This window comes from Haloarcula sp. CBA1127, assembly GCF_001485575.1.
In the GTDB taxonomy this organism is placed as follows: Archaea; Halobacteriota; Halobacteria; order Halobacteriales; family Haloarculaceae; genus Haloarcula.
In genome coordinates this window covers 1-57,671 of the sequence record NZ_BCNB01000001.1, presented here as the reverse complement: position 1 = coordinate 57,671, position 57,671 = coordinate 1, and the positions used below count along the sequence as shown (strand labels likewise).

46 protein-coding genes and 8 pseudogenes are annotated in these 57,671 nt (G+C 54.9%); 33 read left to right on the top strand and 21 right to left on the bottom strand.

The features are described 5' to 3' along the window. Positions 1 to 1,315: 1,315 nt before the first annotated feature. From AV059_RS00255 to AV059_RS00235, 5 genes are all read right to left on the bottom strand, one after another. Positions 1,316 to 2,329, bottom strand: a complete 1,014-nt coding sequence (locus AV059_RS00255; RefSeq protein WP_058991361.1) for a hypothetical protein — start codon at positions 2,327 to 2,329, stop codon at positions 1,316 to 1,318. A gap of 621 nt (positions 2,330 to 2,950) precedes the next feature. Continuing rightward, on the bottom strand, positions 2,951 to 3,532 hold the full coding sequence (locus tag AV059_RS00250; RefSeq protein WP_058991360.1) for a hypothetical protein: 582 nt from the start codon (positions 3,530 to 3,532) through the stop codon (positions 2,951 to 2,953). Between the two features lie 171 nt (positions 3,533 to 3,703). Further along, a complete protein-coding gene (locus AV059_RS00245; protein ID WP_058991359.1) occupies positions 3,704 to 4,912 on the bottom strand; it encodes an orc1/cdc6 family replication initiation protein in 1,209 nt (402 codons plus the stop codon). 667 nt (positions 4,913 to 5,579) lie between these two features. Continuing rightward, positions 5,580 to 6,404, bottom strand: coding sequence for a hypothetical protein (locus AV059_RS00240; RefSeq protein WP_058991358.1), 825 nt, complete (start codon positions 6,402 to 6,404; stop codon positions 5,580 to 5,582). Positions 6,405 to 6,455: 51 nt separating this feature from the next. Continuing rightward, a complete protein-coding gene (locus tag AV059_RS00235) occupies positions 6,456 to 6,740 on the bottom strand; it encodes a hypothetical protein (RefSeq protein WP_079990685.1) in 285 nt (94 codons plus the stop codon). A 121-nt stretch (positions 6,741 to 6,861) separates the two neighbouring features. Here AV059_RS00235 and AV059_RS00230 point away from each other — a divergent pair, with 121 nt between their 5' ends. The 3 genes from AV059_RS00230 to AV059_RS00220 all read left to right on the top strand — a co-directional run bounded on the left by AV059_RS00230 (position 6,862) and on the right by AV059_RS00220 (position 8,667). Continuing rightward, complete coding sequence (locus tag AV059_RS00230) at positions 6,862 to 7,188, top strand: PadR family transcriptional regulator (RefSeq protein WP_079990678.1); 327 nt, start codon at positions 6,862 to 6,864, stop codon at positions 7,186 to 7,188. 354 nt (positions 7,189 to 7,542) lie between these two features. Next, positions 7,543 to 8,127, top strand: coding sequence for a helix-turn-helix domain-containing protein (locus AV059_RS00225; RefSeq protein WP_005533816.1), 585 nt, complete (start codon positions 7,543 to 7,545; stop codon positions 8,125 to 8,127). A gap of 9 nt (positions 8,128 to 8,136) precedes the next feature. After that, positions 8,137 to 8,667, top strand: coding sequence for a hypothetical protein (locus tag AV059_RS00220; RefSeq protein ID WP_058991355.1), 531 nt, complete (start codon positions 8,137 to 8,139; stop codon positions 8,665 to 8,667). A gap of 474 nt (positions 8,668 to 9,141) precedes the next feature. Here the strand turns inward: AV059_RS00220 and AV059_RS00215 are convergent, their stop codons facing one another. The 3 genes from AV059_RS00215 to AV059_RS00205 form a co-directional block, all read right to left on the bottom strand. Continuing rightward, complete coding sequence (locus AV059_RS00215; protein WP_058991354.1) at positions 9,142 to 9,582, bottom strand: hypothetical protein; 441 nt, start codon at positions 9,580 to 9,582, stop codon at positions 9,142 to 9,144. Further along, on the bottom strand, positions 9,579 to 10,358 hold the full coding sequence (locus tag AV059_RS00210; RefSeq protein WP_058991353.1) for a ParA family protein: 780 nt from the start codon (positions 10,356 to 10,358) through the stop codon (positions 9,579 to 9,581). The genes AV059_RS00215 and AV059_RS00210 overlap by 4 nt, the downstream gene beginning before the upstream one ends. A 561-nt stretch (positions 10,359 to 10,919) precedes the next feature. Next, positions 10,920 to 11,705: a sulfite exporter TauE/SafE family protein gene (locus AV059_RS00205; protein WP_058991352.1), complete on the bottom strand. Its 786-nt coding sequence runs from the start codon at positions 11,703 to 11,705 to the stop codon at positions 10,920 to 10,922. 348 nt (positions 11,706 to 12,053) lie between these two features. On the opposite strand from AV059_RS00205, the gene AV059_RS00200 reads away from it, so the two are divergent. From AV059_RS00200 to AV059_RS21295, 3 genes and pseudogenes are all read left to right on the top strand, one after another. Continuing rightward, positions 12,054 to 12,683, top strand: a complete 630-nt coding sequence (locus AV059_RS00200) for a nitrous oxide reductase accessory protein NosL (protein WP_058991351.1) — start codon at positions 12,054 to 12,056, stop codon at positions 12,681 to 12,683. A gap of 132 nt (positions 12,684 to 12,815) precedes the next feature. Continuing rightward, positions 12,816 to 13,238, top strand: a pseudogene (locus tag AV059_RS21300) (transposase); the annotation flags it as partial. Positions 13,239 to 13,522: 284 nt separating this feature from the next. Next, positions 13,523 to 15,061: pseudogene (locus tag AV059_RS21295) on the top strand (type B DNA-directed DNA polymerase). 188 nt (positions 15,062 to 15,249) lie between these two features. Here AV059_RS21295 and AV059_RS00175 read toward each other — a convergent pair. Then, entirely contained in the window at positions 15,250 to 16,443 is a 1,194-nt protein-coding gene (locus AV059_RS00175; RefSeq protein ID WP_154020961.1) for a hypothetical protein, read from the bottom strand. A gap of 723 nt (positions 16,444 to 17,166) precedes the next feature. Between AV059_RS00175 and AV059_RS00170 the strand changes: the two genes are divergently transcribed. The 3 genes from AV059_RS00170 (at position 17,167) to AV059_RS00160 (ending at position 20,937) form a co-directional block, all read left to right on the top strand. Next, positions 17,167 to 17,712, top strand: coding sequence for an HD domain-containing protein (locus tag AV059_RS00170; protein WP_079990677.1), 546 nt, complete (start codon positions 17,167 to 17,169; stop codon positions 17,710 to 17,712). A 172-nt stretch (positions 17,713 to 17,884) separates the two neighbouring features. After that, on the top strand, positions 17,885 to 19,561 hold the full coding sequence (locus AV059_RS00165) for a transposase (RefSeq protein ID WP_058991345.1): 1,677 nt from the start codon (positions 17,885 to 17,887) through the stop codon (positions 19,559 to 19,561). Between the two features lie 353 nt (positions 19,562 to 19,914). After that, a complete protein-coding gene (locus AV059_RS00160) occupies positions 19,915 to 20,937 on the top strand; it encodes a tyrosine-type recombinase/integrase (RefSeq protein ID WP_058991344.1) in 1,023 nt (340 codons plus the stop codon). A 92-nt stretch (positions 20,938 to 21,029) separates the two neighbouring features. Here the strand turns inward: AV059_RS00160 and AV059_RS00155 are convergent, their stop codons facing one another. Beyond that, positions 21,030 to 21,878 (bottom strand): hypothetical protein, encoded by an 849-nt coding sequence (locus AV059_RS00155; RefSeq protein ID WP_058991343.1) that lies wholly within the window; start codon positions 21,876 to 21,878, stop codon positions 21,030 to 21,032. A 196-nt stretch (positions 21,879 to 22,074) separates the two neighbouring features. On the opposite strand from AV059_RS00155, the gene AV059_RS00150 reads away from it, so the two are divergent. The 17 genes and pseudogenes from AV059_RS00150 (at position 22,075) to AV059_RS00080 (ending at position 38,564) form a co-directional block, all read left to right on the top strand. Further along, positions 22,075 to 25,953: a dockerin type I domain-containing protein gene (locus tag AV059_RS00150; protein WP_154020960.1), complete on the top strand. Its 3,879-nt coding sequence runs from the start codon at positions 22,075 to 22,077 to the stop codon at positions 25,951 to 25,953. A 105-nt stretch (positions 25,954 to 26,058) separates the two neighbouring features. Then, the gene (locus AV059_RS21760) at positions 26,059 to 26,442 is read left to right on the top strand and encodes a hypothetical protein (protein ID WP_154020959.1); all 384 of its coding nucleotides are present in this window, start codon (positions 26,059 to 26,061) and stop codon (positions 26,440 to 26,442) included. Between the two features lie 501 nt (positions 26,443 to 26,943). Continuing rightward, positions 26,944 to 27,564, top strand: coding sequence for a hypothetical protein (locus AV059_RS00145; protein ID WP_058991341.1), 621 nt, complete (start codon positions 26,944 to 26,946; stop codon positions 27,562 to 27,564). 203 nt (positions 27,565 to 27,767) lie between these two features. After that, positions 27,768 to 28,367, top strand: a pseudogene (locus tag AV059_RS22890) (VWA domain-containing protein); the annotation flags it as partial. 6 nt (positions 28,368 to 28,373) lie between these two features. Then, a complete protein-coding gene (locus AV059_RS00140) occupies positions 28,374 to 30,773 on the top strand; it encodes a hypothetical protein (protein WP_369815282.1) in 2,400 nt (799 codons plus the stop codon). Beyond that, complete coding sequence (locus tag AV059_RS00135) at positions 30,770 to 31,423, top strand: PQQ-binding-like beta-propeller repeat protein (RefSeq protein ID WP_005532784.1); 654 nt, start codon at positions 30,770 to 30,772, stop codon at positions 31,421 to 31,423. The genes AV059_RS00140 and AV059_RS00135 overlap by 4 nt, the downstream gene beginning before the upstream one ends. A 67-nt stretch (positions 31,424 to 31,490) precedes the next feature. Continuing rightward, positions 31,491 to 31,823, top strand: a complete 333-nt coding sequence (locus tag AV059_RS22630; RefSeq protein WP_058991339.1) for a hypothetical protein — start codon at positions 31,491 to 31,493, stop codon at positions 31,821 to 31,823. 101 nt (positions 31,824 to 31,924) lie between these two features. Then, positions 31,925 to 32,188, top strand: a complete 264-nt coding sequence (locus AV059_RS00125) for a hypothetical protein (protein WP_058991338.1) — start codon at positions 31,925 to 31,927, stop codon at positions 32,186 to 32,188. 262 nt (positions 32,189 to 32,450) lie between these two features. After that, the gene (locus tag AV059_RS00120; RefSeq protein WP_058991337.1) at positions 32,451 to 33,542 is read left to right on the top strand and encodes a hypothetical protein; all 1,092 of its coding nucleotides are present in this window, start codon (positions 32,451 to 32,453) and stop codon (positions 33,540 to 33,542) included. Positions 33,543 to 33,554: 12 nt separating this feature from the next. After that, positions 33,555 to 34,202, top strand: a complete 648-nt coding sequence (locus AV059_RS00115; RefSeq protein ID WP_154020958.1) for a hypothetical protein — start codon at positions 33,555 to 33,557, stop codon at positions 34,200 to 34,202. A 99-nt stretch (positions 34,203 to 34,301) separates the two neighbouring features. Next, positions 34,302 to 34,991, top strand: a complete 690-nt coding sequence (locus AV059_RS00110) for a hypothetical protein (protein ID WP_058991335.1) — start codon at positions 34,302 to 34,304, stop codon at positions 34,989 to 34,991. A 70-nt stretch (positions 34,992 to 35,061) separates the two neighbouring features. Continuing rightward, positions 35,062 to 35,364, top strand: coding sequence for a hypothetical protein (locus tag AV059_RS00105; protein ID WP_228841660.1), 303 nt, complete (start codon positions 35,062 to 35,064; stop codon positions 35,362 to 35,364). A gap of 336 nt (positions 35,365 to 35,700) precedes the next feature. Then, on the top strand, positions 35,701 to 36,132 hold the full coding sequence (locus AV059_RS21750) for a hypothetical protein (RefSeq protein ID WP_154020957.1): 432 nt from the start codon (positions 35,701 to 35,703) through the stop codon (positions 36,130 to 36,132). 817 nt (positions 36,133 to 36,949) lie between these two features. Next, positions 36,950 to 37,168, top strand: a complete 219-nt coding sequence (locus AV059_RS00095) for a hypothetical protein (RefSeq protein ID WP_058991333.1) — start codon at positions 36,950 to 36,952, stop codon at positions 37,166 to 37,168. A 292-nt stretch (positions 37,169 to 37,460) separates the two neighbouring features. Continuing rightward, positions 37,461 to 37,787: a hypothetical protein gene (locus AV059_RS00090; protein ID WP_058991332.1), complete on the top strand. Its 327-nt coding sequence runs from the start codon at positions 37,461 to 37,463 to the stop codon at positions 37,785 to 37,787. Positions 37,788 to 37,929: 142 nt separating this feature from the next. Then, positions 37,930 to 38,160: an antitoxin VapB family protein gene (locus tag AV059_RS00085; protein WP_058991331.1), complete on the top strand. Its 231-nt coding sequence runs from the start codon at positions 37,930 to 37,932 to the stop codon at positions 38,158 to 38,160. After that, positions 38,157 to 38,564 carry a PIN domain-containing protein gene (locus tag AV059_RS00080; RefSeq protein WP_058991330.1) on the top strand — a complete coding sequence of 136 codons (408 nt, stop codon included), beginning with the start codon at positions 38,157 to 38,159 and terminating at the stop codon, positions 38,562 to 38,564. The genes AV059_RS00085 and AV059_RS00080 overlap by 4 nt, the downstream gene beginning before the upstream one ends. 9 nt (positions 38,565 to 38,573) lie before the next feature. Here AV059_RS00080 and AV059_RS00075 read toward each other — a convergent pair. Further along, a pseudogene (locus AV059_RS00075) lies at positions 38,574 to 39,169 on the bottom strand (site-specific integrase). A gap of 345 nt (positions 39,170 to 39,514) precedes the next feature. Between AV059_RS00075 and AV059_RS00070 the strand changes: the two are divergent. Next, on the top strand, positions 39,515 to 40,042 hold the full coding sequence (locus AV059_RS00070; RefSeq protein ID WP_195156591.1) for a hypothetical protein: 528 nt from the start codon (positions 39,515 to 39,517) through the stop codon (positions 40,040 to 40,042). A gap of 432 nt (positions 40,043 to 40,474) precedes the next feature. Here AV059_RS00070 and AV059_RS00065 read toward each other — a convergent pair whose 3' ends face one another. Beyond that, the gene (locus tag AV059_RS00065; protein WP_058991328.1) at positions 40,475 to 40,822 is read right to left on the bottom strand and encodes a winged helix-turn-helix domain-containing protein; all 348 of its coding nucleotides are present in this window, start codon (positions 40,820 to 40,822) and stop codon (positions 40,475 to 40,477) included. A gap of 148 nt (positions 40,823 to 40,970) precedes the next feature. Here AV059_RS00065 and AV059_RS00060 point away from each other — a divergent pair, with 148 nt between their 5' ends. From AV059_RS00060 to AV059_RS00050, 3 genes are all read left to right on the top strand, one after another. Continuing rightward, positions 40,971 to 41,321, top strand: a complete 351-nt coding sequence (locus tag AV059_RS00060) for a DUF4870 domain-containing protein (protein WP_058991327.1) — start codon at positions 40,971 to 40,973, stop codon at positions 41,319 to 41,321. Between the two features lie 757 nt (positions 41,322 to 42,078). After that, complete coding sequence (locus AV059_RS00055) at positions 42,079 to 42,282, top strand: hypothetical protein (RefSeq protein WP_058991326.1); 204 nt, start codon at positions 42,079 to 42,081, stop codon at positions 42,280 to 42,282. Beyond that, positions 42,275 to 42,514 (top strand): hypothetical protein, encoded by a 240-nt coding sequence (locus AV059_RS00050; protein ID WP_058991325.1) that lies wholly within the window; start codon positions 42,275 to 42,277, stop codon positions 42,512 to 42,514. The genes AV059_RS00055 and AV059_RS00050 overlap by 8 nt, the downstream gene beginning before the upstream one ends. 183 nt (positions 42,515 to 42,697) lie before the next feature. Here the strand turns inward: AV059_RS00050 and AV059_RS00045 are convergent, their stop codons facing one another. From AV059_RS00045 to AV059_RS00035, 4 genes and pseudogenes are all read right to left on the bottom strand, one after another. Beyond that, positions 42,698 to 44,659 (bottom strand): HEAT repeat domain-containing protein, encoded by a 1,962-nt coding sequence (locus AV059_RS00045; protein ID WP_058991324.1) that lies wholly within the window; start codon positions 44,657 to 44,659, stop codon positions 42,698 to 42,700. 89 nt (positions 44,660 to 44,748) lie between these two features. After that, positions 44,749 to 49,140: a hypothetical protein gene (locus AV059_RS00040; RefSeq protein WP_058991323.1), complete on the bottom strand. Its 4,392-nt coding sequence runs from the start codon at positions 49,138 to 49,140 to the stop codon at positions 44,749 to 44,751. Positions 49,141 to 49,367: 227 nt separating this feature from the next. Next, a pseudogene (locus AV059_RS21285) lies at positions 49,368 to 49,586 on the bottom strand (IS6 family transposase); the annotation flags it as partial. A gap of 185 nt (positions 49,587 to 49,771) precedes the next feature. After that, entirely contained in the window at positions 49,772 to 50,824 is a 1,053-nt protein-coding gene (locus tag AV059_RS00035; RefSeq protein ID WP_058991322.1) for a hypothetical protein, read from the bottom strand. Positions 50,825 to 51,358: 534 nt separating this feature from the next. On the opposite strand from AV059_RS00035, the gene AV059_RS00030 reads away from it, so the two are divergent. The 3 genes and pseudogenes from AV059_RS00030 to AV059_RS23085 all read left to right on the top strand — a co-directional run bounded on the left by AV059_RS00030 (position 51,359) and on the right by AV059_RS23085 (position 53,847). Next, complete coding sequence (locus AV059_RS00030) at positions 51,359 to 52,192, top strand: phosphoenolpyruvate hydrolase family protein (protein WP_058991321.1); 834 nt, start codon at positions 51,359 to 51,361, stop codon at positions 52,190 to 52,192. Position 52,193: 1 nt separating this feature from the next. Next, the gene (locus AV059_RS00025) at positions 52,194 to 52,619 is read left to right on the top strand and encodes a cupin domain-containing protein (RefSeq protein ID WP_058991320.1); all 426 of its coding nucleotides are present in this window, start codon (positions 52,194 to 52,196) and stop codon (positions 52,617 to 52,619) included. A gap of 2 nt (positions 52,620 to 52,621) precedes the next feature. Next, positions 52,622 to 53,847, top strand: a pseudogene (locus AV059_RS23085) (Tm-1-like ATP-binding domain-containing protein). 17 nt (positions 53,848 to 53,864) lie between these two features. On the opposite strand, the gene AV059_RS22615 reads toward AV059_RS23085, so the two are convergent. The 5 genes and pseudogenes from AV059_RS22615 to AV059_RS23080 form a co-directional block, all read right to left on the bottom strand. Next, positions 53,865 to 54,065, bottom strand: a complete 201-nt coding sequence (locus AV059_RS22615) for a hypothetical protein (RefSeq protein WP_228841658.1) — start codon at positions 54,063 to 54,065, stop codon at positions 53,865 to 53,867. Between the two features lie 5 nt (positions 54,066 to 54,070). Next, complete coding sequence (locus AV059_RS22610; protein WP_228841657.1) at positions 54,071 to 54,472, bottom strand: 5'-nucleotidase C-terminal domain-containing protein; 402 nt, start codon at positions 54,470 to 54,472, stop codon at positions 54,071 to 54,073. Between the two features lie 18 nt (positions 54,473 to 54,490). Beyond that, the gene (locus AV059_RS22605; protein WP_228841656.1) at positions 54,491 to 55,174 is read right to left on the bottom strand and encodes a metallophosphatase; all 684 of its coding nucleotides are present in this window, start codon (positions 55,172 to 55,174) and stop codon (positions 54,491 to 54,493) included. Positions 55,175 to 55,448: 274 nt separating this feature from the next. Further along, a pseudogene (locus tag AV059_RS00010) lies at positions 55,449 to 56,356 on the bottom strand (acetamidase/formamidase family protein). A gap of 286 nt (positions 56,357 to 56,642) precedes the next feature. Next, positions 56,643 to 57,671: pseudogene (locus tag AV059_RS23080) on the bottom strand (tubulin/FtsZ family protein); the annotation flags it as partial.

Below are 57,671 nucleotides of genomic sequence, written 5' to 3'. Positions count from 1 at the left end.
CCACACTGTACGGCAAGAAATAGTGTAATCGCTCATTCTGTGTTTTATATTATTGAAGGGTGGCTAGCTCCGCACTCAGACAGTACTACTTCTGTTCCGTCCTAACCACGAAGTCTTCCAAGCTCACGTCCAGTGCTCTAGATTTACGACCACAATTCATAGAGTTCGGTGATGAATCAGACCGGACCACTGACAATTCGGCGGAAGAATATGTACGGCTCTCCCCACAGAGGTGACGGGGGTTCGCGGGAACACTGGAACTAACTTGAGTGGTTAAACGATGGTCAGTACAGGTAGTCTATGAATCTGATGTTATCGGAACTCAAAACGTCATCGTAGGACTATAATCGTATATTCTAACAGAGGACCCTTATCTTGGAAGGTTTTCAGAAATATGCCTTTCTGATGATCGACAATAGCCAAATTATCGGTACGAGAGCAAGTATCAATCCTAATGTGCCTATTAGATAGTCTCCTTCCAGTAGTCCTCTTGCCAATCCACTTCCGAGCCTAACAATTAGGAAGAGAAAGACAGCTAAAAGCAAATTGCGGAGCGAAAAGTTCAATCTTTCAGTATTGTAATCGGTTGGCGACATTTCGTAGTGGTTCTTCCTATCTGACAAAAAGTATTTCCCCACTGGGTATACAAATGTAGCGCTCGGTTATTGTTGTTTAGGCTGCTGGGTAATGAATACGATTTTCCCCGCGAGTGAGGAATACTCAGTACGAAAGCGACCGACTCTCGATGCAGAATTGGACACAGATGGATTAGAGTGGATGTTCTCGCTCGCAACAAACTATGCGAGAATTAAGATAATACTGTCGCGTACCGTAGAATAGGCACCACGATCTACGCTGAGTAATCAATACAGCAGAGTTACGAAATACTAAAGCAACTTGCTGTCATCTGAGTGGCGTGTGTCCCTACCAAGAGATACCCTCCTATTCAGTATCTTGATCATGCTGTGGATAATTAAACTTGAAATCAGTGGAGCCAGTGAAAGGTGCAATCGTCCTTGTTTCATTCGTAATCGGGATGATCGGACTTGCTGGAAGTTTGCTGTCGTCGCTGAGTTCTGAGTCCGGCTTCACTGAGTAATACGCCCGATTACTGCCGGATAACTCAACAAGCTACCGATGAATCGTAATTCGTGAGAGGGTTCTATGACGCGCTCACACTGTCCTACTCTCACCCAAGGACCGGACACATCCTTTTGGCGAACAGCGATACTGATCGTTCACCGAGAACCACAATGGGATCCGTTAACGGCTCTACAGCACCCTAAACAACCGTTGCGCTCTGACGATACGACAGCTACCGCTTCCACGGGAAGGAACCGTGCTGCTCGCGATAGGCCTTGATCTGGTTCTGAAACTCCTGCTCCTGGAAGTCAGGCTCGTCGCCGTGGATGTCCTCCGGTGAGACACCGTCGGGAAGGTGGTCATAGCCCGTAGTCTCCTCCGTGTCGTCCTCCTGCTCGGGCTCGTGGCGGTGCTGTCCACACTCCCTGCAGGTCCAGATCAGCCGGTCAAGATGTGAGTGGCACTCGAACCCGTCGAGCCCGTGTGACTCGTGTCCCGTTATGGCACCACACTGCCGACAGTGGAACTCGACGCCAAGCGTCCCCAACTCGGATCGTGCCTGATGGCGCTGCACGATGCCGGGAACAAGCCAGTACGTGCCGTCGTCCTGCTGGAACTCGTCTCTGAGCCGCTTGAACTCCGAGCGGTCGGTGACCGGCGACCCGTCCTCAAGATAGATCCGTGGCTGGACGTCTGACTCATCCCAATCAGTCTGTTCGTCGGCTGTCTCCAAGAGCGCCTGTCCGGGTTCCTCGTCGAGCGTGGTTTCGGTCGGAAGCTTGGGCCACCCCTTGGTGAGAGTGGTGGCTGGCTCGGTTCCGAACGCTGCACGGCACTTCACCGTTCCGTGAGAGGTGTCCTCGCCGCTCGCGATACTATCGGACACCGAAAAGGCCGCAGCGCCGAGGGCTCGTGCGTGGAAGGTGGTGTTCGCCTCGACGAGCGCGAGCACGACTCGGCCGAATGTCCACTCTTCGAGTGGGCTGTCATCTTGGTCGTCGGTAGGCGTCTCTGAGACACTGGTGTGAGCACAGAATGGGCACTGGCGTTTATCCCGGGGAATATCGTTCCCACAGCTCCGACAGATGCGGGTATCATCCTCTGTACGGTCGGGATACCTGGTGGATTCGAGGACCCGTTCCCGTCCGTTCCCTCTCGTTTCAGGGTCAGAACTCGCTGCACCGAGGATATCCGCAGGATCGTATTCAGGATTCGGGTCAGTCACACGCATGGTTGCGTTCGTCATTGTATTTAAACCTCGGCCCTGAGGGAAGCACAAACCGACAGAGAGCGAGAGTCTTGCCTGATCCAGTGAAACAGCTGTCGACCTGATGATGTTGTCACTGGTTGCCGTGCAAGATGTAGAGGGTGTAGTCAGCACGCTGAGGCGCTTTATATCCGGTCACTGATGATGAAACGGAGAACTGGAACAGGAGCCGGCAGCAACGGAGCCGATATGAACAGACCAGAGGACTAAGCTAGTCGTTGTCGCGATTTTTGAAATAATAGGTGAAGACTCCGAAAGCCAACCCCCCTGCTGCCCCCGGAATCGCAGCAGAAATCACACTACCGTCCCCGAGAAGCGCATCTATCGAAACCCACAGCAATATCCAAACGACGACGCTCATCGGAATATATAGCCACGAATTCGTTAATCGACTCCGTACGCTTTCAGCCATCTTTTCGCTCTCACTCCGCTTGTTACGTAGTTCTTCTGTATGTGTGGTGATTCGTCAAAGTCTTTCAGTTGGAAACTGGTGACCGACTTGCGCTGTGCATCTTGCACAACCCGATCTACCAACCCCGAGACAGATACCAGTGTTTCGCTGTCTTTGGTAAGAGCCGAGACCAAGACAGGACGAGTTGGCTACTCGTCGCCCGTGCTGTCCGTCACTTCTGCCATGAACGTGTCTGTTGGGGTGTCCAGATCGTACTGGTTGATGAGTTCGAGGGCAGCTAGTGCTGCGCCTGTGTCTGCGAGGTCTGCGGCGAGCAACTGTTTGAGACGAAGGGCAGCCTTGTCGGCACGGTCGGAATCTGAACCACGCATCTGGGAAAACTCCATGAAGAGGCGTCGCCAGGCGGTCGCCGAGCCGGTCACCGTGAGATTCCAGTCCGAGGCTTGGAACCTTGAGGACGACTGCCGGCGGTAGTGTGCTTCAAGTCTGTCGAGCAAGTCGTTGATGATCGTGCCCTTCTCAACGGTCTGTCCGTGTTTGACGTAGTCCGGGTCGATGAGACTGCGCCACTCGTCGAAGGAGTCGATATCGTACTCGACAGCTAGCTCGACCTCGACTGTTTCGAGACAATCGGCTTTGGCAGTTTCGTTCACGTGCTGAAGTCGATCTGCGGTCCCCTCGGCGTGGACTGTGAGGTCTGGGAACTGCGCTTCGCTAGATGCTGGGTGCTGTTCTCCGGTCTGCTTGCTGTTGGTGGTCTTCGATGCCATGGGTACTGTCGGGACGCTCTCACTGGACCGCCCCGTACTCGGCTGGGGGCCACAAAATAGAGTTTTGGTGAGAGCAGCTGGCGTAGCTGGGCGCGTAGCGAGTTCTGGTTATGTCTCAGAAATGAGCGCAACCCCAGAGAATTCGCCTCGCCGGGGGAAAAAGACTGCAATTCAGGTTTCAAGTGTGAGGACTATATCTGCGTCCCACAAGAGAGTGTACTGGCTATAGTGCCCTTTCCCCTCTCCAGTCCCTCGTCGACTCCCTGCAATCTCTAAAAAGCAGAGCTCGTTGAGTAGCTGTCGGGTCCGTTCTGTTGAAAGCGGGTCTGCCCCACTCCGATCACAAACATTGAGATATGTCTCGCGTATTCGCATTGTCCGGAACCATTCTCGGTCCGGATTGTTTTTGCTGAGGTTCGCCAGCGCGACTAGAACATGCTTGCTATGGGGCGGAAGCCCGGAAATTAGCTCAAGCAACCGATCAGACTCTGCCGAGGCGCGTGCATCCGAGAGGTGTGATTCTTTTACTCGCTCAGCGTTTTCCTTGTTCGCTTGGTCACCAGCATATCGAAGCAGGCGCATGGCTTTTCGTGCGTCCCCGTGTTCCTTGGCGCTCAGTGCCGCAGCACGAGGAATGACTCCCTCCTCAAGGACGCCGTCAACGAAGGCATCGGTCCGATTTTGAAGTATCTCTCGAATTTGCTCCGCATCATATGGTTCAAAAATAAACTCGTTATGGCCGAATGAACTCTTTGTCCGTTCGCTCATTTTGTCCCGATAGTTGATTTTGTTTGATACCGCTATTACTCCAATTGGAACATCAACACTCCCGTCTTCCCCCGCTCTTGACAGGGCCATCAGAAGATCATCGTTGTTGAGTTTGTCAACTTCGTCTAAGACGATGATTGCAGCGTCATAAAACTCGTTCAGGACCGACCACACCCGTTCAAAGTACTCGTTCTCTGAAATCCCCCGGGACGGGAACTTTACACCGCTTTCTGGTGGGTTAATTGCACGACCGTATGTGGTCAGAGCGTCAGAGTTACCTTTTGCCTGCTGACAATTAATATATCCTGTCGCAAGCTTCACATCCCGATTTTCAGCTTCTTCTTGTGCAATCTTGGAGACGTGCTTTGCGACAAGTGACTTCCCACATCCGGTTTTCCCGTAGATGATGATCGAATTTGGCGGCTGACCGACAACAATTGGCCCGATTTCCTCAGCAACCTTCTCTATTTGTTCATCCCGGCCGACGATTCGTTTTTCACTAGGAACATAGTCGATTTGAAGTATCTCACGTTTCTCGAAGATTTTTCCTTCGCTCGTGTCAACACTATCAAATACGCTATGTAGTGTCTCTGACCCGTCTTCGCTATCCATTACTAGAGTCGACAGCAGTCAGTGAAATAAAACTTAGGTACCGGATTATGAGTAAGAGTGCCAGTAGATCGAGTGAAAAGAGATATTTCGGGATTTCTCTCTTACACAAAACTTGGCTGAACCACACCGGATTTTGAGTAAGAGGGGAGGGAGACACACACCTAGTTTGGAGTAAGAGGAACAAGAAGAGAGGGGCGGAAAGAAGCGATATGTAGCGGTTGTAGCAGCACATTCGTTGTTTCTGCACAAACTACACTGCTTACTAGTACAACTAGACTAGAGGAACACACCTAGTTTGGAGTAAGAAACCCATTCCTAACACTATTATACAGCCATCTACGACACAGATCCTATACTCCTTACTCAAAATCCGGTGTGTGTGTCCGGGCCTGAGTTTTTGTTGCTGACAGTTCCGACTCCTCCTCGCGCGCTCACAGTTGATGTCAGCGGTATTCAGCGTCACACCGGATGGGGTTTCATCAATTCCTCCAACAGCGTAAACCACTTGACACTGAACGAGATATTCGATCCAGCACTGCCACCATCTAATGATTACTGCCCAAGCTTGCACACACCACCGGTTCCAGTGAAAACCACAAGCAGCGGTATTTACACTCGAAACACGGTGTGGGGTGGGCTATGAATTGATCACACTCAGTGTAGTAACTTACACTTCGAGTCGCTCCATCGGCTTGACCTCGAAGGTCAGCAGATGAGAGCGAAGACGGGCGTAGGCCCCGTCGCCGTCAGTCGTCGCACAGTACCGATTCGGCCTTGCCTCGCGAGGGTTGCCGTCGTTCTCCTTCCAATCCTCCAGCGTGAACTCAAGGGACTTCAACTCACCGTTAGCACTCTCGAAGACGGCTGCAACCGACGGTGTTCCGTGGTTGTCAGCGACGTAGGCCACCTTGACAGCGTCGTGGTCGGCGTCAAGTTTCGTCCAGCCATCGAGTTCGTCTGGCCGGTCCTCAGCAAACTTCTCGATCTCACGCTGCGTTAGTTCGGCCTCTGCTGCATCCCGCCACGCCTGCTTGATATCCTCGGCTTGGGACCGCTCAATGTCTTGGAGGACGTCGGTGTCAATACAGTCCACAGCCCAGGCAAGCACTGTCTTGGCTTTCTTGTGCTTTGCCTCGGGTTCGCCGTTTAGCTGCCCGAAGTTCATCTCCTTGGGCGACATTAAGAGGACGTGAGAGCGCCAGTAGCCGGGGTCAGCGTCGCACTCTTCACTGGCATCGGGGGCCCACGACTCCATCGAGATCCGGACTTCCTCGTGATGGCCGAAGCCAGTTCGGACGCCGCCGGCGCGCAGGATTCGTTCCGCGAGGTCGATAGTTCGCTCGCGCTCGTCAGCAGGCGCTTCGTCGGGACGGTCAACGTCGGTGTAGAATGGTAAGCCGACGTTGTCGATAATCGTCTGTTCGTAGTTTGGACTGACCGGCGGTTCCTCGACGAAGATCGGATCGAACGGTGGTTCGGCTGTTGGCAACATACTGGAAAGCCTCCAGCCAGTGAGGCGGCACAAAATCGCTCTGAGGCGGCGTCAGGTCGAGAGGTACTGGTCAGCAGTGTCGCCGTGCTTCGCTTCTAGAGCGTCCCAGTCAGCCATCGAATCGTACTCTGGGCGGATCTCACCGTCCGATAGCATATCCGCAACGAAGGCTTGGACTTGTTCGTCGACGGGTGCAGTCTGCAGGTCGCGCTCCTGAACGATGAACCGGATGCCACAGAATGTACGTCCGTCTGCTGCAAGCTGCCAGGGCAAGAGCTTTCGGTTCCGATAGGTTGCGAGTTCGGTCAGGAATGCGTCGTCTGTTGGATTGGATATCGTTTGGAGCCTCCGGCTGAGATGGCTGCATAAAACGAACATTGTGGATAAGGTGAAGTATCGATACAGTGCTTGAGGAGGGTATTGAGTCGAGCTCTAGTAAGTACGAACAGATAAGATTATGACTCCCGAGAGTGGTACTTGGCTTGACAGGATGTATGACGTGAATAGCTTCAAACGCGATATGATGGTCGTTCTTGCGGGCATGGATAGTCCGATGGGGACAGAACTGACCGCGGAGCTGCAGGAATACTACTCTGAGGAGATTACGGTAGGACGTGTCTATCCGCAATTGGATGATCTGGTCGAGAAGGGACTTATCAGAAAGAAGGCTAAGAACGGACGAGAGAACGAATATCAGTTGACGAAGCGTGGCGTGCGAGAGCTTCAGGCCCATCGAGAATGGGAGGACAAGTACTTGGCTCCGATCAGTGAGCTATCTCCGTAGTGGATTTTTGAAAGAGATAGACAGGGCTCTCCGGAGAAATGCCCCATGGTGGACAGAGGGGTGTAACAAACTGCCTTTCAGCTGTCTCACCCCATCGCTGGGCCAGACGGCACAGACAGAGCCCGGAGGGGGCAACGGTATCGTGATGACGATTGAACCAGAGGGTGGAGAAAAGTTCCCGTCGATTCGACTGCTACTCTTCGGCGACCCTTTATTCGAGGTTCTTACGTTTGAGGGCATAATGTTGCGAAGGTGTTGAGTCGGAACCAACCGGTACCCGGTAGATGGTAGAGATGTATAGTGCTGAAGACGTCGTCCCAACAGTTATTACTCAATACATGAATTATGAATTGTATGTCGAAAGCTGCCGGGGACCCAGAACGAGCTATCAATGGTCTCCTGTCGATTGCACAACTGCTGGAAGAGCCACGCTTGGCCCGGCTCTACACGTTCGTCCTTCGTGAGAGAGAAGTGATTATCGACGATATCGTCGCTGCATTAGAGATTCCCCGGACGACAGCGTACTCGGATATGGGGACGCTTGTTGACCTCGGTGTCGTGACCCGTGATGAAGAGCAGAAGACACACACGTATTCGGCGGTCCCGATCACGCTTACTGCAGATCTGGACGGTGACGAGTATACCGTCACTCCCACTCTCATCGAGGCCGTCGGTCGCTCACCACACGACCAGGATCTCAACCTCCTCCTGGAAAGATACGGGCTCGGTAAACTCGCGGCTGCGCTCACGTACGCCATCCCCTATACCAACGGTGAGATGTCTGAACGAGTCGCGGCTCGGGAGCTCGATCTGCAGCAGGCCTTCGCGATTACAGTCTTGCATGCGCTTCGAGATGTGGTTCAAGATATGCAAGCCGTTGATCCATACTTTGAGGATATCCGGAATGCTCGCGACCAACCACCGTCATCTGAGGACTGACGGGCACCGATGAGCACGCCATTCGACCCATTTCAGGAGTCCGTAGCGTGGGTCGCAGATACCGGATTCTTCATCGCCTGTGGTCGCCAACAGAATAACAAATACGCTGCTCTTGAGCGCTTCGCCGCTCAGAACGCCCTCACGTTTGTAATCCCCCAACGCGTCTACGAGGAACTTGGCGGAGCGCCAGACCGCAGCACACCAGGACAGACGCCGATTAATAGCGCACTCGATGCTGGCTGGGTTCGAGTTGCTGCTGAACCCGAATATGCGAACAGCACAGTATCCCGGGTGATGGATGACATCCGGTCATATATTGCCCGGTCATCAAATCGACCTGAGGACCAGATTGAGAAGGCAGATACTGCCCTCGGCGCTATTGCAGCAACCCTTCTCGACAGCGGCGACGTTCGATACGTCTGTGTTGTGACCACAGATACTGACGCTGGTGAAGGCACCGTTGCAGCACTTACAGCTAACGGCTTCGAAGACCGGGTTCAGTTCAGAGACGGATTTGAGTTGATCGACGAGATTACGTAATCGGGTTGTCGCTGGGGCAACCTTCGTCTTCATTCCTGTTTGAACTTATCGGAGGAGTACGCAGTGCTGGTAGGCTGTACGTGCAGATACCGAATTCATCAGTAGTTGGCAATATAGTTCCTTTATTCAGTCGTAGAGATGAAACGCCTGTTCAGTACGGATGCGTGTTGACTACTATTTCTTTTTAATTGGAAAACTGTGACTATCTGGGTAACATTTGGAATTCTTTGAGCTTTGGAAAGCAGAGGCATGTAGGTAAGGTAGTTCTGAGAATCCAATCGAAATGCGGTCTCTCTAATTGGACCGATTCCTTACTCTTTATAGACTGTACTGTCTGATACAGCCGTTTCAGTTTCAGCGTACTCATGTGAATAACGAAATCGTGCAACCGACTACTGTAGCCCGCACACCCCGCCATCGATGTGTTCTTACATCCCACTGTTTCCTGTGAAACACGCTAATAGAACGCCTCAGTTACCGCAATTCGAGAGATTCGACAGCATCGGTGAACTCCGAACCAGACATCTCTTGGACTGCCTCAATCCCGCGTGCCACGACGACTGGGTAGTAGTGCCGTTCTTTCTTTACATCCCAGTCACACTCGTATTTCATTCGGTCGAACTCGTTATCGACTGGGTCCATGAGTTCATCCGGCAAATGAACCAGTTTACTCCCCCAAACTTCCTTATAATCCTTAATGGATTTATCTGATTTAATCGCTATATCTTGATTATTTTGTTTAATAGACTTATCACTATTATCTTGTTTGTCTTGTTTAACATCCTTATCTTCATTATCTGGCTCATCAGGCTTATCGGCTTTATCTGATTTATCGGACTTATCTGTCTCTTCATTCCCGAACCGCTGGCCGAGCCGTTCGGACATTTCGTCTTTGGCCTCGTCTCTGTCTTTCATGGTTGCTCCTTAATGAAATAGTCCGCAATCCGCAGCAGTTCGTCTGCTTGGTCACACTCCTCGTCGTGGCCGAAGATACTGTGGCCGGAATTGAACGCCCGCTTGATGGCGGCCCGGTTCCGGATCTCGAACACCGGAATCCGGTCGCTGAACGTGTCGTCAAACCACTCCAACATCCCCCGTTGTTCACCGTCAAGCGGATAGTCAACGTTGCTGACGACCAAGGCCTCTTCTTGGATCGACGCACCGAAGTTGTCCTCCAAAGAGTCAATTTGCTTGAACAGCAATTCGACAGCGCGAATGCTCGTGTCCTCAGCCTCGGCGGGGATGAGTACGTTCTCACACGCAAGTAACGCGTTATCGGTCAAGAGCCCTAGCGATGGCGGACAATCGACGACGAGGAAATCGTAGCCAGTCACATCTTCGAGCAGCATCGATAAACGCTCGCGACCACGCATTCCGCTAACGAGCTCCTGCTCTAGCGAGAACATATCTATGTTAGCCGGCAGCACGTCGAACTCGTCGTGGCCTATCACGAGATCGCCGACAGCGTGTTCGCCCGGAGCTTTCAGCGCGTCGTTAAGATTCGGCGATGGGGCCGTGTACTCGTCATCCAGACCAACGCCGCTGGTCAGGTAGCCCTGTGGGTCAAGATCTACCAGCAGCACGTTCTGACCTTGTTCGCCGAGCGCTCCTGCGATGTTTAGTGCAACTGTGCTCTTCCCGACGCCGCCTTTCTGGTTCGAGACTGCCAACCGATACGGTTTATTCGACATAGCTAGCTAAGCCCTCTAATCTTGTTTAACAAGTTATCTTGACTTAGTACTATCGTCAGACACGGCTGGCACACCATGTGCCGAGTGAAGCACGAGATATCCGAGTCGTCTGTTCTCAACTATCTTGCGCTGTCTAGAGCCGTCGGTCGCCATTCACAGCGGCCGCCGCGCACACCGACTGCTCGCCGACCTATGATGTTCCAGAGAAGTTAGAACAGAGCCATTTCGTCCTTTGATGGGATGTACTGTCTCGGAGTTCAACCCGATCACTACGGCGGGGAATCTCGGGGGTGGGACCTTACGAATCCGGTGATGAAGACACGGAAACAGTCCGTGATGTCCGTGACGAGGTCGAAAGGCACGTCGAAGCACTGTTCGACGAAATCGAAGAGATAGCTGCTGACCGGATGGATTCCAAACTTCTTCCAGTGCGAACCGTTTGTTATGAACCCATCCAACTCGAAGAGAACGGGCTTGTCAAGCTACGTATCTCATTTATTGATGCCAGACGGCGAACCTATTCGCTTGAACGGATATGGACTGAAATACTGACATCGATATTTAGATTATTCCAACCCCGCCGCCTACCAGACGAATCCCCACCACGATAAGCAGTCCCAGCACGACGAGTCTGCGAGAGCGCTCGCTGGCGGTGACTCGAAGGCGCTTCCCTACAGCGACTCCAGTGACGGCCGGGATAGCAGCGACGACAGACGCAAACAGAACAGTTCTGCTCGGGTATAGCCCGAACAGACCCGCCACACCAACACGGATTCCGTTGAGTCCTAGGAATACAAGCGCGACGACGCCGACAAATAATCCGTGTGAGAGGTCGAAGCTCCGAAGATACGCGATCAGTTGGACACCAACATTTGTCCCGCCGAACAACAGTCCCGAGATGCCGCCAACACCGAGCATCCCAACTCGCGTTTGAGCGAACGTACTGATCCCACCTGACGACCACTCTGGGAGGGGGATCCGCTGCTGAGTGGTCGCGACGAAGCCGAGAGTCAATAGCCCGAGGCCGACACGCAAGGGCCCGGTCGGAATACTACTGAGGGCCGCCATCCCGACAACCGTGCCGACCAGCGCCGCCCCGATGAGTGGTCCAAACCGTCGACTACAGGTTCGAAGCTCTTCCCGGGTGAGATCACGCACCAGTGAGAGATTCACCGCGAGAATAGGGATGATCATGAACACAACTGCCGTTGCTGGGTCGATCACCGTCGCAAGTGCCATCGTCCCGACGAGGGCGAACCCGAATCCAGCGAGTCCGTTCGTCGTCCCGGCGATCAGAATAACGAGCGTCATCAGCGCGACTGTGGCCCCTCCAATAGCTGCAATCATTGGTTAGTGCTCGTACGTTGCTCGTACAGGACAAGGAGTGTTCCGTAGTTGATGACGTTTCAAACCAGGGCCTCGGATGTCGTGTACTCGTCGGTTCCGTGCACCGTCCGGGTGCCGAAGCCGAACTCGACCGTCGGAATCCCATCATTTCGGAGCACCTTGTTGTCGCGTCCACCGGCTGCTCAGTCCCGTCTTCGTGATACTGGAGCACGTGCTCTTCGCACACGGACTGATGGCGCTCGGCGCTATGGGTCACTGACGCGTTCTGTGCGGAGCTCGCCGCGGTGAAGAGACGACGTTCGATGACCGCACCAGAACGGTATTGCGTGCGTGGCCGAAGGTAAGTCCATGGGTTGCGAGTCTGACCACCGATTGATATCGCGTCGACGTGCTGTCCACGCACTTGGGGCGGGGATCGCGATGGGTCTCACCGGGTGTCTGGGTAGTAGTACCGAAGCGGCACCCAAGCCGATAGCACTGTCCGGACAAAAACCAGATTATTACGGTGGAATGGTGATCGGAGACCACGGCGGGCCGAACGGACAGGTTTTCTACGCCGACGCACAGCCGGAACCCCGTCAGGGACCCGGCGAAGATACTGAAGAGACAGCACACCTCGCGTGGTTCCACACACTCGCCCACGGGCTCTTTCCCTATCACTTCGACATGGTGGACGACGGTGCGGAAGCGACCGCAGTGTACGTCACGGACTACTCCCGCATCGACTGGGAGATCCCGGAGAACACTGAGCGAAAAAAGATGCCAGCGCCGACCGCACCGGACACTTTTGCGGACGCGACTGACCTCACCTACGCCGTTGAGACAGATGTGATGGGTGGCATGGGACCAGATCTTATTCCGTTTTCTGAAACCGACGAGGCTGTACGGTTCACGGAGACTCATGGCGGTCAAACAATCGAGTATGACGATATCGATAGAGTACTGGTTGAGAGAATCCAGATGTCTAGAATGGAGTGAACCGCCTCGGGGTCAAGCCCCACGGCACTCGGCCTGTTCCGCCTGTAGATCCACCAAGGATTCGGGAAGTGGACTTATTACTCGATGTCCTCTCGGCTTGGGTACTAACTTGTCAGACTCTCGCGATCGGCTGCCCACCGGCGGCTCCAGCGGGGTCAAGACCGATACGAGACCGACAGGAAACTGCATCTCGGGAAGAACGAATGGCACGAGACGGCGTTGATCTACCGACGGAAAGAAGACGCTGAGCATGATGATCACCGGCAGTACTCAGTGTTCATGTCCAATCGCGGTAGTGGCTTCCTCACTGAGTACGGGTATCGGTGGGAGATAGAAAGCGGCTACAGGTCGATTAAGCGGTTCATGGCTGCAACGACCTCGAAGTATTTTGGGCTTCGATTCTTCTACTTCGCGTTCGCATGTCTGTTGTACTCAATCTGGCGAGCGGTTGATCTGCTCGTGCAGGTAGAGTTGACCGGTGAGTATGAACACTCGCCAATCGTGACAGCGGACAATACGCTAACGCTGTTGAAGAAGGAAACTGGAATCGGGTAGAGAGGAGACTCCTCCCCGTAATTGAGCGACTTTGAGTGGCTACGCTATCGGAAGTCGTCGAAATTCGCGTGTATGGATGGTGGTTCAACAAGATTGGCCGTTTGGAGAGCAATCTGAGTCAGTTTCCGTTCACTGGATCGGCCGAAACCACGCATCAGAGCCCCGCTAAACCCGCTGTAGTCTCAACTTCAGGACACACGACAGTAGTTGAGACTGGCGCTCTCAATGCATACCCTCAAGCCCCGTCTGCTCAGTACGTCAGAGTTGTTCCATCCAAGCGGTGAGTGGGGTACAGAAAAATTTCCATCGGGAGCGAGACTGTCAGAGGAGACACTGCCGCGTTGCTTGCCACAGTCCAAGAGGTACTCGTCAACATTGACCCGGATATCCTGGTCGTTTCGACGAGCGAAATCATCCCCACACTCTACGAAATGGCCGACCGGGTCGACGCCGATTTTTCGTTAAGCCGGTGGCCCGGGGTGGATTATCAACAACTCGCCAGCCAGTCCACATACGCCAGTTACGGACAGGTTGGGCACTCTCCGGCTCGCTACAACGTGCCGGGGCGGGCCATCATCGACCAGTCGAACACCTTCTTCTTCGGGGAAACGAACCTCGAGGACGTCCTCGGTCTAGTCGAACAGTCCCGCAAGCCCATCTAGGGACTCGCGTGGGCGTCGATCGGGAACGTCCTCACGGCGATCCAGGTGTGCGAGGCACACGACCGAGGCGTACTGACACCGTGGAACTCCTGGCGACACGAATTCTTCAAGCCGATGGGGACGCTTCACGACGGCGACCGGGGCGGGTTCATATTCGCTCCGGATGTCGAGTTACACGAGGACGTACACGAACTCGACTTCTCCAGCCTCTACCCGAACATCATCTGTACCAGCAACGTTTCGCCAGATGTCATCCGGTGTGAGTGCCATCGAGAGCGTGAGGACGTCCCCGAGCTGGGATATTCAATCTGTGATAAGCAAAGTCACCTCGTCGACGTTCTCCAGCACTTATCGACAGTCGCGACGAGATCAAAGCTGACATCCGTGATGAGAAGGTCAAAGATGACCCCGACGAAGACCACCTAGAGGAATTGGAGGGCCGGTCGGACGCCATCAAGTGGGTGCGTCGCCTGCTTCGGCTATCAGGGGTTCAGCAACGCGAATTCGGCCGCATCAAATGCCACGAAGCAATCAACGCCTACGCCCAAGAAATCCTTTTGACGGCAAAGCAGCAGCTGGAGCAAGGTGGCTGGAGAGTCGTCCACAGAATTATCGACTCCATCTGGGTGACGCCGGATCCAGATGTCGACGAGTATGGCCGAGAGGACCTCCGCGACATCGCCACAGACCTGACCGACACGATCGGCATTCGTCTCGAGTACGAGGCCGAGTACGACTGGGTCGCGTTCGTCCCGCAGCGGGAGAGCAACGCTGGCGCACTCACCAGTACTTCGGGAAAGTCGCCAGTGAAGAAGACTACAAATTGCGTGGTATCGAAGCTCGGCACCGCTCAACGTAGCCGCCCTCAAGCATGCCGGTGACGAGGATATTACCATCTATCCCGGTCAGGACATCGAATATGTTGTGATTGACGACGAGAAACGCTCGCGAGATCGCGTCAAATTGGCGTATGAAGACGTAAAATCCTGCGACCCGAACTACTACGAAACCCAACTCATCCGAGCCGTCGAAAGCGTTCTTTCCCCCTCCCCCTTTGGGTGGGACCGAACAGACATACGGCGAGAGTTTACCGAGACACGCGAAGTAGGGCTCTCGGTCTGTTCTGATTCCGATTCTGGACAGATATCAAAAGAATCATAGGATGTACTGACAACTCGCGTGTATGAAGCCGGAATATATTCAATCTAATGCGCTACTGATCGCCGTTTTTGGGGCAACGCTGCAACTTTCACAATCTCTTCAAAATGACCTCAATCTCGGAAATTTAGGAGTTGTGCTTATATTTGTGGCAATTCTTCTGAATCTCGCCTCGGTACGATATTATTGAGTTACAATCCGCCGCAGTAGGACCCCATTGTATACGTGATTGAGTCAGTTGGTTGATGCGAGACCCACTGACCCAGGAAATTCGTATCTCCCCACGTAGCCTTGAAGTCTGCCTCTACCATATCAACGAACCCGTCAGAGCAGTCAGTAGAAACAATCGATATTGACGACGGGTTGAAGAAACAAGTCCATAGCGCTGGATCAGAATTCGCAGCGTTGGTCAGATGATGCCGAGCGACATTGTCCGTCTTGCTGCTCTTTTCAAGAACCTCCGTTTCAGGCTGGGAATACGTTTTTGACACAGTCGCTTTGAATGTCGAATCAGAGTCAGCTCCGAGCGTGATTGTTTTGTTGCTTACCTCGTTCGACTTATTGGTTCGTGGGTGTCGGTCCTTCATATTTGCCCAGTTATCCTGATTCCAGTCTTGTGTCAGGAAACCTTCCTTGTTTTGCCAGCGCTTATCGAAATTATCGTCATCCGCATTTTCGACTCTATTCTTCCCAGATTCTAACTCGACACCGACATCCATCGCGAATACGTTGTCATCTGGCTTACGCTTGAAGGAGATGTCGTATATAATGATTCCGTGGGGCTCCGAATCGTGTTCTGTATGGACGTTAGTTACAGTTTCCCAATCTGACCACTCGTCACCCGACGACGCAGCCACATTAGAACCAGAACTGTCACTTTGAGCCTGTGAATTTTCGTTCGGAGGATCCTCAATCCAAGAATCTGCCTTCTGATGTTTGGCTTGGATATCTATGTCTTCCTTTTTCAGTGGTTCTGAGCCTCCATCTTGATCAGAACCATCTTGTGTTTGGTCTGATGCAATAAGGGATTCGCCAAATGTTGGGTTCGAAGTCAGAATCTGCTCCCGGGGGTTGTCCTCCTCGTCGATGAAGAAGTTGTATGCAAGAACCTTAGCGGAGGGGGTGGAGGGCAATGCACCGAACTGTTGTCCAGACGTACTACTTTCTTTCAGAACTCGCTGCTTCTCCTGACGAATCTCATCTCTGGTGATTGGGTCAGAAAGAGAACCACGAAGTTTGAGGAAGGGTTCCTCTGTTTCGGATTTAGCAGCTCCAATACTTGAGGAAGCGGAAACCGCGAGGGCAGCGGCACCACATGTTTTAATAAACGTTCTACGACTAGAGCGGGAACCTATATTTTCATTTACCATTTTACTGCATTTCAACTGTCATGTCTGGATTGTAAAAATATATCGATTTCAATTAATCTGGCATGGTTAGCATTCCACCGAGTAAACAGGCGTTAAATAATAGACTAGATGATGATACGCGGATTTGACCACCAGCGTCTTCTCTGTCTGTGATTACAGATTTGGGTTCTATCCATGCAACTCTCGCCTCTCTGAGCGGATTTCGCCTGCATTGATGTGGGAAAGAAGAACTAATTCAGATTCACTCATTAGTTGAGGTGTACGGCATCAAGCATTATATATAATTTCTATAGTAGTATTCTACAATTTTTTCTGACACATCAGATAGCACTTCCGCGCCCCCTCAGATTATAAGGCATTGAAACTTGTGGAGGGTATAGATATTGTGAAGATTGGGGAGATTTGGCCGTGGTGAATCGCCGGACGTCTCTTTCTGTCTTCACTATCTTAGGTCAGTCGAAGACTGCTACGAAGATATGCTGGTCAAAATCACGCATTACAGCCCCGCCAAACCCGCTGTAGTCTTAACTCCCATACACGAGCAGTAGTTGAGACTGCCAGTCTCAATGCACACAATATGAAATCTAGTGGATCTTGGGTGAATTAACTGTTCAATCTGGATGCAAATTTCACGTGGACAAGGAATGAATTAGGGGTCATTGAGACAGTCAGAACAGATACTTGGGGCAGGTTGTGTCAAAAAGAAGTTTATTACTTATCTGTACTCTATTCGCACAGATGAGAAATTTAGGCGAGGATGAAGAAATTGAGCGTGCTATCCAATATCTAGTGCATTCCTTCGAATCTTCGGGCGATAATCCGAAACCAGTGATACTCCACAGTACAAGAGTGGGAATGAATCTTTATAACAGAGATTACGACAAGTCCATCGTTATCTCTGGTTTTCTCCATGACCTGCTAGAGGATACAGACGTGGCTTCTGATGAGATTCGTTCGGAGTTCGGAGAGGATGTTGCAAATATCGTGGAAGCCACTAGTTTCGACGAGAATATCAACGATTATCTCCAACAACATCTCGATATTTATGAAAGATGTTTTGCATTGGGACGAAGTGCGGTGATTGTCAAAGCTGCAGATATCCTCGATAACAGTGATTACTACGATTTGGGTGGCTCGGAGGAACTACGAAAGAACCTGACCAAGAAAATGGACTATTTCATCCAAAACTCTGAACCATATATCGGAGACGAGGACATACATCAGGAACTCAATGATAAGCTCCCCATAGTTAAGCAACGAATGAATATAAAAACCGACAGCTGAAATTTACGACATATTTGAACTGTTTGAGCTGGCTACCGAGCCTAGAGTGCTCCGTTGTTGTTCTGTACTGACCACTCTCCATTCATACTGCTTAGCGATATTGAGAGCTGAATGTGTTTTCGCTATTACCAGTTAGACGAATTTTTGCGCGTGTCGTGACTAGCATCTTGTAGTGGTTGCAAGTCGTAATTCTCGACGCGCTGTCTTTCGACGAATCGCACGGCAGCCATACGCTGAATGGCCAGCGTATGATTCAACACCACTGTACGACCGGAGTTCGCTCGCTAGTCTGAAAGAAGACATCTGGACCGTTGCGTCCACATGGTTCGACCATGAGGACCACCACTCCGTCGACGAGTTCGTGTCTCACTACCCAGTAGCGTATGTCGAGTTTGGGCCACATGACCAGTATTCTGGAGCCACCCAGTACGAGATGGCTCAACTGTTCCGGTTATTTTCACTCAAAGAACTTCACGGCTGGACCCACGAAACGGCACTCCTCAAGTACCTCACTCACCACTCTGAATTCCGTGAACAACTAGGCATAGAGACATTCCCGGACCAGTCGACGCTATGGCGTACATGGAACGAACGGTTCACAACAGAGCTTCGCGAGACAATTGAGGCAGCCGCGCGGACGATTCTAATCAAAGCCCAGAACGCGGGTGTTGCTGTTCCACGCGAACCAGAACGGTGCTTTCCATCACAGGGTGACGAAGCGGGCAACTCGGACCCAGACGATCAAACCATCCTCAACGAAGCGGCATCGATTACGAACCACATCAGCCACATCATCTTCCCAGCCTTCTCGTTAGATCGTGGTGATAGTTGTGAAATACACGAGAACGCCTATTGGGACTTACAAACGCATCTCGGACTTCGAGAACGGTTGGCTGCGAACGAAGGAGCTCGGAGTTTCGTCTACGAATCGACCCGGGATCGGACGCCGTTGGGCCACGCCCATCGTAATCAGATTCGTGATATCTCGGTTGAACAGGTTCGAGAGATGTATCGACGAGCCGTGAATCGATTACTGGATGAAGTCGCAGAGACGGAGGAGTTCTTCCGAGCTGGGATCGTCGCTATCGATATTACGGAAGCCAACCCGTTTACTGGGGATCGGACTGGTCACGAGGACGAAATTATCGGCACGAAGGAAAAGACCGACGAGTACGCCTATCAGTGGGCCACTGTGCAACTGGTCGGGAACGCTGTCCCAATCGTACTAGATGCGCGACCAGTTCGGAAGGGCGAGAGTCGGAAAGAAATCGTCGAGGATCTGCTCAACTCTGCTGAGGAGATGGTTCACGTTGATAACGTGCTGATGGACCGGGAGTTCGATAGTCAACACGTTCTGGAGATGATCAGCCAGCGTGGACTCTCCTACGTCGTCCCAAAGCGGATGCAGACCAGCGAGAAAGCCCAGGCCAAGCGATTGCTCCAACGGGATCAAGACCGATACGAGACCGACAGGAAGCTCCATCTTGGGAAGAACAAGTGGCACGAAACAACACTGATCTATCGGCGAAAGGAGGATTCTGAGCATGACGACCACCGCCAGTACTCAGTGTTCATGACGAATACTAGCAGTGCTTTTCTCACCGAGTATGGGTATCGCTGGGAGATTGAAAGTGGCTACAGGTCGATTAAGCGATTCATGGCCGCGACGACATCGAAAGACTTCGGACTCCGGTTCTTTTATTTCGCGTTTGCGTGCCTGCTGTACTCGATTTGGCGAGCGGTAGATCTGCTCGTCCAGGTCGAACTGACTGGTGAGTACGAACACTCGCCGATGGTGACGGCAGATAACACGCTAACGTTGTTGAAGAAGGAAACCGGAATCGGTTAGGGAGGTTCTCCATCCGTGATAGCCGGTGTCTGAGTGGCTACACTCTTGGAAGTCTTCGGAAATCGGCGATATAGTCAGCAGTACGATAGGAACGAATGATTGAGTGCTAATCTGGAGCGGTCTCCGCTTGACGATTCGTCCAAATACACGCATTGCAGCGCTGCTAAACCCGCTGTAGTCTCAACTTCACCGTGCGAGGTTTTTGTATAGCGGCATAGAATTTATCAACCGCAGTAGACACGGTGTAATTGCTACAGAGGTTCTGAGACTCCAGAATTCTGTTTTGTGGATTAGGTTTGTATTAGGGAAATAAGCACCACCAGTTTTAGCCGGACCGCCGCTGTACGGGAAGCATGGATCGGCTTCCTCCTGAGTACGACGCTACTCCCGGGGATGACGCCCTCGAAACAGCCATCGAGAAACGACTGGTCGATATCGACTCCGGACGCTACCGAACAAACGTCGCGAGCGTCCTGCGGAAGTTCGCGGCATGGAGTCGGGACCAGCATGGTATCACCAACCCCAAGGACATTGACGATGATCTCTGCCGGCAGTACGCTCGTGAGCTAGCCCGAGCCGACGACCGGGACGATATCTCGCCGGAAACAGCACGGCGGTACTTCGCCTACGTCCGCTCGTTTCTCACCTGGGCCGTCTACGAGGGCCTGATTCCGACGAACCCAGCCAAGACTAACCACGCCGAAGGCCCGCTTCCGACCGACGAGACTGAAACTGACCAACAGTACTGGACGACACGCGACCGCGAAGCCATTTGCGCGACCGCCACTGCCCGCGTCGACGAAGCCGGCGAAAGTGGTGACGTCGACCGCACGGCGGCCTACCGCGACCAGGCACTCGTCTTCTTACTCGCCTATTCCGGAGCCCGCAGCGCGGAGCTCGTCGCCGTCTCTGACGATGAAGAGCGTAACGGCCTGCGGTGGCGGCACGTCAACCTCGGTGCTGGCACGATGCAGGTGTTCGGCAAGAATCGAACCCGCGAGTCTGCGCCGATCCTCGACGATGCGCTTCGCCCTCTCCGGCGCTGGAAACAGCTTCGAGAGCCCGACGAAGACGAAGCCGTGTTCCCCAGACTCGATAACGCGGCGAAACCAATGGACCCAACACCGTCAATCACAACGCAGTCAGCCCGCGATATCCTCGCCAAGCTCTGCGAATGGTCCGACTATGAGTTCGAAGAGCCACTAAAGCCACACGGCGCTCGTCGTGGCCTCGGTCGAGAAATCTATCGCGAAAACCCACAGTTAGCCCAGGACGTACTGCGGCACAAGTCCATCGAGACAACACACGAAGGCTACGCACAGGAGGCCGCTAAACGGACTCGTGACGAAGCGAACGATATCATCGGCGGTGAGTAAGCTGCCGACATCTCTTCAAAATGAGAGACAGACGACGCCCCCACTGAACTGGTCCACGAGGTGAGAACGTATCGTCTGTTCTGGAACCGCTTCTACAACCGCCGGTAGATGATAAGCCCACCGAGAACAGCCACGAGTATGCTACCACCCACAAGCATATTTGTCGGTGAGCTGCCAGACGATTCAACACTGTCGCCCGCTCTGGTCTGCGACGGTGTGTTCGTCACGTCTGGTGTGATTGCGGGCCCACCACTGCTGGTCTGCGTCGAGGTTGACCGCTCGGTTGGTCGTTCAGTTGCCGCTGTCGTCGTTGTCGGCGTGTCACTGGGCGTCGTTTCCGTTACTGTCGGTGTGTCCGTCGGTGTTACCGTGTCACCAGAATCACTGCTGCTGGAATCGCTATCATTGTCACCGCTATCGTCATCATCATCACTACTATCGCTGGAGCTAGAAGAGTCTGCTTCAGTTGGTGTGCCTGTTGGTGTCTCCGTCGGAGTCGGTGTTGGCGTCTCCGTTGGGGTTGTTGTGTCATTTCCGGACTCAACTGTCAGTGTTCCAGCGCGAACGCTGGTGACATTGTATGCGTTCCCGGATTCGTCACCAACGGCTGCAACAGTCAGGTCGATATCGCTCGTCCCGACAGCCTCGCCGGTGAGCGTGACCGAGACAACAGGCGCTGAGCCACTGTCGGCAGTATCCATACCAGTCGCCGCAACGCGGACACTGTTCGCTTCTTGAGAGCTCTGGACTGTTTCTGGATTCCCAGCAACAGTCGTGTTCGAGACTGTTGCAACCGACCCGTTGGTGCTTGCAATATCAATATCCAGCGAGCCGACTCCGTCTGTAGCAGACGTGACCACGATGTCAACAGTGGTTGTGTTCCCAACGGCAACGGTGTCAGTCGATGGCTGGACGACGACACTGGTCGTTCCCGCCCCCATCGTGAGTCCCGCACAGAGGGACAGCGCTATACACAGGCCAGCTACTGTCGCAAGTCGCTTCATTAAATACACCAACTAGATAAGTGGGATTAAGTATTCTGATTACTGAATGAAATTAGCAACAGTACCTCTGGTGGGGGTTTATATGACAAGTTCAACGAGAAAATTACAGGCGTTGTTTGGTGTATTGCTATTAGTGACTGTCGGTCCAGTCTCGGGGATGATGACTGGGGCCGGGGCTGGCCCGTTGCAAACAGCCGGCAATGACGCGTCTCTCACAGATGCCGGAAACCAAGCTGTCACCACGGCCGGAAACGAACCAGCACAGACACCCACCTCAGCGGCCGGGAACCAGGCGACCGGGCCACTTTCGACCAGGTGGAATGACTCAACAGAACCGAATGCGAGTACCATTGAGCAGTTAGCGCCCCGGGAAAACGATTCTCATCCGTACCCACTCGTCGGTGAGCACCAACCCAGTGATCCAGATGGTGACGGACTCTACGAAGATGTCAATGGCGATGGCGCTATCAACATCGTCGACGTTGACGCCCTGTCGCGTAATTTAGAGACGACAGCAGCCGGTGCTAACTGGACCGCGTATGATTACACGGGTGACGACCGAACTGATGTCGGGGATATCCAGTGGCTCCTCGCCGCCACACGCTCGACATCCTCGAACGACACTGATGGGGATGGACTTCCCAATGCATACGAGCGAAACGTCACTGGGACCGACCCTGTCATAGCAGACTCCGACGGGGATGCTGTGATTGACGGTGCGGAAGACTGGGACAACGATACGCTACCGGCATACCGAGAATACCGACTTGGCACTGACCCTCGAAGCAACGACACAGACGGTGATGGACTCCCTGATAAGGTAGAATCACGGCTCCAAGGCGTTGATCCGACTGACCCTGACACGGATGGGGACAACCTTACTGACAGCGACGAACACAGACTCACGAAGACGAATCCAACCAAGAGAGACTCTAATGGCGACGGGTTCACTGACGACCGTGCAGACCCCGATGACGATGGGCTCACACACAGAGAAGAATTGGCTGCCGGAACTCACCCGCTGTACGCCGATGTGGACAACGACGGCCTGACTGACCCCGAGGAACTCGAACTTGGAACTGACCCGCTCTCGCCAGATACTGATGAGGACGGGGTGACCGATGGTGACGAGCGAACTGACCCGTTCAACACGGACCCACTGAACCCTGATACCGACGGAGACAGTGTCACAGATGGGAACGAGACCTACACTACGACCGCTCGAAATGAAAGCCTCGGTGCCTCGGTGAACATCACTGGTGCTGGAAACGTGAGTGCGGAGACAACGGTGGATGAGCCAGTCAACGTTCGATATCAGGACGACTACGCACCCACTGGGACTGTTGCTCCGTTCGTTGAGTTCGAATCCGACGCAAATTTCTCGCAAGCGGAAATCTCCATCGAGTACAACGAATCGCAAGTGTCGGGAGCAGAGTCGAACGTCTCTATCTACTGGTTCAACGAATCGGCGAACCGGTACGAGCAGGTGCCGTCGTCGGTCAACACCACGACAGATACCGTGACGGCCAATACCACACACTTCTCGACGTATACCGTCTTCGACAGCGATGCCTGGACAGAGTACCTCAACGAGCGCAACGACAGCATCTCCGAGAGCCCGGACCGGTCGAAGGTCGGTAAAATCGAGTCGTGGACGTTTGAGGATATGCCGGACTCGATTGGACAGAGTGACTGGACGTGCGATGTCGAACCGCGTAGTGGAGGCTACAACGACGAACCGGCTGACGGGAACTGCGAGATCGAAGAGGACCGTGACGCGATTCGTGTTGGTGAACGGACCAACCGTGAACGAACTCTCTCACGGTCGATTACGCTGCCGGATCACCCACAGGTGTACGTCATCGCGAACGTGACGGCCCACGTCCAGAGTTCATGGTCCCACGCGGCAGCGACGCTGGCGCTGACGGACGAAGATGGGGAGACCGACATCTACCGGCTTGAAAACGACGACAGCAGCGGCTTGCGGACGGAAAACGCGGTCCGGCGGGTGAACATCTCCGAACATGCGGGCAAGGAAGTGACGGTGAAACTGCGGGCGGACGCGCGCCACACTAACGGAGACTATTCGTGGCTTCGTGCCCACAACGTACGGTTCGTCTCACCCTCGAATGAGACTGTCCGCGTGGACTCAGACGAGGACGGCATCTCGGACTTCCGCGAGGTGACCGGCATTCCGCTGGCCAACGGGCCAACGGTGACGCTTGACCCGAACAATCCAGACACGGATGGCGACGGCATTCCCGATGGCGAGGAAGTTGACATGTCTGAGACTGTCGAGAATGAGCCACCGAACGAGAAATCGCTGGTAACTGGCTACCGCTGGACCAGTAACCCTGCGAAAGGGAACGCAGACACTGACGGCGATGGTCTGGCCGACTCGCTTGAAAAGGAGGGCTGGACTATCCAGACAGTCAACAAAAGCGGCGAGGTGCATCGGTACGACTACGCCTGTGAAACAGACGATGGGTGTGAAGCAGAGTCGGATTCCATCCGTGTGACGTCGGACCCGACATCGCGGGACTCGGATGGTGACGGTCTGACTGACCCCGAAGAGAAGCGCCTGACCCACACAGACCCAGCCGACGACCAGACGTATAAAATAACAGCTGACCAGTCAGAACGGTTCGAGAAGGCCTTTGACTCACAGCTGTCAGTGCGTGAGCGTCTGCAAACCTACGAGATGGGGCTAGACACGAATCGGATGTACGGCGTCGATGACCTCTCGAATCCGGAGTTCACTGACGCGAGCGGTTCCTTTGACTTCGTGCGAGTGGAGAACCAGAACGGTATCGAGCAGTTCGAATTCACAGCTCTGGACGGAACAACGCGGTCGGATTACTGGCTGTCGAACCGAAAAGAGATCCGCACGGCGAACCCAGACCATCGTCAGTCTGACGTTAACCGGGCGGATCGCTACCAGACTGATCCCTGGGACCCTGATACCGACAACGACGGCCTCACGGACGGCCAAGAAATCAACGGTGTTCAGACCGGTACGTTCGGGGAAACTTACGAGACGAGCCCGACAACGCCGGACACGGACAGTGATGGCTACTGGGACGGCTGGATTGGGGTGTACGGTGTCGGACATACGGACAACGTCGTGCTATACCGGGAGCATCTGCAGAGTGGCGACGGTATTGAGGAGGGAGAAATAGTCTCTGAACAGGCGGGAGTTCATCAAATACCAAACAAGCGTGCGGCAGAAACGCCCGGAACTACGAAGTATGCTGACGGTAATAAAAAGTACCACTCAAATCTCCATATTGGTGAGTTACATTGGGGAACTGACTCAAGTGAGTTGTCGAAGTATCCATCACCATCGGTTGATATTGAGATTGACTACTACGAGGAAGCTAATACAGATGCACTTGATACTCCAGAGTGGGAAGAGCGGATAGAAATGAACCTTAAATTATATGGTATTCAAGCAAATATAAATCGAGATGATACGATAACCACAAAAGAGGTCAAAAATACCCGCGCCGCACTTCGTTTAACTAGCATTGACCCAACTGATGGGTTTAGTAAGAAGGAAATGTATGGACTACACAGGGATTTCGAAGATTCAGACGGGGAACATATGTTAGTGGTCCACCAGTCTGATGGCAGCTATGATGGATTTAACCCCGAACGTAGTAGTTGGATAGGTATCTATGGACCTAGTGATGGAACGACAACATGTACCTCTGAGGAACGCAGAGTACGCCTAATAACCCAGAAACTGCGATGCACGAGGTCGGGCATTCATTCAACGCTGGTGAAAACGATGACAAGGGAGGGAGCCTACAATACGGAGTTACTGGCTCCGAAGTGTATAGCGGTGACGAAGGGCGTGATGATGAACCAGAAGACAATACGCCGGAACGTATTCGAGTCAGCAAGAATTCAGTTGCTGGAGGGTCCTGTGAGGCAATCCAAGGAACACAGACACTCCAGCAGTGGAGTGCGATGTCAAAGACATGGAGTCCAATGCCGAGATACTTTGTAGATCCAATCAATGGCCGGCACGTACCATATAGCATTGAAGAAGTACTGACACTCACAAGCTGATCAAATGCCTAAACAGAGAATCGTAATCCTCGGACTGGTGGGTATGACTATTCTGGCCTTCGGTACCGCAGACGTTGTCTTAAGAATGGGATATGAGGACCCCCCGTGTCCACAGACACCTCAATTTGCCGCAGATTTTGACCAAGTTGCCCACGAAAATGGGACATCTGTTGTTGTTAGACACCTTGGTGGTGATACAGTCGATCCAGACAATCTGATAGTCTCTGTAGCTGGGAGTAACTTGACGGGCAACGAGCTTGGCCTGGAGGGACCATTTACTGCGAACGATACCATCAGTGTTGACCAACTCGCTCCTAAGCAGACCGTGAAGGTGTATACGCATCAGCCCGAACCATCGGACGGCGGATTTGGTGGCCCGGACTGTAGCGCTGATACTCGCTTGATTGAAACGTATACAATCAAGTAACTCAGGTATGGCTGGTTCCACTGTATTGAGATACGGCCGCTGTGCTAGGGCGAAATGATACCGGTTTTGAAATCATCGACCGTGGTGAATCGCCAGATATAGGATGAAAATCAGGACAGTCCGACAACTGCTGGTCTTCACTACAGTGGAACAGATATCATGTCGGTGTTCACAGCGGGACCCGAAGGGTTTGTGGGCGATACCATCCCAGAGAATACGAATGAACGGACCGACGACCGCCTTGAGACGCGTGAAACGGTCCTTCATGAGATTGGCCACGAGTTTGACATGGGCGAACCTTGACAGCAGTAATCCCCGGACAAAACACCGGAGATCGTCGAAGCCTATGACCCTAAAAACAATGTGTGGGAGGAAAAGCGAAAGTGGTCGATTATGAGCAAAGGCGGTATGTCACTCAGATACCGCTTTTCCCGTCCAACTAATGGTGAGTACGTCGCCTACAGTATTGAAGAACTCTTCACAGCCACAGACTGATTCCACATGAAAAAGAGCTACTACGCGTTGTTTGCCGTGCTCGCGCTGGTTATCGTCGCCGTAGTCGGCGCGGTAGTCGTCTACCCAGAACCTGGGTTCCATCACGAAGAGGACACGTACAATCCTCCCAGAGGAGATGTGTTCTTAGGTGAGGACCCACCAGGGGGGCCTATCGTCTTCAGAAACGCCACTGCGACCGCTCACAACGACGAGTACATCCTAGAGCTCGACGTATTTACCACCTCTCCACAGGCCTTTGACCCGGTTGAAGTACCGAATGCGTCGGTACAGGGCTACTCCGACCAGTGTGACCTACGCCTAGAGAAACAACTCGGGTCGTTCGAGATCGAAGGTGATAGTCCACGCCACACTAATCTGACGTTTGAAGAGCCGCCAGCGTACATCTTCTTGCAGACTCCAGAAGAAATTCACCCGTGGCTGAATATGGATGTCTATGGATTACGGTTAGCAGAGCAGACTAACTCAACGGCGCGCTATGTCGAAAGTAACCGGATCAATGAAACCAGCCCATGTCCGCCAATATCGAACGAGCGGAAGACTGCGACTGCAACTCATCGCGGGAATCAGACCGCCAATGGGACTACGGAACTGCTGACGCCAACTTGACGAGGGCAGACCTGTGAGGCAATCCAGGGAACACAGACACTCCAGCAGTGGAGTGCGATCTCAAAGACATGGAGTCCCATGCCGTGATACATTATTGGTCCAGTTAGTGGCCGGCACGTACCGTATAGCATTGAAGAAGTACTGACACTCACAAGCTGATCAAATGCCTAAACAGAGAATCGTAATCCTCGGATGCTGCACAGCGGTTCACGGGCAGTCTGTTGGAGACCGACCGTGCGGCGGTCATTGAATTTGACAACTTTGGTCGTGTCAAACAGCCGCTGACGAGTAACCACACAGCGGTCAACCGTTCGATACGGGATGTTGAATACGAGGGTGGCAATGGCGGGACGGACTTCGCATCAATTAGCGCAGCGAACGAACACTTTGCCGAACAGAGTAGTCCGGACCGCGCCAAGATTATAATCTTCCTGACGGACGGGAAATCAAAGTACTCCGACGGCGTGACCGAAGCCGAGCAAGCGGCCGAACAGAATATTACGATCTACCCGATCGGATTCGGTGGTGCAACGCGGGACCAACTCTCAGCCATCGCAAACGCAACCGGCGGTGAGGTCAACTTCGTCAATGACGCAGGAGGGCTCCCGACGGTGTTCTCTCGTGTTGCGAATACCACAACCAAGATCAACGATACCGACGGCGACGGCCTCTCAGACAGCAGAGAAATCGGCCAGTACGCCGAGGTCAAGCATCGCGGCAGGACTGCCTCCTATTACAACCACGTCGCCCATCCGCGGCAGATCGACACCGATGGCGATGGACTCAGCGATGACCGTGAGGTCAGAAACATGACAATTGTCACTTTCGATTCTAAAACTGAGGCAAACGCCTTGCGCGAGGCGATGGTCACAGACAATCAGAGCCTCAATCTCCAAGCGGCAGGGACGGTATTGAATGTCACCTCGTCGGCTCTAAATCCGGACACCGATGGAGATGGAATCTCGGACGCAGAAGAGTGGCGGTACCGAACGAATCCACGGCAAGTAGACACCGACAACGATGGAATCCCGGATACGACCGAATTTCACGACGGTCTGGACCCAACATTACACGATATTCGGGGTCCGGCCATCAAATCCCTCCGTACTGACTCGTACAATCCCGCTTGGGCTGGCCCTCATTATGTGCTTGACTTCCGTGTGCGCGACCGAAGCGGGCTCGGCACTGTTCGTATTGCTCAACGCGGAAACGAAACTCTCGACCGAACGAACTTCACCGGACACACGCAATATCACTACAGTCAGGAACTAACTGGAAACGCGCTCCAGAGCGCGGGAACCTTTGCAGGTGGGACTGAGGTATACATCTACGCCTACGACAGCCACGGCAACAAGCGACGTGTCCCCGCGCTGACGCGGTCGAACAATATTGTCAACAATCTTCAAGGGCATTACGGCACGATCGGAACGCTAGAGGCCAAGACCTTCGGGCGGGGGTCCGGGCTCATGCACGGTGCTGGAGAGATTGGATACACCATCTCGAATCCAGTGGAGACAGCAGCGGGACTATCTCAGGTTCCGAATGCGCTGGCAAATTATGGCCGCACGTATGAGTCAATGGAAACACAATTCAAGAACCGCCAGCGTGTAAATAACCCCTTCCCCCCGAATACACCAGAAAATGAGAGCTTCGCCCGCGGGTATTTCGACGGCTACATGGGATTTCTTGTCATCGAAGAGCTCACTGGAGCGGCGGTCACGAAGGCAGCGAGCGATTCCAGCCGAGTTGCTCGCCAAGTCAACAAAATCGACAATACTCGATATTTGGGGAAGTCGGTCACCGCAGCACGGCAGCTGAAATACGCGAGTGAACTCCCAGCACGAGGTGTTGGCCGCGTGGCCTCATTTGGCGTTGACCAAGCCAAGCGCCCGTTCGCACGCTACTCACTACGCAATTCCCGGACGGTTGGGAAGGTGGTCAGAACACGGCGTTACGTAGCCGACAAAACGCCGCAGAAGGTCTATGATCTAAATACCAAGCAACGGAAGCTCTCAGCCCGATACTTCCGAGATGCTGACCTTGGCGGTCGCTCCCCGTCGGAACTGGAGACTGCCGGGAAGCTGATGGCTGAAAACAACCCCAAGCAGGTTTCACGGATGTTGCGTCGGATGGACGACGGTCAGCAAGCGGCGTTCCTGAGCGATGATCTAGACGAAGCGGCGCGTGCGGATTTATATAAGACTTGGAAAAACGGCGACAATGTGGGTGCCAGCGATGTTGCGGAAGCCACTAGCGCCGATCCGCAGACAGTGCGGCTCATCGCAGATGGCTCCGGTGATGTAGACGACGCATATGATCGGGCAATCATTCGGGCAGCCAACAGCGATAGTATTGATTCCAACAAGCAACTCCACCGAGTTGTCCGGAAAGTCAACGACCTCGGCGGTACTCAGCAACGCCGGGCCAAGCAGCTCATCGCCGATACGGATGGGGCTGGCGTCAAGCTCGTCGACGAACTTGGAGACGATACGCTTCGGAAACTGCTTGGGGACACCGATATTGACGCCGTTGACCTCTCGCGTGCGACCCGGGAGTATGGGGACCTTGACGAGGGAGAGGCCAGGCAGTTCCGGCGTCTTCTCGACGATGACGATCTCCGGAAGTCCTGGATCCGCGCTGCAGGCGATCCGGACATTTCCAAGCAATCGGTAACAACGGCGCTCAAGCAAGTCGATTCCGTCAGCGACGACGTCACGATCACCAGCTTCAAACCAGCTTCCGACATCGACGTCGATTCGGATCCGTACTACTCGTCGTGGTACGACGACCCGGAAAGCCCGTACGACGCCGATACTATCGTCATCGACGGGAAAGCCGACGAATCTCTCTCGGTCTATCGGTTCTGGGATTCGACGAGAAACAACCACGAGGCCGGACCCTGGGCGACCGACGCCGACGACATCGATCGGTTGCGTAGCGACGCTGATGTCGGGTCGGACGAGATTGTCGACCGATACGCGCTTCCCGGCGACGCCGACAAAGTTACCAGGCTTGATGTCGATGAAGGAACCACCGTCCGCATCAGCGAGGCCGGGGAGAACTTTGGCCACGATGGTGGTGGGATTCAGTACGAGATTCGTGGTGAAGATATGATGGACGAAAGCAGGGACCTCAAAATGAAAGATCTACCAGCCATTAGGGATGGAAAATTGGATATGGATACGTTCCTTAGCGGTGATTCTCCATGACAATTGAGGTTGACTGGGACCGAATCTCGATTAACGGTGAGGAGATCGTTTTCCAGTATCCTATCGGAGATTCGATTGTGGCTGATGAGCGTGTGATTCTCCGGACAGAGTACCAAAACCGCAATATAGAAGGATTCGATTTTCACATCAAAGACCAAACCCGAAATGTTATTTCAGTGACTCCGTCTGGAGAACGTGAATGGGTAATTGAGTCGGTACAGAGTGACGAAGAAGATGCCCACCATTACGATTTGTGGACACTTCTAGATCGCTACCTAACTCAGCACACCGAAGGGAATTTCGAATTCGATCCCGAGACTGGTGACATTCTCAACAAATGGCCACATAACCAGTTACCCATTGCCGACAGAACTATTGAACTTAGCGGCGAGATCACCCGAGTTGTCGAATTCGATACCGCCATCTTCCTGCGGTGTAAACAGGCCACTCACACTCTCTATGCCTTCGAGGCCGATGGCACCGAACGCTGGCGTTCGGATGCTGGCGAACGACGAGGCACCATTTTCGTCGAAGATGGCGAACTCTGGGAGCAAACCGCAGTCAATCGCACCACTGACCACCGCTACCGACTCGACCCCGACACCGGCGACAGATATGATCGAGAGGTCATCGACACTGGTCTGTGGTGAGCGGACGAAGTCAACCAACACTCAATTACAACCAATTGCAAACCCATACGCGGACGGATCCATCGTCATGGACGCAACGACCACCGATTCGACTGAATACCTCCAGTTCGACCCCGACGGCCTGCCCGGCGAACGCTGGCTCCACCGCCGTGACCAGTTCGATGCTACCGCCGACGAAGAAGAAATCCGCGACGAGTACGCACTTCCTGAGAGTGAATCAATCACAGTCGCCATCGTTGACGTTCCAGCCGACGTGGCCATTCGAATCCCAGTCACCCACCTCTACAACTCACGGACCGACAACAATATCATAGTACGACCGAATGGCGAGTTCCTCTCCGGATGGGAGTTGAGTCCGTCGCAAAAACAGAGCGTGACGAGTACCGGAGAACTATCATAGATGCTCCGGTAAGACGCTTATCTGCGAGTTTTTGTCGTTTCCTGCTAATTTCACGTCAGAATCCGAAACAGAAAGTAAGCCCCAGACAGACAGAGATGCGTATGGACGAAATGAGCGATGAGAACTCGATTACGCTCGAACTGACCCCGAACGAGGCGATTGTTATGCTGGAGTGGTTAGACCGGATGGATAAACCAGATGACAGAGAGAATCTAGAACCGTTCGAAGCAGCTGTGTTGAGTGTACGCGCTGATATCGAGTGCATGCTGGAAGCGTCCCACCCCGACATATTTGCACCTGATTATGAAGACAAACTTGAGAACGCTATTGACGACGTGCGGTACAATCCGTCTGGTGACGCGTGATGAGATGAAGGCGGACGAAGCAGCACTCGCCACCTTGGTGTCCTGATTCTGTCAAATTACTTGAGTAGCGGAGAATGATCTGGGAGTCTGCATTTCCTGTACCCGCTGAAGAGAAGACTATAGCAACGTTGGTCCAAAACCAACTATTATAATCACGACGAGCGAGGCCACCGATCTCTTCAAGAACTCCGGTCTGAGCGGGCGGCGAGCGCTCAACGACCTCACTGATACTGACGGCGACGCCGCCGACGTGCTGTTCCGGATGGACGACGCCGCCACCCAGCGGCGGTTCACCCGGGCCTACGACAGCGACGCGGTCGACAGCGACGAGATAGCGACAGCGCTCAATCGGTACGATGGTCTCGATAGTGACGGCAAGGATGAGTTCGACGACCTGCTTGCACGCAACGGTGACGACGCGGCCGATTTCGCAGCACGCAGTGACTCCGATACGTTCGACGCTATCGTCTCGCCATGTGGGGCCAGAAGTGCGCCGTCGCTCGGCGGAGCGGGCTCGCTTCGGACCGACCGGCATCACTCGGTCGCAGGACCGTCGGCGGCCCTCAAACAGAGCGGGACCTGCCCTGGTCTCCCCGACGATGTGAGAGATGACTTCGTGACGGCGGTGTCGGACATCGGCGATGATGAACTGCGAAATGTCGACACGAAAGGCGCTCTGGATTCCATTATCGGATTTGACCGCAATGCACAGGACGCGGCGACCGATCTGATTGATAGAAAGGGCGCAGACGGTGTGAGACTCACCAACGATGCTACTGATTTGGCCGACAATGTCGACGGCCTCGAAAGTGACGATGTGAACGATCTGATAGTCTCGTATGATGACTACGCAGACGCTAGCGATGTCGGCAGGTCCCCGAGAGAAATTCAAAATGACCTTGACAGTCTGGCACAGAACGATGTCGGTGGTCTATACGAAGCAATCAGGGAACGGGCCGGTGGTCCTAACACGAACAATTTCAAAGGACTCGACGGCGAGGTTGATGCAGCAGAGAATATCTTGGACAGCGACGACGCAGAAATCGATAGACTGGAGACAGACATCACTACCGATCAGGGGCCCACCGATATCGACATCCTACTCGAAGATGGGACCGCGATTGAGGTCAAGAACCGGGATTATGACGATGTCCCGAGTTATGCCGAGGATAGAGAGATACGAGAGCTAACCGAGAAGATGGACAAGTATGCGGAAGAGAAAGACAGCATCGCTATCGCGACTAGGGGCAACCCAGAGAGCGCAGATGTATTGCAAGCGGTCAAATCAAATATCGAAGATGACTACCCGGACACTACAGTCGATCTCAGAAAGATAGACAGTCCATCGGGGTAATAGCGTACGACAATGGCAGATGAAGGATACTGGGTGTGTTTCATAACCGATACGCTATCGCCGTCGATAGGATCAGAGACTGTGGCCCGCGCTGAGAGGGTCGGCTTTGAGCTAGTCGAACGAACAGACAAGGAGATAACCCTTCGACTGGACGAGGAGACGACGGTCTCGATTACCCTCAATCTTGGTGAGTCGTGGAACTGGAACGACCCTCGATTGATACTCTCGTTCTGGACGAAGCCGTTACAGCGAAGCGGTGCGGATCAAGGAATTCCGGACTCGTCTGAGTCGGTACGAGACCGCACCGAGACAATACTCGAACTCATCGTCGAACTGGTGAAACTCACCGAGCCAGAGTACGTCTGGTCGATGCTCAACGCTGGTCCACAACCAGATGCTGGACTGCGGCCGACGAGCCGACCCATTTCTGACAGTATCTCTCGGCTATCCTGGGTCACGGTGTTCTCCGAGGAAATCGTCGCTGACCTCGGTGGCCGAGACCGACTACTGGAAACACCTGCTTGGCGAGTCGAACCAATCGACGACTCCCATCTCATCGTGATTACGAGGGACAATCCGATAGACCCTGCAGTCGAACCCAACAACAATCCTGCGGATTTCCTGTTCGCGGACAGTGATATCGATAGCGACCAACCGTGACAATCTCTCAGCGGAGACCGACGATAAACCGATTCGTCGCATCGAGTGAATGTGTCGAAGTAACTTTCACCCGAGCTGGTGAGGCAGAGCTTCAATAAGATGGACGATCCATATCACATCGGATTTGTCGCCGACAAAACACCAGATGTCCGAGAGCTGTATACTCAGTGCCGTCAGGCTGGATTGAAAACAACTTACGACGGACAGACTGAAACTGTTGCAGAATACAGCATCGGGCTCACAGCACATACGGACTCGAGACTGGAGGACGCATTGAACGCGCTGGAACAGACGGACAGTGGTTCTATGCGGTTCTGGACGGAGTCAGATATGATACTTCGGGTAGGTATCTCACCTCCGACAACCAAGGACGAACCGATGTTGGGCTGTGTGAACATCGGCTTCCAGACAAGCGAGATCGACGGTGACGCACACTCAGACTCGATCTACAGAGCACGGATTAACGAATTACTCAATTTGATCGAAACAATAGTACCTCTCGTTAATCCCAGCTATGTCTGGAGTTCAGTGTACAAAGGCCACGAAGGCTACAAGCGATTTGTACCTGATGGCGAACCGATAGCCGAGACTATCGAAGACCTGTCCTGGGTGACAGTCGTATCACCGCAGGTGGCAGATCAGTTCGGCGGCCGTGAACATGTACTCGATACGCCAGCATGGCGAGTCCGTGAACTCAACTCCGGACATATTATGCTTGTCCTGCAAGAGCACCCCTATGACGCGATGAAACCGACCCATAGTTCGTCAGAAGCCCATCTATTCGACTGACAGAAGGATCGAGATTCGTAGCACATCTTTAACAGCGCCGCAAGACTGGTGTATTTCGACCAACGTACATATGACAGGCTCAGCTACACTCGCCGATCCCTTCGCAGCACTCGCCGTCGGTGACTACGGTGCGGACGTGTGCGTCCACCGTGACGACATTAGTACCGAGTTCCCGAACGAAATCCTGGAACTGGTCCGTGTTCGCGTCGACGAGAACCGCGACTTGCGCCGTGTCGCCTCCGATAGATTCGTCCGAAACGTCGTCAGAGCCGACTCAGACGACCGCCACTCGGTCATCAAACGGATGCTCGCCGACGTTCCAGCCGACGCCACCGAAGACGTCTCTACGTCTCGGCGTTGCTTCGGGACGTAATCCCGCTGTCGTTCGTTCGACTGGACGGTCCCGAAGCCGAGAATGTCGTCACGAAGGTGATGCACCTCTCACTTCTCAAGAATTTCATCTCCCTTACGCGCAGTGACAATCTTCGTCTTGGGATCGCTTGTTTGTGAAGATAGGTTGAAAAATCCGATACCGGCGATTCCACTGAGATACTTATGACGACTAGTTGGAAGGCTATTTCCTTCCACGAAAGTAATATTATACCCATATAGTGAAGGTATTTTAATTAATATATTTATTTTAATTTATATTGGAGGGAATTGAATAGTACTGCAGAAGAATTATATTTATTCCAAACTATCAATATCTGTGAGGAAAATTCCAATCCTTGTTCTGATTGGTTTACTTGCGATAACAGGATGTGCTGGCATGATGGATACAACTGACCAGTCAACTTCTGATGCAACCACATCGACTGAAGTGCTGACCATGAGTTCTCCAGATGGCGACCCTATGGGATTCGTACACATCACCGTTCCAGAAACGGTTCCTGAGAATGAGACGATCATTAACCATGACCGAGTTGAATCACAGATTATTTCTGAAGGGTTACACAATATCGGCAATTCAACCGAATATAAACAAAATCTAACCGAACAACAATATAACCGAACGCGCCAGACACTTGCCAAACATGAGTATCATTCACCCAGCAAACCTGATTTCTCTGCTGGATGGTTCATTGAATATAAAAATAAGACGTACAATATTAATGTGATCATAGATGGGGAGCTTGTATGAATCGAACAGTCTGAGAAGACCACTCCTCTTCTCCGTCACTCCTTAGATTGTGAGGGCTATCCACTGTGCGGCGATATCGCGGCTATACAGCAGTACCTATGGTGTCAATGAGCACGACTGCTACCTCCGATCGCCGCCACCAGGACCGACCTGGACACCGGTCTCGGGCGTTTCGCCAGTGTACCACGAATCGTCGAGTACAGAAATTGTAGTAGTTGGTAGCGCGATTTCTTTATTGAGATGAATCCCTGAAACTGAAACACCCGAATAGGTACATACAGGAGACGAACCGATCATTCAACAGACACCTATATTGCGATGAACAACACAATTCTGTCTGAATGACTTCCCTCCATCACCTCCAAGACCGAATCCGTCTGGGTGCCCTACTGGGTATGTTGGCAATCGTTGGGGTAGGTACCTACTTTGAATTCGTGTATAATGGGCCGCCAACTCTCTATGCAGTGGTCCTCTGGATAATCGTCGTTCCAATGTTGCTCATCTCAACAGTCGATGGTGTCCGAAGCCACCCACTCTACCAGCCACTCACGTATGGCGGCTTTATAGCAATCGGTGCACTACAGTATCTCAACGGGAATTGGTTTCTTCTCTCCGGGCTATTCATCCTTTGCGGGATGATCGGTTTGGTTCTTGAACTTCGTAATCGAAGCAACTGATTATTCTCACAACGGTGGCTTCAGAAGTATCACTTAGCGGTAGGTACTGTGGTATTGGACAGCAAAAGAGTGTGGTTCGCGCTCTGGGGGGCGATTCACAGTAGAATAAAAACTATGATGCCACACAGACAATTCTGGATATGGCTATATTCCCGCTCACACAGCAAGAGTTCTGGATACTCCGAGCCCTCTTTGTGATTCCTGTTCTCGTTGGCATCGGTGGACGTGTGCTTGCCGGAGGCTCGATACTCGAAGTTGTAGTTGGTGGCGGGGTAATGGGAGGCCTCTCTTTCTTCCCGCTGGCATTCATTTACTTTATATACTTGTTTGGAAAACGCCGCTCGGTCCAACACGCATAACAGCTGTGCTTAGTACGCATGCTTACTGAACGGGCGTTTCGTCCCTACAACTGAATAAGGAAACCGTATTGGCAACTACTGATAGAATGTTATTCTGCTTGGGATGTCACCACTCTCTGTCGGATGGCGCCGGAATCTACTAGGATGTTCAACTGCTATCGTCTTGTACTGATATTCATATTGCGGTCACATTCTGCAGGCTACTCACAACGCTGGGAACGCACGCGACTTGACCGTGCTGAAGAGTACAGATGAGTGAGGACGACTAACCGACGGCGAGGACTCTGGGGCGTTGGAGCAGTGGATCGAACTGACGGCAACTGAGCGGCACATCCTTGTCGGGATAAGTAAGATGGAGCAGGAGGACTGGGCGATGTGGGGCGGCGCAGTGATTGATACGGTAGCCGAGCAGCACCTCTCAGTTTCAGATAAACAGGTGTATCGTGTACTTAGCAATCTGGTTGGCCGGGAGCTGCTGGTCGATTTGATTCCGGACAAGCGGACGAGCCGGTATGCACTCACACCAACTGGGCGGGATGTGCTTGAGACAGGCCATGCAGAGCTGACAGGAGCCGTCGACGAACTCCCGGATGGACTGTTGAGTGAGCGCCAAGAGTAGTTTTCACCGGTCAGGCTCCCGTCGTTCACTTGCTTTGGACCTTCGAATCTGCAACTAATATTTAGTAGACAATCTCACCGCTCTCGTCCTGCTGTCGCACCCAAATGTTGATTCCGATGGAGTGTCAACGCTGTCAACAAGGATGTCACATCAGGTTCGTCTGGAGGACGATGTCTACGAACGGATCAAAGCAAACAAGCGTGATGACGAGTCGTTTAGCGACGCCGTGGAGCGGCTTATCGGTGGGCACTCACTCAGTGACCTGCGCGGCGTGTTCGACGAGGACCAAGTGACTGAGATGCGGGACGCTATCGAGCAGGCTAATGAGGACGACCGCGACGAGGTTCGAGATGTCGCGGAGCGATTCGAATGATTGTCGATACGAGCTTTATTTTGGATATCATCGACGGTGTCGAAGCGGCGCTTGAGAAGGAACGGGAGCTCGAAGCAGCGAACGTTCCATTGGTGATTCCATCAGTGACAGTCTTGGAATTGTACATTGGCGTTGGGAAGATCGCGAATACTCGCGAGGAACGTCAGGCGGTAGAAGCCGTGCTTGACTCGTACCCACTCATCGATATGACCCCGAGCATCTCTCGTCGCGCCGGTCGGCTACTCGGTGAACAGATGGCTGGTGCGGATGATGGTGAGGGGCCAGGTATTGGCAAAGGAGACGCGGCAATCGCTGCAACCGCTATGGAGCGTGATGAGCCTGTTCTCGCCGGCGACAGCCACTTCGGAACCATTCCCAGTGTAACTCACGAAAGCTATCGGTAGCGGGACTTCTCACAGTTCGAGTTCTGCAAATGCTTCATCGATACCGTCCTCGCTTGGGGCGGTCAGGGAGGGTTCGATAGCGGCGAATGAATCCCAGCCGCCGACGGTCATCACGACGCGTGGATTCATTTGTTCGTCGACGAGCAGGCGCTGAGCGAATCGGCGGCAGAGGTCGTGGGTACTCACTTTCTCGAAGTCCTTGTTGCCGGTCGCTTCAGTCGCTTGCGTGGCTGTCCGCCGAACCACGGCACGGACGCCAGACTGGGTTAGATCGATAAAGGGGTCCTTTGGCGCGATATTGTATTCGTTCTGGAAGCGCTGGAGGTCACGCTCGACGCTGTCTGGAGGAACGCATCGCGAGGCTTCCCACCGGTGCCGCTAGTATCTTTCCCGGCCTGCACACGCAACCGGTACTGTCCGCTTTCGGGCTCTTTCACATTGACAGGTCGGATCTGTGGTATCTCGAACGCCCGAAGGCCGACAAACGCCCCGAGCTGAATGATGATGTCGTCGCGTTGGCTGTTGGTGGCTCGGCAGAGGTCCTCGATTTCACTGTCGGTGAGCCAGACTTTGTGCTCGTTTCCAGCGGTCGATTCAATACGGATTACGATTATTATTTTCCGCTACTAAAGAGGGTGCTGGTAGGTCGGATACACCACGGTTTCCGCTGTTATCGGGCACATCTGTTACGATGAATTAAATCAGTCGGAACAACTGTAGCGGCGGGCCTTGCCGTCAAAATTTTGTGTTCCTCTGGCGGGTGAGAGGATGTCTACACACTCAGCGTCAACGCGAGCACAGTCATTCCAGCATCGCCCGCCAGTAGAGACGGAGCAGTGTTCCTGTCCGATCCACGCCGACGGAGACTCGTTCACCGCCCCTCTGGGGATTCGGTTTGCCGATCATGTCGCCGTCAAATCAATCCAATCAACACTTGCACGGTGGTCCCGATGAGCGGCGTCCAGCCCGAGGCAACGTCTGAGTACTGTCGATTCTGTGGAGACCAAGCTGACATCTCCGGTGAGGCGTTCACCTACGTCCGGTGGCCCGACGAAGTGGATCGAGAGGATGGCGTATTCGAGTTCACGATTTGCCGGGAGTGTGCGCTTCAGGACCGCGACAACGTCGAGCAGGCGGCGTCACTCTTCCACGAGGCAGATCGAGACCACCTCCTCACCTGCGACGTCTGTGGGGCCGTTGGCTGCGGGTCTGCTAGTACTCGTCGTCCAGCAGCAGAGACGTATCGGCTCGCAAGCGTCATCCCCTGGTCAGTGAGCATCAACGGCTTCGACGGGACAGCGACCTCTTGCACTGAGTGCAGTCCCATCGGGCCGGTCGACTGCGTGAAATGTCCCGACCGAACATACGACGATGAAGTGCCGTGTCTCGTCGAGCCACCGTTTGACTCGGCTACAAAGACTGCGGATAGCGCTCCGGTAGACAGTGAACAGGCTGAGATCGGTGGGTGGATCGGGTAGCCGACGGCAGTTCTCTGGAACCCGTGAGTCTGCTTATTTGTTAATGCGCAGTACAGTTTCTTTATCATACGACTGGTGTTAAAATATCAACTAAAAAGTGTCTCAGTAGATTCATCTAAGCATTTTTTGAAACAGTTGAGGTTCGTGGTGTCCAGAGGCCATATAGTATCAAACATAGCCCAATAGTCTGGTTGATAGCACTAATCGCATAGAAGATAGCTTCCTCTGCTACTGGGAATATGAACACGAATAACAACAGAGTGGGCGTCAAGAGGACAAAAATAAACCCAACAGTAACGAATAACATTGGCCGCTGACCGTTCCGAAGATAGCCGCGCATAGCAATATACGTAGTACTAACACCGAGTGCAAGGGCTATGAGTGAAAAAACTAAGCCAACGATTGCAAGCGGGTGCCACGAACCAGTTTCTATCATTGATCCCTCACTTGGCTTATAAACTCGCTGAAGCGGTCAGCCATTCGTTCCCGCTTACTGATAGTCACATTAGCATCCTCTTCAGAAATGCCAATCACAATCTGAGCTGGATCGGCGGTATAAATCTGAAAATGGTGGCCGTCTTCATCATATTCCATTTCTGTCTCTAACAGACCATATGACGAGAGTCTGTCTGTCCGACGATAGACTGTCTGTGTCGATATATTACATATCTCACTCAATTCATCAGCTGACATTGGCCGTTTCATTGTTTCTTGGAGAATTGTTCTCGAATGTTCATCGCTTAGGATGTTCAAGATGCCACTCAACTCTTCGTCGGTCATCGTGTCTATATATCTCTGAGACGCACTTTACCTGCCATTGCTATTCAGATCCATGTTGGAACGGAACATAAGTTGTAACTCACAGTTCCACAACTTGGAATTGTGTCTGATCTTTCTTATTGCCTCTGTGAATAGATCTGGTGTACTGATGACCGCGAGCGCCACTGGAAAGGAGAGTAATCGTAATCAAAATACTGCTATTGCAGCACTGGTTCACATCGCTGGCCTGCTCTTTGGCTTTTTTGCCATCGCCTTTGTGTATTTAGTATCGGATGACGAATTTATAAAAGCAAATGCATCTAATGCATTAAATTGGCACGTTCCCATGTCTTTGGTCGCTGTGTTCGTTGCTATAACCGGCATCGTAGTGAGTGAGGTTATTGGTGTAGCATTGGCAATACTCATAGCGGTAGCAACGATTTGCTTTGCGCTTATCGCGAGCATGAAAGCGTATCAAGGCCAAGCATGGAAGTATCCGATATTCTATCAGATGATCTGATACTCTTTGACCGGCGGTTCTACGCCACACTGTCCCCGATTGTCCACAAATCGTTCAACTCGCTTTTAGCTGAACTCACTGTCCGCTGCACAGCCTTAGTGAGCGACTAAAGTGGAATGATATGCCTCCAATTAATGTCCAATAAGTTTCGTGATTTGTCATTCGAAGTAAAACAATTTCTTATGGCTGTCATGGAGTAGCAAGATGTGGGAACAGGTTCGTCTCTGACAAACGCTACAGTTCAGAACTCATAGCGTGGGCGCCACATCCTAGCCGAGGCGAAAGGCAGACACTGGACTATGACCGTGAAGTATGGGCCCAGAGTCTCCCTTTCGCCCACACACTCCCCACCATTGTTGTAGAGCGAACAGTTCCACATGTGTCTTGAAACAATTATTATACTCGTCGGAGGTGCGCTTGTAGCCGATACGTAAACTGCATTTATTACAACTGGGACAAGAACTGTCACCTGGTGAGGGTTTCAACAGAGCCAATATGCAGTAGCTATCAGTCCTCTATTGAAAACGGGTGGGAGCGATGGCCTCAGACACTCCCGAGGCCCCAACCATTTGGAGAGGCCGCCGACCATGGTGTTTGTTAGTACCCCTCATAAATACCTTGCATCGTTCACACAATACCCTGCACTGCCCACTTCTCCTCGACAATAGACTTCCGTCTCTACAAACTCTAATTACCCGAATTTTCTGCGCCCCTGTGTGGTGAGGGCGTCCCAGAGAGGGCGTGCCGCCTACTGATTATGAGTGCAAACAAGACAGACGAAACGACTGCACAGCAATACGACAGTTATCCCGACCCCGACGCTATCGTTCACTTTGGGAATGTTCCGGAGGCACTGGTCGAGTTGGTCAAGGAAACGCTGGAGAGTTCGGAGAACCTGTCGACTTCCCGCGATCCATTGCCCGAAACGACGCTACTCGTCGAGGAGGTCGACAATGAGTGACGACCACCTGTTCATCGTTGTTGAGGGTATCGGACTGGCTGACTTCCCGGAGAACGAGGCGAGTGCCACCAAGCAAGACGAGGCTGTTGCCCTCGCGAACGATATCCATGACCTCATCCGTGAAGAGTATGGAAAGGAGGAGATTGAGGGCGTCATTCCGGTAATCAATCCTGACGTCCACGAACAGATGCAGGCGACCGAGCTCTCACCGGCGTACAGTCGACGCCGGTAGTTCTTCGGAATCGTTCTCGTTGGCCTCGACGCAGGCGAGTACGTCTCCCTCGAAGACGACAGTGCACTCGGCCACGAGGACGACCGGTGATCTCGACAACGATCGAAAGTCGTCCACAGTGTCCGGCGGACCAACGACCGAAGCGGTGGGTTCGAGTCGCCATCCGTCGTCGTATCCCAGGGGCTACTCGTGAGGGCGAGGCACCGCATCGATGTACCGCTGGAGTTCCGTCTCGGAGCGTGTGACGGCATCGGAGTGGGATCGCTTGATCGTCCGTACCGCCTCGGCAATCGATGCCTTCAGGTCAATATATTCTTCGTCACAGTCGAGGCGGGACTGGAGGACATCGGCGGCTGGGGCGGCAAGTTCGGGGTGGGAAGCGCCGATCCGCCCGAGGGCTTCAGCGGTCTCCTCCCGCAGTTCAGCGTCGACATCACCGAGGTCGGCCTGCAACTCGTCGAACCAGTGTGGGTCTATGTTGGGATCCGACGCGCCGATCTTCCCGAGGGATTCGAGGGCTGCCACTCGAACGCCGCGATCCTCGTCGTCCACGAGTGGCCGCAGGCTGTCACTGACCGTCGTCGGTAGTTCCGTGTCGGCTGCTGCAATCGTTCCGAGTGCCTCGGCTGCCGCCTCGCGCACGTACCGTTGTCTGTCCTCGGCAAGCGTCTGAAGATCGTCTCGGACGAGCGCGGCAACCTCGGAGTCGTCGGCCCCGATCTTCCCAAGTGCGATTGCGGCGGCGCTCCGATTGTGGAGCGAGCCGTCGTCGAGCAACTCCCGAAGGTCCTCAACGGCTGGCCGAGCTGTGGCTGAACGGCTGGCACCGATCTCGCCGAGTGCTTCGGCGGCGTCACACGAGAGTACCTCGTCGTCGAGGCAGGTCCGGAGGTCTTCAATGGCAGGGTCGAGTGCCTCGGGATGTGTGGCACCGATTCGCTTGTACGCATCGATGATCCCAGACACATCGACCTCGTCGTCGCGATATCTTTCATCCACCGCCGCGAGGATTGGGTCTGTGGTGTCCGCGGTACTGTCGAAGCGGTCGTCCAACGCCGTAACGACGCGCGGTGCGACCTCAGGGTCCGCTGCTGCAATCTTCCCGAGTTCCGTCACGGCGGCGTTGCGCACGGACTCGTCATTGTCGTCTACCAGCGTCACCAGGTCGTCGACGGTTGGTCGGACAGCAGCAGGCCGGACGGTCGCGATGTCGCCAAGGGCTTTCACGGCACCTGATCGGAGACGGTGATCGTCGCTTTCGAGGTGTGGGGTGATACGGTCCAGTTCGGGAACGACCGCATCGGGATGTGCGGCACCGATCCGCCCGACAGTGCCGAGTATCTCCCCACGGGCCAGGTTGCGAAACCGATCTCCCATCTCCGTTTCAACACGTGTCAGCAGCTCTTCGACGACGACCGAGAGTTGGTCAGGATAGGCGATAGCGACGTTTGCGAGTGCGACCGCAGTGCCGATCTGATGTGGTCCCGCCTGCTCGGTAAGCCGGTCTCGCAGGCCCTCGACGACGGGATCGACGATATCGGGACAGACGAGTGCGATCTGGACGAGTGGCGCTGACAACGGACTTTCCTCGACTGTCTCGTCTTCGGTCAGTGCGAGCAGGTCGTGTCTGGCAGGCGCGATCGCCATCGGGTAGGCGTATGAGATCGTCGCCAACAGAGTGATTGCACAGCCACGCAGCGACTCGTCATCGAGGCAGTCGATGATCTCGTCGACGTGCGAGCGAACAAGCACGGGCTTGGTCTCGACGAGTGCCTCGAGCGCTGTCACGGCGGTTTCTCGCACGTGCTCGTCTTCGGTGTCGAGGTTTTCCACGAGCCACTCGACAGTTGTATCGAGCGCATCCAGGTCATTCTGTGCGACCCACGTGAGCATATCGCGGGCCTCCTCCCGTGTCCGTCTGGTCTCGTGGACGACGTACGGCTGGAGGCTCTCTGCGACACGTCGAGTGCAGTTGGGGTGGGCCCCGATCTTCCAGAGGGCTTCCTGGGCGTCCGAGCGCCCGTGGCGGCCGTCGAGGAGCGCACACAGGGCCTCGATCTCGTCGTCCGACGCCGTGGCGGGATCGACTGTCTCTCGGAGCTCCTTGGCTCGTCGCGCTGCGTCGTCGGGGGTGTCATTCGTCATGTCGTATTCTGAAATCGGGTTGCGTATTTGATCCGCTCGGGGCTGTCGGCTGTTGTCGGTCAGGGAGTCCTCTCGCTACAGCATCGAGCTCACCGATCCTCCTGTCTCGGTGGGTTCTCACCATCATCGGTATCACAGTCAGTTGTCGAATCCGGCCCGTCGGCGGGGTCAGCAGGGTCGTCGACACCCTCCGCATCGAAAATGTCGCTGGAGATGTCGCCGTTATCTGTGGCCTGGAGTCCCTGATCGAGACGCGCAATGTAGTCCGCGCGTTCCCGAACGTTGGCCGAGAACAGCGTGTCCCGTGCGTTCGAGAACGTTCGCTCGTGGGCCCCATCGGCGCGGAGCAGATCAGCATCGATCGCATCCTGGACAGACTCGTTCACGGCGTCAATACACGCTTCGATCCGTGTTCGGGGGCCGTGGCTCTCTGCACCCTTGACGACCACATCGGCGTAGAGGGCTTCCAGGAACGCTTCCGAGTCGTTCACGTACGGTCCCCTGGTGAAGTCACGGAGTTCCGAATCGAGTCGTCGTCGCCACTCGTCGGCATCGTCCTGCACTGCCTCGAACAGGGCTCGAACGTACACGTCGGCGACGAATTCGTCCGGACGGTCCGGTGCTTCCCGTGTGGCGGTCGATTCGATCCTGGCGCTCACGATCTCGAGCCACTCGTCGGTCACCAGGCTGTCGGTGTGGGTTCGACCGACCGTCGCGAACGCCTCGGCGAAGATCCGTTCGAAGATGTCGGCTCGGTCGAGCTCGATCCAGTCGAGGGAGAACTGGTCGTCGAGAACCGACAGCACCTCGATTACACAGAAGCGGACCTCCTCAGACTCGACGCCGGCGGCGTGTCCGAGTGCTCCACCGAACACCGAGGCCACGTACACGACTGGATGTGGTGGATTATCCGGCGCGGTCGCAGCCGTTTCGATCTGTGACAGCACCGCCTTGACCAGTCGCTCGTGCGTGCGTTCGCCAACGTCAGACCGAGTCAGCACCGCAGTCAGAATCTCTGCGTCGACCGCCGCGAACGCGTTGAACCAGGTCGTCTCGTCGGGCTCGTCGATGGACTCGCGACTGTGACGTAGCGACTGGACGAGCACCGTGACCCACTCCTGGGTACGACTCGATGCGCCATCAGCCGCCCATCGAACGGCTGCGCCGCCGTAGACGTCTGCGAGGAACTGAACCGGGTTGTCGACCGATTCGGCCGAACTCGCCCGTGCTTCGATGCAGTCCGTGATGCCAGTGTACCACGTGTGCTCTTCGCGTGGCGTCACACTGGGGTCAGGTTCGGCCAAATCGCCAAACATGTTCCACTCGTCCCAGTGGCCCGACTCGGCCGACCCATACATCCCGTTCGTCTCGACGCTGTCGTCCGAATCGGCCGAGTCAGGTTCGAACCCCTGAACGGCTGTCGAAAGGGCGTCGCGATACACGGCTGTCAGATGCTGGGTCCGTTTCTGGGTTGACTCCGTGGCGGCACCACCCCGTGTCACTGACTCGTCGTAGAGTGCCATCCAGTCCTCGAAGCCCAGGGAGTCGTCGAACGGAATCGATTTTACGCCGTACGGGTACTGACTGACCTGATCTGGGTATTGCTGCTCGACGTTGCCAAAGGCCGCGAGGGCCGTGGCGTGCAGCACTGCCCGGAGTTCCTGTTCGGCGTCGAAGTGGCCGGCGTCTGTGATGGAGTCGACGAGACGGTGACACGTCGCAAACAACTGCTCGGCGCGGTCGAGGTTGCCCGTCTGGACGACGGTCCGAACGGCACCCCCGTAGGCGTCCGTCACGAACGCCTCGGGATCCACGTCGAGTGTCGACACTGTCGCTGTGTTTGCCATGCTGCGCCCGACGGCATCGAGCCAGGGGCCGATCCGGTCGTCCGAACACTCGTGTTCGAACACCCACTGGCCGACAGCGGCGACGTAGGACGCTTCGAGCATCGCTGGTCCGGCGTCCTGATCGGTAATGATCGCGACCGCGTCGCTGGCACGGGACTGGATATCGGCCACCCAGTCAGCCATCGCCTCGGGCGAACAGTCGCCGTCCGCGACGGCCCCGAGCATGGACCCGAAGCTCTGTGCAAGCACGACCGTCGTAAAGTGATCGTTGGGACTCGAAGCGTACTGGCGAACGAGTGAGACGATCGTCGCGAGACCGCCGTTCGCTGCCGCTGGATTCTCCGCCCGTCGGACGATCCGGCCGACGGCCTTCCCGTAGACGAAGTGAAGCGGAAACCGCCACCCGTCGTCCGCGACCATAGCGTGAAGCGTTTCGTCGACACACCCGATTGCGCCGTGGTTTACCACCGATCCGTCCGGCGGCTGTGCGAGCCTCGCCAGTGCACCCGAGAACGCGGTGGCAAACGGCTCTAAATTCCCGCCGATACTCTCCTCGTGGGGATTCGATACCTCGTTCGTGACCTCTAACACACCGAGTGCGACCGCGTGGACCCACTCGTCAGTTCTCGGATTAGCCAACGCAACGGCTGTGATTGCGGTCTCGTAAACTTCGCCCCGGTACTGGAGAGCCCCCTCCGTGTCGGAACTCCGATTCCGCCCCACGTCCGCCACGAGGTCGTCGACAAACGAGAGCCACTGCTGTGCTGCGTCGGGCCCGTGTGTCGTCGAGACGATGTCGACAACCTCAGCAAGAACACGCCCCACGAACGCCCCATCGAGTGCGTGATCCGGAACACTCGCAATGGCTGCCAGGGTGCTCTGGTCGGCGACCGACTCGACGTCGACGTTCCGACGAGACGGGAACTGCACCGTGTTCCAGCCAATTGCATCCAGTAGCTCCTGCGCAACGGCTGCCGGGTCACGATCAGTCTCGACGCTCGGATCCTTGACCGAGAATTCGACGCGGTCAGTCCAAGCTGGAAGTTCGTCACAGCCAGCCCGTTCAGCGATCTCGTCGAGGCGCTCGCGATTGGTGTCGTCACAGATGAGCAGCGCGCCGGCACAACTTCCGTCCCCGACCCACTCGGGGAGTGCTCGGACGCCATCGTCGCCGAGTATCTTCGCTGGTTCGGCCCCGTACGTCGCGACGACGACCGTGTTCGGTGTCGCTTCGACCCCCGTCCGAATCTGGTCGGGGTTTCTCAGGTCGGGGAGTTTGACGGTCGTTCCCCAGTCCTCGAGTTCCGAAGCGAGTGTGGCAGCGACCTGTCGTTTTCCGCTCGATCTCGGGCCACTGAGGACGACCAGCCCGCCATCGAGCGCATCGAGGAGGTCGTCGCCACCGTTGCCGTCCTCTCCGTCGACGAACGACCGCCAGTCCAGCCCCTCCTCGTCGGTCTCGTCAGCCTCCTGAATCGTGCCCGGGAGCTCACGCTCGGCAGCAGCCTCGTGCAGTGCCTCCGGCCCGTCCCAGTGCCAGGCACCGACGAGTGGCGAGGAGCCATACGCTTCAGGGTCCGTGGAGACGGTTTCGAGCGATGCACTCTCCGACTGGAGCGCATCCACTGCGTCGTCGAGTGCTTCACGAGACACGTCGAAGATCGATTCCTCGTCGTCAGCCGTGAGACGCTCGCGAATCCGTGCTCGCATCGACTCCCCGGCGAAGACCTGGAGGTGGTCGACTGTTCCGGGCGGGAGATCCAGGGCACGTTCCAGTGCCTCAGCAGTCGGTGAAAGTGTCCGATTTCGAACGAGGGAATCGAGCCAGTCCCCGTCCTCGGCGATTCCAACGGCGACGAGCGCGAGCGCAGCCAGAACCGCTGGCGACCGCTCGTTCGGGATTCGGCTGGGGAGACCCCCTCTCGGAAGGAGTCGTGCGATGACATCCGCGAACTCGCTATCGAAGGGACCGCTCGTAATCTCATATCTCTCGAACACTCGTCTGACATCGCCAGGCAGGAGCACTGCCGACGTGTCGTGTTTCGAGAGGGGGAGAAACGCTTCCGGCGTGACTGTTCCGTCGTACCATCCCAAGTGCTCTTGCAGTTCCGAAGTGGTGAAGTAGTAGGGTGGATATCTGGCTCGTTCCAGGACGGCGGCTCGCTCGTCGTCACCCAACCCGTGCGTTCCACCTGAGAGACGCTGTCGAACCTCGTCGATTGCTGTCCCGGCAGCAGTCGGCGGCGTTCGAACCACCACTACCCTGTCGACAGTCTCGATGAAACTGCCCGACACGCCCAGATCACTCCGGCAGAGCCAGTCGAAACTCCGGGGATTGGTGACGAGTACTGCGCCACCCGATATGGAAAACAGCGATTTCTGCCCGTACTCGTAAAGGTAGGTCGAGAGGGACTCGTCGTCGAGGGCGAACGCTGCTGAGACGAAGTCCTCGACGATTACGAGTTCCCCGTCGTCAGCAACGTCCGTCTCGGGCAGTCGCTCGACGGACTGCCCCAGTGGCCGTAGCTGCTGTGATGTTCCGATACCTGGTGCACCGAGAACGAGGGTTACCTCGCCCAGTTCGATGGTGTCTGCCAGTTCGTCAGGTCTGACTTCTTGTATCGTGGTATCCATGAGTGTACTGCAACCGACCCTGTTGACGACTCGTCTGAGAGAACGACAACGGTAGGTGGATATATCCAGTTCGTCATGAATTTAATATAACAGTTTCTATTAGGCGGTAGTTATCCACTGATCGCCGGTCTGACTACAGCTCTTGATCTGGCGGCCGCGTCGATTCGCACGTCTGGTGGACCCAGGCCTATGTTTACGGTGCTCCGTTACTCCAACCGAGGTAATGTTTAGTTTGGAGCATTGTGCCAGCGAGCGAAACTCTGGAGCCAATTTTCAGCTGTCTTCGGTTCGACGTGACTGAAACAGTTTGAAAACGAAGAAGTTCGTCGTTTTATTTCTCGAAAGATACGTTCGACAGCATTCCGATTTCCGTGGCGTTCTGTCTGAAATCGGCGCCCGAATCGTTGCAGTGCAGCTTGGAGATGTTTCGCGCCATCGACGAGAAAACGGCGGTTTCGACATCACCAAATCTATCCAGTCTCTACTACCGCTGAGGCGGGCGATTTCTGGCATGAACCACTAAGAAATTCTCCCGCCTCACTTTTGATACTTAACTAAACACGACCGCTGAAGTCGCCAGAAGATCTTAGTAGCTAATTCTTGGTGATGCTTATCATCAGGATCTTGCCGCTCAGTCAGATATCTGTTTGAAACTCTGAATGGCGACTACGATTTTGTTTTGGGACGGAATATCCCGGACACTGTACTCATGTGGGTGCTGCTGATCGTGTGGATATTCGTCCGGTTGTGGGACATCATACGTTTTGCTGCCGCGGAAATCGCTCAGGAACTCTCGGGTGAGCATCGGTTCCACGAACGCCAGCTGTGACCCCTCTGTGTCACCGATATACCCTTGAATGAGTGTGTTGCTGAAGCTAGTAGGATCACCTCGACCGTCGGGGCTGCTTGGGAGTTCAGGCGCATCGTTAGGAGCTGCGTGTTCACCCATGTCTGTGATATACCGCTCATCAGCGACTGCCGGAGGTGGTCGCGCATACCCTTCTGGAAGTTGAGTGAAGTCGAAATTTGTCTCGATTCCGTCCGCTGTTTTGATATCGTACGGCGGAAGCTGAGGCCCCTCAACGTCATCTACTGTTGCGGGGTCACGCATATGAAAGTGGACATCGAAGTGTGGCTTCTCCCACGCTCCGTTACCACCAAAATGGCCGTCTGGATTCCAGTTGAGTCCTAAGAAGGTAAACGGCGTGCCAGCCGCATCTGGGAACGGCACAAAGAACTGGAGTGACTGTTTGAAATGGATCGTTGCCGCTTGTCCACTAAACCGATACTTATCAGTCTCCACAGGATTGTCTATCTCATTTATTTCTGTCTCGCTTGGAAGCCCTTCGAGTGCCGTGTGGTCGAACTCGACCCCGTGATACCTCGGCTCTCCTGACGGTGTTTCACTCGTAAACGTTCGCACCTCCCCGTTTCCGAGGGTGGCTTTCCGTCCATACTCAGTGATTCCACTCGGCGGAAAGTCCTCTGCGCGATTGCTGCTATCTCCAGAACCCATCTCGTCGGACCGCACCTGTCTAGCAACTGGTGTGGCCAGACCGACTCCCCCCAATATCGCACTTCCAGCAAGGGTCGACTGAAGTAGCGTCCGCCGATTTAGGGTGAACGTCGGCTGTTCCTCTGACTGACTCTCCTCTTTTCCTTTCGGGCTGGATTCTTCCACCATACTGGTTAAATATAGCTCTGTTTACACTTTAAGCTGTGCGCAAATAGAACCGTGTACCTACAACAAGTGTACCGTCATATCGGTCCGAAACCCTGTCCTGTGAATCGGACTGTGTCAACAACTAGTGCTTAATTGAGTGAAGCGGCCGGTGTTGGCTGGATCGCAAGCCGCAGAATCCAGCGCCACCGCTGCGAGACTGTACCGAGTGTCGTAGCCGGCGCTGGAGCATTGCTGTGGACAGCGCCGAAGGGCCCTCGTGCGTCGAACGTCGTCCGGCAGTAATACCGAGACATTCCCGTCGCTCACTGCGGCAGACAACACGCTGGAATTTCCGGACGATGCCACTTTGGGGTAGTCCTATCTGTGGACCGCCTCGGGGCCAAGCCCGACACACTCGGCTAGCTCCGCCTGTCGATCCGTTCTGACCGATTGACGGCGGCGGTCTATGACCTATGGTAATATTATGTGTCGTGGTAACTCCCCGTAATCATCAAAAAATTAATTACTATATTATGAAATGGTTCTATCTGACGTATGGAATTTACACGGCAGGAGTCCCTTGATCGACTTCAGGAAACAGTATCGGGCGGCGATCCGGTCATCGGCGCAGGTGCAGGGACCGGTATCTCAGCGAAGTTCGCCGAGCGGGGTGGCGTCGATCTACTGATCATCTACAATTCCGGTCGCTATCGGATGAACGGCCGGGGGTCGCTGGCTGGCCTCCTTCCTTACGGTGACGCCAACGAAATCGTCGTCGAGATGGGCCACGAAGTGCTTCCAGTCGTCGAGGACACGCCAGTTCTCGCCGGCGTCAACGGGACCGACCCGTTCCGACAGATGGATGTGTTCATCGAGAGCCTGAAACGGCGCGGGTTCTCGGGCGTCCAGAACTTCCCGACAGTGGGTCTCATCGACGAGGACAGCGGGTTCAGACAGAATCTCGAGGAAACGGGGATGGGCTACGACAAGGAAGTCGACATGATCCAAGAAGCGGCCGAGCAAGGAATGCTCACCTGCCCATACGTCTTCAGCGAGGAGCAGGCCCGCGAGATGACTGAGGCCGGAGCGGACGTGGTCGTCTCACATATGGGACTGACTACATCTGGTGATATTGGTGCCGAGACGGCACTGGACCTCGATGCCGCAGCCGAGCGCGTTCAATCCCATCACGACGCCGCAAAAGAGGTAAACGAGGACGTACTGGTGATCTGTCACGGCGGCCCGATCGCATGGCCCGACGATGCCCAGTACGTACTGGAACACACCGAGGGTGTCGTCGGATTCTTCGGTGCGTCGAGCATCGAACGCCTCCCGACTGAGGAGGCAATCGAAGCACAGGCCCGCAAATTCAAGGATATTACCCTCTAAAATGACTGATCACGAATACTTCATCACTCCTGATGACGTCGAAAGTCAGCTCTTCGATTGGGGCGTCCTGAAGTGGCTGAGCACGCCTGAGGTGACGGGTGGCGAGCGCTTCAGCGCTGGCGTCGTCAAACTCGAACCCGGAAAGGGCCATGAGCGCCACTCGCACCCCGACAGCGACGAGATCCTTTTCGTCATCCGGGGCGAGGGTGAACAAGAGGTCGCCGATCAGACACGCGATATCTCGGCCGGCGAGATGGTGTTCGTTCCTGAAGGCGTCGAACACGGAACCGTCAACACCAGCTGGGAACCGCTGTTACTGCTCGCGGTCTACGCGCCACCGGGTCCTGAAGAGGTACTCCGGGACCTTCCTGAGTGTGAGATCGTCCCGCCGGGCGAACTGCCGACACCCGAGAACATGGAGGAGTGAGTATGGCCGTCACAATCGTTGGGACGCTCGATACGAAAGGCGAAGAGATAGGTTTCGCCCGAGATGTCCTTCGCGCGCAAGGCGTTGACGTACACATCATCGACACGGGCGTGGTTGGCGACCCGGAGATCGATCCGGACACTGCTGCGAGTGCGGTCGCCGAAGCGGGCGGCACCACGCTGGGGCACCTTCGGGACGATGCCGACCGCGGTGAGGCAATCGAAGCGATGGGCAAGGGCGCAGCGGCGATTGTCCAACAGCTACACGATTCTGGCGACCTCGACGGTGTGCTCGGACTCGGCGGCTCGGGCAACACCTCGATCGCGACCACGGCGATGCGGGCGCTGCCGGTTGGTGTCCCAAAAGTGATGGTCTCGACGATGGCCTCCGGCGACACTGAACCGTATGTCGGTGCCACTGACGTGATGATGTTGTATTCGGTGGCTGATATTGAGGGACTCAACCAACTCTCCCGGAAGGTGATTGCTAATGCTGCCCTCGCGATGGTCGGGATGGTCACGAACCAGCCAGACATCGAAATTGAAGACCGCCCCACTATCGGAATCTCGATGTTCGGCGTCACCACACCGTGCGTCCAGACGGCTCGGGAGTATCTCGAAGAACGAGGCTACGAGACGATCATCTTCCATGCGACTGGGACCGGTGGGAAGGCGATGGAGGACCTCGTGAGACAGGGCGTCATCGACGGCGTGTTGGACGTGACGACGACGGAGTGGGCCGACGAGCTTGTAGGGGTGTGCTTGCTGCTGGCCCCGACAGGCTGGACGCCGCCGCGGAGACGGGCACGCCACAGGTCGTCTCGACGGGCGCGCTGGACATGGTCAACTTCGGGCCACGAGACTCCGTCCCCGAGGAGTTCGAGGAGCGGTACTTCCATATCCACAACCCACAGGTAACGCTGATGCGGACAACGGCCGAGGAGAACGCTGAGCTGGGCGAGATCATCGCGAAGAAGCTCTCGGCAGCGAACGGGCCAACTGCTCTATACATTCCACTTGGAGGTGTTTCGATGCTCGACGTCGAGGGAGAGGATTTCCATGATCCCGACGCCGACACAGCCCTGTTCGAGGCACTCAAAACAAATCTGGCTGAATCGGTCGAACTGGTCGAGATGGAGACCGACATCAATGACGAAGCGTTCGCCCGGGCACTGGCCGAACAGCTTGACGCGTATATGCGAGAGGTAGATCTCGCTCCGGGGGAGTGACCCGGGCTTCTGGACCGTCAGCAGTCCTGAAGTCGTCCACCCACCTGGACAGTGATGCCCTCTTCACGAGCGTAGTCTGTGACAGTCTTGAACGGGAGACCGAACGAATCGGCGGTCGTCTCGTGTGGAATCGGCCAGTCATCGCTGTAGACGACGTAGGAGTTGGTGGCAAGGCTGTACTCTCGACTGGCTTCGAGACTCTGGCCGTTGACGGCCACACCGATTAGCCGTCCAGCCGCGGATCGTACTCGACGGTCATTCCGCTGACGTCGCCGTGCCAGAGCCGTCCGTCCTCGCGGTGGGGACGGAAGGCCGCCTCCAAGAGGGCTCGTAGCTGTTCACCCGTGACGTGGAGGGCTTCTACCGTACCGCCGAAGGGGTGTACACTGGCCACCTCGCCAGCCGTGACTTCGCCGGACAGGGGTCGCCCCTCTCGAAGACCGCCATTGTGGACGAAGCTGACATCGGTATCAGCCGCCCAGCGATAGGCGTCGGCCACGAGATTGCCAACACGACTCTCGCCGCGGGTTCGCCGGTCGAGACCTCGATGGATCGGGTCGTCGACAGTGGCAACAGTCTCCAGCAAGCCGACATCGGCCAGCTGCTCGCGTGTCGTGTCAGCCACGGATTCGTCGAGAGTCCCTCAGCTGTTGAGTGACGGGTGGCACTCGGCGAGCAAGTCCGTCGAAGAGCTCGATTTCCCAGACCACCTGCCGTTCGCTCCGGGACGGACGACCAGTGTTCCGTCGACAATCTCGTGGCGTTCCGTGTGGACGTGGCCGCCGAGGACCACGTCGACGCCCTCGACGGCCGCAACGGCGATCTCTAGGTCGCTCCGCAAGTGTGCGAGAACGACGAAATGATCGACACTGTCACCGAGTTCACTGACCGCTGTCCGCACGCTCTCGACCGGACTGGTCACGGTCAGCTCTGACGCGCCGGTGGGTGCAATCCGGGGAGTCGCCGGATCGATGACGCCGACGAATCCGACTCGCCGCCCGTCTCGGTGCAGGACCGTCGTTCCGTCTAACCCAGCGAATGGAACGCCACGCTCGTCCTCACTCGCCCCTTCAAAAACGTTCGCGACGATCCACTCCTGTGGACTCTTCGAGATCACGTCTAGAATGGGGGCAGTCCCAAAGTCGAAATCGTGGTTCCCTACCGTCTCGACGTCGGTACTCACTGCCCGGAAAAACGGCATCGCTTGATGCCCCTCGTAATGGGCGAGGACACCCGGTGCAGTGTTGTCGCCGGTGCCAGCGACCACTGTATCCTCACCGCGGATCGACCGGATCGTTCCGGCAAGCCGATTCGCACGTCGTCGCAAGCGTTCTCAATGTCAGAGTAGTGGAGCAACCGGATCGACATCTTTCGGAACCGATTCCAGTGGGGCATAGAAGTGGATACCGTTTGCTTCTTGTGAGGGGACCGATAGCAGAAGCTGTCGGTTCTGGAAGGTCGCGAGTTCGTTCAGCGGTTACACCGGTTCAGCGCCAGTTTGCGTTACCAGAGCAGGCGAGTAGAAATCCACGATCCAGATGAGTGTCCCCATTGAAATTGTCGTCCTGCTAAGTACCAACAGGACTGACTCGCCGCGATAGTTAGAATGGATTTGAGAGATATTCGTTCGGATTGAGTTACGCACAGTAACGAGTGGGTCGACGACTTGGCTGATTTCGAGGCGCCAACAAGGCTCGAAAAGAGGTAGGCGTCGGTCAGCGTGTAATCGTGTTCGGCAGCGAGTAATTTGATGAGGTCCTCGTTTGCCATCTTGACCGCATCTTCCATCGTTTCGGCACTTGCAATCGTCTTCCACGTCACCAGTGTCGACGAGTGGGCGCTCAAGGTCGACAGCAGCGTCAGCGATTACTGAGACGGTGACGTCGATTTCGGTCCCGATTTCGGCACCAGTACCACACATTTCACCGTCTGCCATCGCAGCCTTCGAATCACCCATCGCTAACATCGCACCGTCTTGGAACACCGGAAAATATGCTGTCGTCCCGGTGGTCATAGCCGTCGTATCGAGATTTCCGCCATGGTCGTGTGGCGTCAAGGTCGACATCGCTTCTTCGGATGTTGCCACGCCAATGGTCCCGATGACAGGGTCAACTGGGATCTCCATATCCTTGAACGAGAGTGACGTACCGTCGTTGGTTATCTCCGTCACGCGCGTCGCTGGGTGTTCGATGTTTTCGTGATCCTGCAGGAGTCCAAACCCCGGTGCCGTAATTACGCGACCCAAGTCCTCGTTGACTCGTACGTCTTCGATCTCAACCTTGAGGACATCGCCGGGTGTGGCTCCTTCAACAGCGACCGGCCCTGTAGCCGCATTCACTTCTTCAGGGATCGCATCCATCAGATCAGCGTCTGACTGAACGGCTTTGTTCAGGCTATCGATGGTTTCAAACGTGAGTGATTCCCCGTCTGCAGCCGTATACAGCGGTTCCATGTTCGGAGCGAACTCATACACATGGCCATCTTTGTATGATATGACATTCCGTGCCATCGTACGATTTCGTTGAAAACTGTCACTTATAAATCTATTTGAGTGGAATCTGCTTTATCTCGGTTTTTCGGGACTTCGGGCCATCGCTAAACTGGGACGCTCCATCGACTTACCTTCGAAGGTCAGACGATGCGAGCGAAGAAAGTCGCAACTGGTAGAGTCCGTGGTTGTCAGTTGACGTGTAGCTGCACGGACGGTTGCCACTCGACAGTTCCACTCACATGTCCCCACCCCACGATGATTTGCTAAAGCTATGTGTACTAACGCGAGAATCTAACGGGCCGTCTTATTCCGATTCGTCGATCAGCGTTTTGAGTTCCACCAGCCGCGGCAGTTCTGAAACGCCGCTGAGTACGACCAGAACCGACAACGTGTTTCGACCGGGCGTCGGCATATCGCCGCTTCGCACCTCTGGTGACTGGAGCTCCTCCGTGAGCCATCGCCGCCCGTCGGTAACGGCGTCCCGGATCAACCACTCAGGCGGTCCGGCAAACACGGCCAGGGCTCTATCGACCGAATCCAGCCCGCACTGGGTCGTCAGTTTGCCGCGTACAGCGCGGCGAAGTGTCGTCTCGACGGCGTTGTATGCCTCGATTTCGTCGACGTCGTCTGAGCTGTCGCCGAGAAAACGGTTCTTGAGCTGGTCTATGACTGTCCCGTCACCCCCGCCATCGGCCGATTGCAGGTCCTGACTGGCGTAGCCAAGCGCCGTGAAACCTGAGTCTGAGAGGGTGTTGATTATTTCGCTGGCGTCGACGACACTCTGGCCGACTGCCTCGGATGCCGTCGCCTCGCCTGCTGCGAAAGCGCCGCCAGCCGCGTCACGACCGTCTCGTTCAGTGTCTCGGCGGCCGCCTCGACCGTCTGCCCGCTGCCGAGCCACGCTTCGTTATCGAACAGTATCTGCCCGTCGACGGTCGATTCCAGCGCCCGGAGTGCTTTGATGGTGTTCGCGGCTGCTTCGTCGTCTCGGCCGGCGGGCAACACCGCCAGACAGTAGACTGGGATCGTGTAAACCTCTGAGCGCATCAGCAATGTGGGCGGTGGCGCCGCTACCCGTCCCGCCAGCAAGCCCGGCCACGAGGACGATTGCGTCGATATCGCTCGTCACCAATTCATCTATTGCCCCGCACTTCGAGCCGTTCGTCTTCGATGGCGGCGGCACCGTTCGTCCGGTCCCCGTTCCCGCTCCCGTTTGTTTCGGAGAGTCCGAAGGTGTGCCGACGGTCGTCCGGAAGTGCGTCGAGTTCAGTGAGTGCTTCGGTGTCCGTGTCGAGGCACAGGCCGCGCCGAGATACGTCGTTTCGCGGCGTTC

Excerpts from the sequence above, each read along its gene's own strand:
- AV059_RS00255 (WP_058991361.1), bottom strand. The coding sequence starts at position 2,329 with ATGACGAACGCAACCATGCGTGTGACTGACCCGAATCCTGAATACGAT.
- AV059_RS00250 (WP_058991360.1), bottom strand. The coding sequence starts at position 3,532 with ATGGCATCGAAGACCACCAACAGCAAGCAGACCGGAGAACAGCACCCA.
- AV059_RS00245 (WP_058991359.1), bottom strand. The coding sequence starts at position 4,912 with ATGGATAGCGAAGACGGGTCAGAGACACTACATAGCGTATTTGATAGT.
- AV059_RS00240 (WP_058991358.1), bottom strand. The coding sequence starts at position 6,404 with ATGTTGCCAACAGCCGAACCACCGTTCGATCCGATCTTCGTCGAGGAA.
- AV059_RS00230 (WP_079990678.1), top strand. The coding sequence starts at position 6,862 with ATGACTCCCGAGAGTGGTACTTGGCTTGACAGGATGTATGACGTGAAT.
- AV059_RS00225 (WP_005533816.1), top strand. The coding sequence starts at position 7,543 with ATGTCGAAAGCTGCCGGGGACCCAGAACGAGCTATCAATGGTCTCCTG.
- AV059_RS00220 (WP_058991355.1), top strand. The coding sequence starts at position 8,137 with ATGAGCACGCCATTCGACCCATTTCAGGAGTCCGTAGCGTGGGTCGCA.
- AV059_RS00215 (WP_058991354.1), bottom strand. The coding sequence starts at position 9,582 with ATGAAAGACAGAGACGAGGCCAAAGACGAAATGTCCGAACGGCTCGGC.
- AV059_RS00210 (WP_058991353.1), bottom strand. The coding sequence starts at position 10,358 with ATGTCGAATAAACCGTATCGGTTGGCAGTCTCGAACCAGAAAGGCGGC.
- AV059_RS00205 (WP_058991352.1), bottom strand. The coding sequence starts at position 11,705 with ATGATTGCAGCTATTGGAGGGGCCACAGTCGCGCTGATGACGCTCGTT.
- AV059_RS00200 (WP_058991351.1), top strand. The coding sequence starts at position 12,054 with ATGGGTTGCGAGTCTGACCACCGATTGATATCGCGTCGACGTGCTGTC.
- AV059_RS00170 (WP_079990677.1), top strand. The coding sequence starts at position 17,167 with ATGAGAAATTTAGGCGAGGATGAAGAAATTGAGCGTGCTATCCAATAT.
- AV059_RS00160 (WP_058991344.1), top strand. The coding sequence starts at position 19,915 with ATGGATCGGCTTCCTCCTGAGTACGACGCTACTCCCGGGGATGACGCC.
- AV059_RS00155 (WP_058991343.1), bottom strand. The coding sequence starts at position 21,878 with ATGGGGGCGGGAACGACCAGTGTCGTCGTCCAGCCATCGACTGACACC.
- AV059_RS21760 (WP_154020959.1), top strand. The coding sequence starts at position 26,059 with ATGACTATTCTGGCCTTCGGTACCGCAGACGTTGTCTTAAGAATGGGA.
- AV059_RS00145 (WP_058991341.1), top strand. The coding sequence starts at position 26,944 with ATGAAAAAGAGCTACTACGCGTTGTTTGCCGTGCTCGCGCTGGTTATC.
- AV059_RS00140 (WP_369815282.1), top strand. The coding sequence starts at position 28,374 with ATGACAATTGTCACTTTCGATTCTAAAACTGAGGCAAACGCCTTGCGC.
- AV059_RS00135 (WP_005532784.1), top strand. The coding sequence starts at position 30,770 with ATGACAATTGAGGTTGACTGGGACCGAATCTCGATTAACGGTGAGGAG.
- AV059_RS22630 (WP_058991339.1), top strand. The coding sequence starts at position 31,491 with ATGGACGCAACGACCACCGATTCGACTGAATACCTCCAGTTCGACCCC.
- AV059_RS00125 (WP_058991338.1), top strand. The coding sequence starts at position 31,925 with ATGGACGAAATGAGCGATGAGAACTCGATTACGCTCGAACTGACCCCG.
- AV059_RS00120 (WP_058991337.1), top strand. The coding sequence starts at position 32,451 with ATGGACGACGCCGCCACCCAGCGGCGGTTCACCCGGGCCTACGACAGC.
- AV059_RS00115 (WP_154020958.1), top strand. The coding sequence starts at position 33,555 with ATGGCAGATGAAGGATACTGGGTGTGTTTCATAACCGATACGCTATCG.
- AV059_RS00110 (WP_058991335.1), top strand. The coding sequence starts at position 34,302 with ATGGACGATCCATATCACATCGGATTTGTCGCCGACAAAACACCAGAT.
- AV059_RS00105 (WP_228841660.1), top strand. The coding sequence starts at position 35,062 with ATGACAGGCTCAGCTACACTCGCCGATCCCTTCGCAGCACTCGCCGTC.
- AV059_RS00095 (WP_058991333.1), top strand. The coding sequence starts at position 36,950 with ATGGCTATATTCCCGCTCACACAGCAAGAGTTCTGGATACTCCGAGCC.
- AV059_RS00085 (WP_058991331.1), top strand. The coding sequence starts at position 37,930 with ATGTCACATCAGGTTCGTCTGGAGGACGATGTCTACGAACGGATCAAA.
- AV059_RS00080 (WP_058991330.1), top strand. The coding sequence starts at position 38,157 with ATGATTGTCGATACGAGCTTTATTTTGGATATCATCGACGGTGTCGAA.
- AV059_RS00070 (WP_195156591.1), top strand. The coding sequence starts at position 39,515 with ATGAGCGGCGTCCAGCCCGAGGCAACGTCTGAGTACTGTCGATTCTGT.
- AV059_RS00065 (WP_058991328.1), bottom strand. The coding sequence starts at position 40,822 with ATGACCGACGAAGAGTTGAGTGGCATCTTGAACATCCTAAGCGATGAA.
- AV059_RS00060 (WP_058991327.1), top strand. The coding sequence starts at position 40,971 with ATGACCGCGAGCGCCACTGGAAAGGAGAGTAATCGTAATCAAAATACT.
- AV059_RS00055 (WP_058991326.1), top strand. The coding sequence starts at position 42,079 with ATGAGTGCAAACAAGACAGACGAAACGACTGCACAGCAATACGACAGT.
- AV059_RS00050 (WP_058991325.1), top strand. The coding sequence starts at position 42,275 with ATGAGTGACGACCACCTGTTCATCGTTGTTGAGGGTATCGGACTGGCT.
- AV059_RS00045 (WP_058991324.1), bottom strand. The coding sequence starts at position 44,659 with ATGACGAATGACACCCCCGACGACGCAGCGCGACGAGCCAAGGAGCTC.
- AV059_RS00040 (WP_058991323.1), bottom strand. The coding sequence starts at position 49,140 with ATGGATACCACGATACAAGAAGTCAGACCTGACGAACTGGCAGACACC.
- AV059_RS00035 (WP_058991322.1), bottom strand. The coding sequence starts at position 50,824 with ATGGTGGAAGAATCCAGCCCGAAAGGAAAAGAGGAGAGTCAGTCAGAG.
- AV059_RS00030 (WP_058991321.1), top strand. The coding sequence starts at position 51,359 with ATGGAATTTACACGGCAGGAGTCCCTTGATCGACTTCAGGAAACAGTA.
- AV059_RS00025 (WP_058991320.1), top strand. The coding sequence starts at position 52,194 with ATGACTGATCACGAATACTTCATCACTCCTGATGACGTCGAAAGTCAG.